51 protein-coding genes and 1 pseudogene (2 of these 52 cut by a window edge) are annotated in these 57,671 nt (G+C 48.2%); 20 read left to right on the top strand and 32 right to left on the bottom strand.

The genetic code is table 11. The features are described 5' to 3' along the window. A protein-coding gene (locus ACAN56_RS25100) for a GNAT family N-acetyltransferase (protein WP_052091805.1) crosses the window boundary here: on the top strand, window positions 1-182 show its end. The gene continues 289 nt to the left of window position 1, outside the view; 182 of the gene's 471 nt are visible here — the last part of the coding sequence; its start codon lies off the left edge, out of view; its stop codon occupies window positions 180-182. A 49-nt stretch (window positions 183-231) separates the two neighbouring features. Here ACAN56_RS25100 and ACAN56_RS25105 read toward each other — a convergent pair whose 3' ends face one another. Together ACAN56_RS25105 and ACAN56_RS25110 are read right to left on the bottom strand one after the other, a co-directional pair. Continuing rightward, window positions 232-2,760 carry an ABC transporter permease gene (locus ACAN56_RS25105; RefSeq protein WP_038585957.1) on the bottom strand — a complete coding sequence of 843 codons (2,529 nt, stop codon included), beginning with the start codon at window positions 2,758-2,760 and terminating at the stop codon, window positions 232-234. Window positions 2,761-2,773: 13 nt separating this feature from the next. Next, window positions 2,774-3,475 carry an ABC transporter ATP-binding protein gene (locus tag ACAN56_RS25110; protein WP_341089812.1) on the bottom strand — a complete coding sequence of 234 codons (702 nt, stop codon included), beginning with the start codon at window positions 3,473-3,475 and terminating at the stop codon, window positions 2,774-2,776. 234 nt (window positions 3,476-3,709) lie between these two features. Between ACAN56_RS25110 and ACAN56_RS25115 the strand changes: the two genes are divergently transcribed. Next, window positions 3,710-4,870 carry a leucine-rich repeat domain-containing protein gene (locus ACAN56_RS25115; protein ID WP_379146168.1) on the top strand — a complete coding sequence of 387 codons (1,161 nt, stop codon included), beginning with the start codon at window positions 3,710-3,712 and terminating at the stop codon, window positions 4,868-4,870. Between the two features lie 23 nt (window positions 4,871-4,893). Here the strand turns inward: ACAN56_RS25115 and ACAN56_RS25120 are convergent, their stop codons facing one another. Further along, window positions 4,894-5,649 carry an aminoglycoside phosphotransferase family protein gene (locus tag ACAN56_RS25120; RefSeq protein ID WP_379146169.1) on the bottom strand — a complete coding sequence of 252 codons (756 nt, stop codon included), beginning with the start codon at window positions 5,647-5,649 and terminating at the stop codon, window positions 4,894-4,896. Between the two features lie 152 nt (window positions 5,650-5,801). Between ACAN56_RS25120 and ACAN56_RS25125 the strand changes: the two genes are divergently transcribed. Continuing rightward, window positions 5,802-6,080 carry a hypothetical protein gene (locus tag ACAN56_RS25125; RefSeq protein WP_379146171.1) on the top strand — a complete coding sequence of 93 codons (279 nt, stop codon included), beginning with the start codon at window positions 5,802-5,804 and terminating at the stop codon, window positions 6,078-6,080. 507 nt (window positions 6,081-6,587) lie between these two features. Here the strand turns inward: ACAN56_RS25125 and ACAN56_RS25130 are convergent. From ACAN56_RS25130 to ACAN56_RS25140, 3 genes are all read right to left on the bottom strand, one after another. Continuing rightward, window positions 6,588-7,136: a DUF1700 domain-containing protein gene (locus ACAN56_RS25130; protein WP_081965673.1), complete on the bottom strand. Its 549-nt coding sequence runs from the start codon at window positions 7,134-7,136 to the stop codon at window positions 6,588-6,590. Between the two features lie 49 nt (window positions 7,137-7,185). Next, window positions 7,186-7,521: a helix-turn-helix transcriptional regulator gene (locus ACAN56_RS25135; protein ID WP_081965672.1), complete on the bottom strand. Its 336-nt coding sequence runs from the start codon at window positions 7,519-7,521 to the stop codon at window positions 7,186-7,188. 213 nt (window positions 7,522-7,734) lie between these two features. Next, the gene (locus ACAN56_RS25140; RefSeq protein ID WP_038585942.1) at window positions 7,735-8,730 is read right to left on the bottom strand and encodes an effector binding domain-containing protein; all 996 of its coding nucleotides are present in this window, start codon (window positions 8,728-8,730) and stop codon (window positions 7,735-7,737) included. 243 nt (window positions 8,731-8,973) lie between these two features. Here ACAN56_RS25140 and ACAN56_RS25145 point away from each other — a divergent pair, with 243 nt between their 5' ends. Both ACAN56_RS25145 and ACAN56_RS25150 read left to right on the top strand, forming a co-directional pair. Continuing rightward, the gene (locus tag ACAN56_RS25145; protein WP_076110268.1) at window positions 8,974-10,749 is read left to right on the top strand and encodes an ABC transporter ATP-binding protein; all 1,776 of its coding nucleotides are present in this window, start codon (window positions 8,974-8,976) and stop codon (window positions 10,747-10,749) included. Next, complete coding sequence (locus tag ACAN56_RS25150; protein ID WP_038585936.1) at window positions 10,736-12,511, top strand: ABC transporter ATP-binding protein; 1,776 nt, start codon at window positions 10,736-10,738, stop codon at window positions 12,509-12,511. The genes ACAN56_RS25145 and ACAN56_RS25150 overlap by 14 nt, the downstream gene beginning before the upstream one ends. A gap of 272 nt (window positions 12,512-12,783) precedes the next feature. Here the strand turns inward: ACAN56_RS25150 and ACAN56_RS25155 are convergent, their stop codons facing one another. After that, window positions 12,784-15,171, bottom strand: a complete 2,388-nt coding sequence (locus tag ACAN56_RS25155; protein WP_379146173.1) for a GH36-type glycosyl hydrolase domain-containing protein — start codon at window positions 15,169-15,171, stop codon at window positions 12,784-12,786. A 183-nt stretch (window positions 15,172-15,354) separates the two neighbouring features. On the opposite strand from ACAN56_RS25155, the gene ACAN56_RS25160 reads away from it, so the two are divergent. From ACAN56_RS25160 to ACAN56_RS25170, 3 genes are read left to right on the top strand one after another with little or no spacing between them, the layout of a single operon-like run. Next, window positions 15,355-15,924 carry a TetR/AcrR family transcriptional regulator gene (locus ACAN56_RS25160; protein WP_038585932.1) on the top strand — a complete coding sequence of 190 codons (570 nt, stop codon included), beginning with the start codon at window positions 15,355-15,357 and terminating at the stop codon, window positions 15,922-15,924. 11 nt (window positions 15,925-15,935) lie between these two features. Then, window positions 15,936-16,439 (top strand): flavodoxin family protein, encoded by a 504-nt coding sequence (locus tag ACAN56_RS25165; protein ID WP_379146175.1) that lies wholly within the window; start codon window positions 15,936-15,938, stop codon window positions 16,437-16,439. Next, window positions 16,436-17,074, top strand: a complete 639-nt coding sequence (locus ACAN56_RS25170; RefSeq protein WP_379146176.1) for a flavodoxin family protein — start codon at window positions 16,436-16,438, stop codon at window positions 17,072-17,074. Before ACAN56_RS25165 ends, ACAN56_RS25170 begins: the two co-directional genes overlap by 4 nt. Before the next feature lie 67 nt (window positions 17,075-17,141). On the opposite strand, the gene ACAN56_RS25175 is transcribed toward ACAN56_RS25170, so the two are convergent. From ACAN56_RS25175 to ACAN56_RS25185, 3 genes are all read right to left on the bottom strand, one after another. After that, window positions 17,142-17,387, bottom strand: a complete 246-nt coding sequence (locus ACAN56_RS25175; RefSeq protein WP_038585925.1) for a hypothetical protein — start codon at window positions 17,385-17,387, stop codon at window positions 17,142-17,144. Between the two features lie 6 nt (window positions 17,388-17,393). Continuing rightward, window positions 17,394-18,944, bottom strand: a complete 1,551-nt coding sequence (locus tag ACAN56_RS25180; protein ID WP_379146178.1) for a glycosyltransferase family 39 protein — start codon at window positions 18,942-18,944, stop codon at window positions 17,394-17,396. A 228-nt stretch (window positions 18,945-19,172) separates the two neighbouring features. Next, window positions 19,173-21,116 carry a serine hydrolase domain-containing protein gene (locus ACAN56_RS25185; protein ID WP_379146179.1) on the bottom strand — a complete coding sequence of 648 codons (1,944 nt, stop codon included), beginning with the start codon at window positions 21,114-21,116 and terminating at the stop codon, window positions 19,173-19,175. A 353-nt stretch (window positions 21,117-21,469) separates the two neighbouring features. On the opposite strand from ACAN56_RS25185, the gene ACAN56_RS25190 reads away from it, so the two are divergent. After that, window positions 21,470-22,066, top strand: coding sequence for a TetR/AcrR family transcriptional regulator (locus tag ACAN56_RS25190; protein WP_379146180.1), 597 nt, complete (start codon window positions 21,470-21,472; stop codon window positions 22,064-22,066). A 55-nt stretch (window positions 22,067-22,121) separates the two neighbouring features. On the opposite strand, the gene ACAN56_RS25195 is transcribed toward ACAN56_RS25190, so the two are convergent. From ACAN56_RS25195 to ACAN56_RS25205, 3 genes are read right to left on the bottom strand one after another with little or no spacing between them, the layout of a single operon-like run. Then, window positions 22,122-23,684 (bottom strand): HAMP domain-containing sensor histidine kinase, encoded by a 1,563-nt coding sequence (locus ACAN56_RS25195; RefSeq protein ID WP_379146181.1) that lies wholly within the window; start codon window positions 23,682-23,684, stop codon window positions 22,122-22,124. Further along, window positions 23,653-24,351, bottom strand: coding sequence for a response regulator transcription factor (locus tag ACAN56_RS25200; RefSeq protein ID WP_379146183.1), 699 nt, complete (start codon window positions 24,349-24,351; stop codon window positions 23,653-23,655). Before ACAN56_RS25200 ends, ACAN56_RS25195 begins: the two co-directional genes overlap by 32 nt. Before the next feature lie 32 nt (window positions 24,352-24,383). Then, window positions 24,384-26,381 (bottom strand): serine hydrolase domain-containing protein, encoded by a 1,998-nt coding sequence (locus ACAN56_RS25205; protein WP_379146184.1) that lies wholly within the window; start codon window positions 26,379-26,381, stop codon window positions 24,384-24,386. A gap of 329 nt (window positions 26,382-26,710) precedes the next feature. Between ACAN56_RS25205 and ACAN56_RS25210 the strand changes: the two genes are divergently transcribed. Continuing rightward, a complete protein-coding gene (locus tag ACAN56_RS25210; protein ID WP_379146348.1) occupies window positions 26,711-26,785 on the top strand; it encodes a putative holin-like toxin in 75 nt (24 codons plus the stop codon). 226 nt (window positions 26,786-27,011) lie between these two features. On the opposite strand, the gene ACAN56_RS25215 is transcribed toward ACAN56_RS25210, so the two are convergent. Next, a complete protein-coding gene (locus tag ACAN56_RS25215; protein WP_379146186.1) occupies window positions 27,012-30,377 on the bottom strand; it encodes a HEAT repeat domain-containing protein in 3,366 nt (1,121 codons plus the stop codon). 218 nt (window positions 30,378-30,595) lie between these two features. Between ACAN56_RS25215 and ACAN56_RS25220 the strand changes: the two genes are divergently transcribed. Both ACAN56_RS25220 and ACAN56_RS25225 read left to right on the top strand, forming a co-directional pair. After that, entirely contained in the window at window positions 30,596-30,802 is a 207-nt protein-coding gene (locus ACAN56_RS25220; protein ID WP_038585910.1) for a helix-turn-helix transcriptional regulator, read from the top strand. Continuing rightward, entirely contained in the window at window positions 30,802-31,125 is a 324-nt protein-coding gene (locus ACAN56_RS25225; RefSeq protein ID WP_038585908.1) for a DUF2178 domain-containing protein, read from the top strand. The genes ACAN56_RS25220 and ACAN56_RS25225 overlap by 1 nt, the downstream gene beginning before the upstream one ends. A gap of 89 nt (window positions 31,126-31,214) precedes the next feature. Here ACAN56_RS25225 and ACAN56_RS25230 read toward each other — a convergent pair whose 3' ends face one another. The 6 genes from ACAN56_RS25230 to ACAN56_RS25255 form a co-directional block, all read right to left on the bottom strand. Then, window positions 31,215-31,949 carry an ABC transporter permease gene (locus ACAN56_RS25230; protein ID WP_379146188.1) on the bottom strand — a complete coding sequence of 245 codons (735 nt, stop codon included), beginning with the start codon at window positions 31,947-31,949 and terminating at the stop codon, window positions 31,215-31,217. A 17-nt stretch (window positions 31,950-31,966) separates the two neighbouring features. Next, window positions 31,967-32,674 carry an ABC transporter permease gene (locus tag ACAN56_RS25235; protein WP_379146189.1) on the bottom strand — a complete coding sequence of 236 codons (708 nt, stop codon included), beginning with the start codon at window positions 32,672-32,674 and terminating at the stop codon, window positions 31,967-31,969. After that, the gene (locus ACAN56_RS25240) at window positions 32,671-33,582 is read right to left on the bottom strand and encodes an ABC transporter ATP-binding protein (protein ID WP_379146190.1); all 912 of its coding nucleotides are present in this window, start codon (window positions 33,580-33,582) and stop codon (window positions 32,671-32,673) included. The genes ACAN56_RS25235 and ACAN56_RS25240 overlap by 4 nt, the downstream gene beginning before the upstream one ends. A 129-nt stretch (window positions 33,583-33,711) precedes the next feature. Further along, window positions 33,712-34,809: a sensor histidine kinase gene (locus ACAN56_RS25245; protein ID WP_379146191.1), complete on the bottom strand. Its 1,098-nt coding sequence runs from the start codon at window positions 34,807-34,809 to the stop codon at window positions 33,712-33,714. Next, window positions 34,806-35,519, bottom strand: coding sequence for a response regulator transcription factor (locus tag ACAN56_RS25250; protein WP_038585898.1), 714 nt, complete (start codon window positions 35,517-35,519; stop codon window positions 34,806-34,808). The genes ACAN56_RS25245 and ACAN56_RS25250 overlap by 4 nt, the downstream gene beginning before the upstream one ends. An 86-nt stretch (window positions 35,520-35,605) precedes the next feature. Continuing rightward, window positions 35,606-36,652, bottom strand: a complete 1,047-nt coding sequence (locus tag ACAN56_RS25255; RefSeq protein WP_052091801.1) for a LacI family DNA-binding transcriptional regulator — start codon at window positions 36,650-36,652, stop codon at window positions 35,606-35,608. Between the two features lie 311 nt (window positions 36,653-36,963). Here ACAN56_RS25255 and ACAN56_RS25260 point away from each other — a divergent pair, with 311 nt between their 5' ends. Genes ACAN56_RS25260 through ACAN56_RS25285 form a run of 6 tightly spaced genes read left to right on the top strand, consistent with a single transcriptional unit; the run spans window position 36,964 to window position 42,330 of the window. Next, a complete protein-coding gene (locus tag ACAN56_RS25260; RefSeq protein WP_038585895.1) occupies window positions 36,964-37,917 on the top strand; it encodes a methionine ABC transporter ATP-binding protein in 954 nt (317 codons plus the stop codon). Then, window positions 37,902-38,579 carry a methionine ABC transporter permease gene (locus tag ACAN56_RS25265; RefSeq protein WP_052091800.1) on the top strand — a complete coding sequence of 226 codons (678 nt, stop codon included), beginning with the start codon at window positions 37,902-37,904 and terminating at the stop codon, window positions 38,577-38,579. The genes ACAN56_RS25260 and ACAN56_RS25265 overlap by 16 nt, the downstream gene beginning before the upstream one ends. A gap of 42 nt (window positions 38,580-38,621) precedes the next feature. Beyond that, window positions 38,622-39,455, top strand: coding sequence for a MetQ/NlpA family ABC transporter substrate-binding protein (locus ACAN56_RS25270; protein WP_052091799.1), 834 nt, complete (start codon window positions 38,622-38,624; stop codon window positions 39,453-39,455). A 45-nt stretch (window positions 39,456-39,500) separates the two neighbouring features. Further along, window positions 39,501-39,866 carry a tautomerase family protein gene (locus ACAN56_RS25275; protein WP_038585893.1) on the top strand — a complete coding sequence of 122 codons (366 nt, stop codon included), beginning with the start codon at window positions 39,501-39,503 and terminating at the stop codon, window positions 39,864-39,866. A gap of 11 nt (window positions 39,867-39,877) precedes the next feature. Then, window positions 39,878-40,882 carry an aldo/keto reductase gene (locus ACAN56_RS25280; RefSeq protein WP_038585891.1) on the top strand — a complete coding sequence of 335 codons (1,005 nt, stop codon included), beginning with the start codon at window positions 39,878-39,880 and terminating at the stop codon, window positions 40,880-40,882. Continuing rightward, entirely contained in the window at window positions 40,879-42,330 is a 1,452-nt protein-coding gene (locus tag ACAN56_RS25285) for a Sapep family Mn(2+)-dependent dipeptidase (protein WP_379146195.1), read from the top strand. The genes ACAN56_RS25280 and ACAN56_RS25285 overlap by 4 nt, the downstream gene beginning before the upstream one ends. Window positions 42,331-42,409: 79 nt before the next feature. Here ACAN56_RS25285 and ACAN56_RS25290 read toward each other — a convergent pair whose 3' ends face one another. The 7 genes and pseudogenes from ACAN56_RS25290 to ACAN56_RS25320 all read right to left on the bottom strand — a co-directional run bounded on the left by ACAN56_RS25290 (window position 42,410) and on the right by ACAN56_RS25320 (window position 49,196). Next, window positions 42,410-42,979, bottom strand: coding sequence for a GNAT family N-acetyltransferase (locus ACAN56_RS25290; RefSeq protein ID WP_379146350.1), 570 nt, complete (start codon window positions 42,977-42,979; stop codon window positions 42,410-42,412). Between the two features lie 222 nt (window positions 42,980-43,201). Further along, window positions 43,202-43,831 (bottom strand): annotated as a pseudogene (locus ACAN56_RS25295) (aminoglycoside phosphotransferase family protein); the annotation flags it as partial. Between the two features lie 70 nt (window positions 43,832-43,901). Beyond that, window positions 43,902-44,321: an AraC family transcriptional regulator gene (locus ACAN56_RS25300; protein ID WP_379146198.1), complete on the bottom strand. Its 420-nt coding sequence runs from the start codon at window positions 44,319-44,321 to the stop codon at window positions 43,902-43,904. Next, window positions 44,210-44,824, bottom strand: a complete 615-nt coding sequence (locus tag ACAN56_RS25305) for a helix-turn-helix domain-containing protein (protein ID WP_379146201.1) — start codon at window positions 44,822-44,824, stop codon at window positions 44,210-44,212. Before ACAN56_RS25305 ends, ACAN56_RS25300 begins: the two co-directional genes overlap by 112 nt. A 173-nt stretch (window positions 44,825-44,997) precedes the next feature. Then, the gene (yaaA, locus tag ACAN56_RS25310; protein ID WP_379146203.1) at window positions 44,998-45,786 is read right to left on the bottom strand and encodes a peroxide stress protein YaaA; all 789 of its coding nucleotides are present in this window, start codon (window positions 45,784-45,786) and stop codon (window positions 44,998-45,000) included. Window positions 45,787-46,001: 215 nt separating this feature from the next. Then, window positions 46,002-48,164 carry a 1,3-beta-galactosyl-N-acetylhexosamine phosphorylase gene (gene gnpA / locus ACAN56_RS25315; RefSeq protein WP_379146207.1) on the bottom strand — a complete coding sequence of 721 codons (2,163 nt, stop codon included), beginning with the start codon at window positions 48,162-48,164 and terminating at the stop codon, window positions 46,002-46,004. Between the two features lie 12 nt (window positions 48,165-48,176). Next, window positions 48,177-49,196: a glycoside hydrolase family 88/105 protein gene (locus tag ACAN56_RS25320; RefSeq protein WP_379146209.1), complete on the bottom strand. Its 1,020-nt coding sequence runs from the start codon at window positions 49,194-49,196 to the stop codon at window positions 48,177-48,179. A gap of 442 nt (window positions 49,197-49,638) precedes the next feature. Here ACAN56_RS25320 and ACAN56_RS25325 point away from each other — a divergent pair, with 442 nt between their 5' ends. Continuing rightward, entirely contained in the window at window positions 49,639-50,580 is a 942-nt protein-coding gene (locus tag ACAN56_RS25325; protein ID WP_038585877.1) for an AraC family transcriptional regulator, read from the top strand. A gap of 36 nt (window positions 50,581-50,616) precedes the next feature. Here ACAN56_RS25325 and ACAN56_RS25330 read toward each other — a convergent pair whose 3' ends face one another. Further along, on the bottom strand, window positions 50,617-50,982 hold the full coding sequence (locus ACAN56_RS25330; protein WP_038585874.1) for a winged helix-turn-helix transcriptional regulator: 366 nt from the start codon (window positions 50,980-50,982) through the stop codon (window positions 50,617-50,619). Between the two features lie 190 nt (window positions 50,983-51,172). Between ACAN56_RS25330 and ACAN56_RS25335 the strand changes: the two genes are divergently transcribed. Next, window positions 51,173-51,706: an NAD(P)H-dependent oxidoreductase gene (locus ACAN56_RS25335; RefSeq protein WP_038585871.1), complete on the top strand. Its 534-nt coding sequence runs from the start codon at window positions 51,173-51,175 to the stop codon at window positions 51,704-51,706. A 98-nt stretch (window positions 51,707-51,804) separates the two neighbouring features. On the opposite strand, the gene ACAN56_RS25340 is transcribed toward ACAN56_RS25335, so the two are convergent. The 4 genes from ACAN56_RS25340 to ACAN56_RS25355 form a co-directional block, all read right to left on the bottom strand. Further along, window positions 51,805-52,971 (bottom strand): DUF4317 domain-containing protein, encoded by a 1,167-nt coding sequence (locus tag ACAN56_RS25340; protein WP_038585868.1) that lies wholly within the window; start codon window positions 52,969-52,971, stop codon window positions 51,805-51,807. Window positions 52,972-53,127: 156 nt separating this feature from the next. Beyond that, the gene (locus ACAN56_RS25345; protein ID WP_038585865.1) at window positions 53,128-53,862 is read right to left on the bottom strand and encodes a hypothetical protein; all 735 of its coding nucleotides are present in this window, start codon (window positions 53,860-53,862) and stop codon (window positions 53,128-53,130) included. A gap of 556 nt (window positions 53,863-54,418) precedes the next feature. Beyond that, window positions 54,419-55,300, bottom strand: coding sequence for an aminoglycoside 6-adenylyltransferase (locus tag ACAN56_RS25350; RefSeq protein WP_379146213.1), 882 nt, complete (start codon window positions 55,298-55,300; stop codon window positions 54,419-54,421). A gap of 373 nt (window positions 55,301-55,673) precedes the next feature. Then, window positions 55,674-57,671 carry the 3' portion of a serine hydrolase domain-containing protein gene (locus tag ACAN56_RS25355; protein ID WP_379146215.1) on the bottom strand. Its footprint extends 12 nt past the window's final position, so the window shows 1,998 of its 2,010 coding nt (coding positions 13-2,010); its start codon lies beyond the right edge, outside the window — the gene reads right to left on this strand; the stop codon is at window positions 55,674-55,676.

Here is a 57,671-nt window from a genome sequence, read left to right on the forward strand (position 1 = left end):
GAAAGCTGGTTGCGCGGGTTATTGAAGCACTGGCTGTACACGAGGTGGACGTGAATGAACAGAATCCCCAAGCTGCAGGGTTCTACGAGCATATGGGATTTCAAGTGTTTGACCGGTCTGCATCGGATGAGCAGGGAAACCCTTTTCCTATCCTGCATATGAAATTATCGTCCCTTATTTGACAAAAAGCCAGCCGATATCGGCTGGCTTTGCTCATATTGTTATCAAGCCTTATTCCACTGATTTGAGCGCCTCAATCATATGAATCCGTTTGAGCTTGATATGCATGAAAACCATAACAATCCCCGAGAACAACAAGGTTAACAGCGCGGCATACACATAGCTGGGCCACTTGATGATCGGGGCGAACATCGTCGCATCCAGCTCAGCCGTCCTCAGAACGAAGCTGTGCAGCAATATGCCGAGGCCGGAACCGGCCACAATGCCGAGCACACTCAGCAGAATATTCTCGCGGTAAATATACAACGTTACTTCCTTATCATAAAAGCCCAGCACCTTGATCGTCGACAGCTCGCGGATCCGCTCGGACACATTGATATTGGTTAAGTTGTAAAGTACGACAAAAGCCAGTGCCGCCGCTGACACAATGAGCACCAAGGTTACAACGTCCATGCTCTTCATGGTATCGTCGAAGGCAGAGCCTACACTGCTGGAGAAGCTGACCGCAGCAACACGCTCACTAGCCGTCAGCTTTTCACTGAGTCCGTCTTCCCAGGCTGCATCCTGCACGCCATAGTTCAGCAGTTCTGTGTTGAATACCGGTTCTTTCCCGAATACAGAAGAATAATACGCCGGTGTCATGTACACATAGTGCATCACATAGTTCTCCGTAATCCCCGCGACCTGAATCTTGAAGGTTTCGTTCTTGTTGTCCACGACGGTCAACTTGTCGCCCGGCTCCAGCCCGTACAGCTTAGCCAGCTTCTCCGAGACAATAGCCCCCTCGTCCGTAAGCTTTCGCCCTTCTCCACTTATCCGGTCCCGCAGCTCCACATATTCGGATAACGAATCAACAGCTGCTGGTATGAACAGATTCACATCCTGGTCATTTACACCGCTGGCGCGTGCGGTCATCGTTTCCTGCGCCACATTCAGCGTCCCGGTAATGGCGGACTCCCCGGTGATCAACTGCTCATAGGCATTCCGTGAACCGGCAGGCACATCATCATGCAGCGCTACAAGCGCATCATATTTCATAATCGTGCCGAATTGCTCTCCGGCGATGCTGCCGATCGAGTCCTTAAGGCCAAACCCGGTCAGGATCAGCGCCGTACAGCCGGCTACACCGAACACAGTCATGAACATCCGCTGCTTGTAGCGGAACAGATTCCGTGCGGTAACCTTCTGGACAAAATTCAGCCGTTTCCAGACAAAGGATATCCGCTCCAGTATAATGCGCTGTCCGCTCTTCGGCGCCTTCGGACGCATCAATACGGAAGCGTTGCTGCGCAGCTCTACCCGGGAAGCAATCCAAGCCGTGAGCGTAGTGCAAATTAGCGCCACAATTACGGAGAGAATGGAATACGAGGGATAGAAGCTCTTGACGATATCCGGCAGGTTATAGAGTGAACTGTACGCATTATAGATAATGGTAGGCAGCAGGGTGAAGCCTACGGCAAGCCCAACTACCGAAGCCGCCAGACTGGCAAGCGTGCCATAGACCATGAATTTGGCCATAATGTCACGGTTACCATAACCAAGCGCTTTAAGTGTTCCGATCTGCAGGCGGTGCTCCTCAACCATCCGTGTCATGGTCGTCAGGCTGACCAGCGCAGCAATCAGGAAAAAGAACACCGGAAATACGCTCGCAATCGCCGACAACCGGTCAGCGTTGTCTTTATATTCGGTATACCCCGGACTTACATTCCGGTCTGTGACATAGATCTTGGGCATCTCCAGCGCTGCGAGCTGCTGCTTGGCAGCAGCCACCTCCAGGGGGCCGCCGGACAACGCCTTCCCGCCTTCCACCCGCAGCTCCGCAAGCCGCGCTTCCGGCACGCCGGATAACGCCTGCTCTACCGCTTGAGTATGCTGTTCGATCAGCGCCTCATACTTCGGCGAATAAGCCTTCAGCCCGGCAGTATCCGTGAAAGACAGATAGGCTTCCGTATAAACCGGCAGCTTAAAGTCTGCCTCCGGGATAGCGGCGTACGCATCCGCCGTGCCTTTGCCAATCGTACTGGTCCCCCGGTTGTTCTTCTCAATAAACTGGGGACTCCGCACAAAGCCCACTACGGTATAATCCAGTGTCCCGAAGTCGTCTGACAGCTCCGTATCCTTACCGTTTCCGCTAAACGTTATCTTGTCTCCGAGCGCATATTCTCCGGCCAGCACGTCATCCAGCACGATTTCTCCGGAATGCTCCGGTAGATGTCCTTCGATCATGCGGTATTGGTTAAGCGTTGCATCTGTATTGTAGGAAAAGACCTTAAGGATCAAAGCATTGTCGCCGGCGAACACATCCGCGCTGTAACCCGGCTGAATCTCACCGATCCCCGGCACATCCTTCAGCAGCTTAAGGTTGTCTTCGGTCAAACCGTAGGTGCTCTGCACTTTCAGATCCATCAACCCCGTCTCCCGGTAAAAGGTTCCGGCGGTATCCAGCATATCCGGCCCGGCTGCCTTGATTCCGGAGAAAAAGCAGACGCCCAGCATAATAATTGCAAATATTGAAATAAAGCGGGCCTTGGTGTGCCCGATTTCACGAAAAATATCTTTCCATAGCGCTCGTTTTTTCATAGATGCCTTCTCCTTACCATTCGATATCGTCAACGGATACCGGCGAAGGATTGGTTACCATCTTCCGTACCTTAGCGTTGTTGATCTCAATGACCCGGTCTGCCATCGGGGCAATCGCCAGATTATGCGTGATTACGATGACCGTAGTTCCGGTATTGCGGCAGGTATCCTGCAGCAGCTTCAGCACCTGCTTGCCGGTGTTGTAGTCAAGCGCGCCTGTCGGCTCGTCGCAGAGCAGCAGCTTCGGCTGCTTAGCCAGCGCTCTGGCAATCGCGACGCGTTGCTGCTCACCGCCGGACAGCTGAGCCGGGAAATTATCCAGCCGCGCCCCCAGTCCTACATCCTCCAGTACCTTACGTGCATCCAAGGCACGCGGGGAAATCTGCGAAGCAAGCTCGACATTCTCCAGCGTCGTCAGATTGGGCACCAGATTATAGAATTGAAACACAAAACCCACGTCATTGCGGCGGTAGCCTGTTAACTCCCTGGCACTGAACTTGGCAATGTCCGTACCGTCCACAATGACCTGGCCTTCGTCAGCGGAATCCATTCCGCCAAGAATATTAAGCACGGTCGATTTACCCGCGCCGCTGGGACCGACAATGACGGCAAATTCACCTTTATTAATCTCAAAATCAATCCCGTCGTTGGCAACAATCACATTCTCGCCCATCTTGTAACGCTTGTACTCACCCTTTACGGCAACAAAGCTCATGCCTCATCCTCCTGTCTCTATCCGGACCAAGCCAGTTATCACTCTATGTACATTTTCAATACGCTGTCCGGTGCGGCTGTATATGGTTTCAGTTTATCACAAATACAAAGTCGAGGCCCGCCGGGCCTCGGCAGGAACACCGGATCCGGCATCGTGTGATTTGTTATAGGAGAGACCGTATGCTAAGTTAGCAATATCTGTATATATCATTTTATTTTGCTAGGAGGCCGTGAAATGGATTACGCCAAGTCAAAAGCTGCCCTTGCGGACGAAGCAGCTTCATACGTCGAGAACTATAAAAAGTACGCATGGTTTCATCAGCCCCGCTCCATTTATGAGCTGGACACACTGAAACTTCTCCAGGTCAAACAGATCACAACCTACGAGCCTTTAAAAGAATTCGCAAATCTCAAGAAGCTTGAATTCGGCACCACAAATTCCAGGCTGACCCTGCCTGATCTTGCCGGCCTGGACTCCGCCACGAGTCTGGAACATCTAAGCTTTATAAGTAAAACAACGATTAAAAAGAATATAGAGGCCCTTTCCCGGCTTGAGCATCTGGAATCTCTGCAAATGTTCTATGTCCAGCACACGCTGCCCGATCAATTGCTGTCCCCTCTTAAATCCTTAAAGTCGGTCAGTTTCTCCAAGCATAATTATGAGAGTCAAACCGTTCTCCCGGACAGCCTGGAGACTATCAGTATGAGCTTTGATGAGATTGAGGCTGTACCAGGCTTTGCACCCGCCGCGGGTGTGAAGAAGGTTTCTATGGGAGGGCAAACCTGCCAGCTGGAAAGCTTGGATTCTTTCAGGGTTTTTCCAAATGTAGAGGAAATCAGATTGATCGCTCCTAAAAAGCTTGTGGATCTTTCATATGTTTCACAGCTGAGGAAACTGAAGATACTGGACGCTAATTTTGCTGCCGCAAGTGATCTAAGTCCCTTCTACCAGCATGACAGCATTGAGGAAATACGGCTTAGAGGCTCATCTGTGGAGAGTCTTCAAGAAATGGGGATTTGTCCAAACCTAAAAACATTGTATCTGGAAAAAACAAAACTGAATTCCATCGAAGGCATACGGGAGCAATTCCCCCATTTGGAGCTGCTCTGGATATGGGGAACCAAAGTAAAGAATCTGGAAGCACTGACCGGGATGTCGTCGTTAATCAACCTGGATCTGACTATGCTTAAGCCAAAATCATGGGAATTCATCTCCACCCTGACCGGGCTTGAAACACTGGATTTATGCAAAACCTCATTTTCAGATCCCGGACTACTCCTGAACCTCCCTCATTTGAAGAAGCTCAGACTGTCAGGAAGCAATGTGGACCCCCAGTCTAGTGAATATAAGGAATTAGAAGAAGCAATAACCGGGCGAAACGGTAAGTTGAGTTAGTAATGAACCTGACCGCCAGTAGACTATGAAGAGTGCTCCCCCGGCTGTTCGTCGGGGCACTCTCCCGCTCTCGCCGCGATAATAACGGACAGATAATCTTCTATCATATGCCGGCTAATATTCATTTCGTTAAGATATAAATCGGCCAGTGTTTTTTTGAACCGCAACAGCATCTCCCGGTCGTCAGCAGCTTCGGGAACCGGAGTATACTGTACCAAAAACACTGTTCTCGCCACATCATATAGTAAATCTCCATGACACACGTTCATGAAGTCAATAACAACGGGCTGCCCGCTTACGAGCAATATATTACCGGGATGAAGATCGCCATGGCAAAGGGTGTCTCCATCCTTAAGTTTATCCAGAATCCCGCATATTTGTCCGTGATCCATTCTTTTAGACGACGGAACATTTAATAGATGATATTTTAGAAATTCTTTGTAATTCAATACATCACTGACTTTGTTCTGAAGGATTGTCTTATGCTGTCTTGCCATATATTCAGCGCAGCCCTGAAGGTCGCCTGTCCTCAAAACCCAATCCAACAGGGATTCACCATCCACCTTCTCATATATAATGCCCATGCGCTCTTCACAGCTAATCATTTCATAGGCCTTTGCTTTGGCAAAGCTCATATCATTGATCATTCTGGTGTTTTGAAACTCTGTTTCCACATCACTTTGGGGGTAACCCGCAGCGAAAAGCTTAAGCACTTTCCCTTCTTCCCATTCATATACGGTCGCCGTATTACCCTCACCCATGATCTTCCCATATTTCATTTAGACCACACTGCCTTTTCATATTAATTTTTTCGAAAAACACGACATTTTTAGATGATTGAAATGAACAACAACAGGTTGGAATAGTGCAATAATTCCGGGGCGGGTCGTGATATTATGGCAGCATAAACCAGGAATGGAAGTGTTTTTTCATGCACAAGGATCTGGAAGCAGCCTTTAACAAAGTCGTAGAGATTTTAAAAAAAGATCAGCGCTGCAAAGGCGGCTGGCACTATGGGTCGATCAGCAGAGGGGCAGAAGATATTTATTCGGATTATGATCCTGTTTTTCTGGTAGCGGATAAGGACTTTGAATCTTTTGCCGCAGATGTGCCCGCAGTTCTTGCCGCTGCTTCAGATGAGCTTTTAATTTTTTGGGGCGAAAGCTTTAATAATGACATTTCAAAAATTACTGCAGTGTGCTTCGTATAGACAGCCAGCTGCACCAGTTCGATTTCTTCATTATTAATGCTGATTATCCTGAAGAATGGATGTGCAGGCAGCATTGCAAAGGCTGTACAAGAGATCAGCTTATTTTTGACAGAGCCGGTGAAGCAGCAGCGTTCCTTGATCAGGGTTATCGTACAGATAATAATCTCCCCGACACTGTAAGAGCTATGGATACTTACTGGTTACATGCAGAGATGTTGATTAAATACTTTAAACGAAAGGATCTATTTAAAATCATCAAGAATATGGATGTGTTGTTCCATTCGCATGTAGACCTGCTGTTAAGCTTACAACTGCAGAATTTCATGATTTAGAAGCTGCTGTCAAAAAGAGCATAGCCCTATTTCAAGTGGACGCGGCAGAAATATGCAAGGCTAAGGGTATTGAGTATCCTGACAAAATAGCTGCGCAGATTACAGCATACTTTCATAACAGAATAGACTCAGAGGCTTAAGGATGATGATCTTGGCAACCGGTATTCCCTGCTGTTTAGCGGGGAATGAGCCGGCTGTATTGTCTGGAGAGAAACTTCATATAGATCAGCAAGTATTTGCGGCTGATCAAGGCAATTCCACCAACAAACAGGCTGAACAGAAGGGCAACAGGGATGCTCCACGCGTAGGGAACTTCGTATCCGTTACCCAGGTTCATATTGATCCAGGAAACGCCGAAGCTGCGGATCACCCCTGCCAGCAAGATCAAAACTGCGCTAAAGCCAAAGCCATAAGCGATAGTAGCCAGGATCGGAATAATCATGATACTGAGCAATCCGGTAGTGCAATAAAAAGTCACCATCTGCCACAGGGATTTCAGCGACAGGCTCCTGCCCCGGCCCATCATATATTCACTTTGGTAAGCCTTGGCCAGCTTGCGCGGATTGCCAAGTCGAGCTAATATGACCGCCTCCGGCTGGCCGCTCGCCATGCCGTCGGCTATGCTGCTTTCAATTTCCCGGACAGCATCTACCCGTTCCTCCTCAGGCAAAAAATCCAATGCCTCATAAAACCTGCGAAGATAATCATTCGAGTTTGTTTCCATTTGTGTTTCCCTCCAACTGAACATGTATTTGCCGCACCTGATTACCTAATCAATACAGCTGAATTTGCCCGATAGCACCTACAACCTTGCTCCATTCCTCTGTCATGGAAGCAAGCAGCTCGCGTCCAGGCGGGGTGAGCGAATAATACTTGCGGCGCGGACCGGTCTCCGATTCCTTCCAAAAGGCTTCTAAATAATTCTCCTTAAGCAGCCGCCGCAAAAGAGGATAAAGCGTCCCTTCATTAACGGCCAGCACCTCCCATTGACCCAGCGCTGTCACCAGCTCATAACCGTAACGGGGCTGGCTGCTGATCAGCTGCAGGATGCAATATTCCAGCAGCCCCCGGCGCACCTGAGAAATCCATTCCGACATATCCAAAGCCATCCCCCCTTACACTACTATAATACCACACAGTACTGTGCGGCGTACACTAGTGAACAAACTTTATTTTCCTGTTTTTTCTATGACTACCCCAAACAACAAATGATAACGTTTTCAAAATAGCCAAAGAAGAGAGGCTGCCTAATGAGCTTAGCAGCCATCTCTTCTACATTATAGATTCCAGCAAATATCTCAATATGGTTTTACATCATACGCCTATACGTTTTTATGCACTTTTTCTTTGATCGGCATCAACAGGTCCAACTGGATCGTGCTGTCATCCGCCGCAAGCATGTACTTGTGGATGTAATTCAGATGTTCCTCCAAAAGACCGCTCATGTATTCGGGATCTCCTCCCGCATACTCGTATATTTCGTTGTTCTTCACCCACTCGCCAAGCCGCTCCCATTCGTCGAAAGCTCCCATGGGAATCATATGGGCGGCATAGAGGCCACCGGCAAAGGTTTTCTTGGCAAAGGGTGCCTCCACTGACAGCTCATCCGGAATGGTGATCCATCTTTCATAGCCATGATCACTCCCATCTGGCAGTTGTCCATCCGGATGATTGAACCCGATATGGCGGAAATCCGGCTTGATCTGCGGCAGCTTGTTTTTTTGAATAAACTCACAAATCGGTTCCTTCCCCTCAAGCTCCGCTGTCTTCCCAATAATATGCAGTGCGGCTACCGACATCGGCGGCAAATAAAGAATCCGCACCTCCCTGTCCGTCAGCTTCTCCAACCGGTCGTTCGCCCGATTTAAATCCTCCATCGTCTTGTCCTCCTTGAAATGGATTTTGCTTGTGATTAAGGAGTCGAACAGCGGCAGGATGGACACATCATCTAGCAGATTCCGCTTCAGATTCAGCTGAGTACTTTCATTCAGTCGGACGATGAACGTGTTCAGAATGGTGCGTATGGTAGAGAGCGCTGTAATTTCATCCGCTACCTGCTTCAGGTTCTGTTCAAACGTTGCGATGATTTCCGCCGAATCCTTGCTCTCCAGAATCACAATGATTTGCTTTAGCGGAATCCTAAGCTTCCGCAACACCACGATTTGCTGCAGACGCAGCACCGTTTGGGCATCATAGGTCCGGTATGCATATTCCGCTACCTTTGTACTTTGGATCAGTCCGATTTGCTCATAGTAGCGCAACGTGCGCGTAGAGAGCTTAAAGCTTTTGGATATCTGGCTAATGGTCTGAAGCTCCATGCGACTCCTCCTCTCAGGGCCATTGTAAAGTGCGACGCGACGTCAAAGTCAAGGACCCATATTCAACCCGTTCCTTCTCTAATTCCGCAAAATCAATCAAACCCCTTCCAAAGAGTTCAATCGATTGTAACAAGAAAATATTCCAGTAGCCGATACTTGGCCGTTTGATAATGTTATAATCACCTTGATTTATTCATTCTTTTTCCAGCAAGAGTGAAAGAACATTCAGAAACAGGTGATTAGATGTTCGAACTAAAATGGCTGTGGCAGAACCTGGAGGGAAACCGTACGCGGTACATTCTGGCGCTCTGCCTCTCGGTGGTAGGCTCAAGCCTTACGATCGTGAATCCGTACATCAGTCAGCGCATTGTCGACACGTTCATAGCCGGCGACAATGCGCAGCAGAATCTCACACAAGAGCGGGGGCTCTTGATCGCGCTCTGCCTGGGCATGATCGGCTTTTCCCTGCTCCGCACGGGTCTTGCTTATTTGACAACCATGCAGTACGAAAAGTCCTCGCAGAACATGATGTACAACATCCGTATTTATTTGTACAACAAGATTCAGGGGCAGGACAGGGAATATTACGACCATAACCGCACCGGCGACCTCATGACCAAGATGACCGGCGATCTGGACATGGTCCGGCACTCTATGGCATGGATTTTCAAGACGATCATCGAATCGTTAACGATTTTCCTTGCTGCCGTTATCTATTTTTTCACAATAGATGCGGAGTTGACGCTGTGGATGCTTATCCTGTCACCACCGATTTTTATCGTGGCCTTCATCTTTGCCAAACGCGTCCGTCCCATGTATATTGACCTGCGCGAGCGGTTGTCCCAGCTTAACACCACTACACAGGAGAATATTTCAGGCAACCGTGTAGTCAAGGCTTTTGCCCGCGAGGAGTTCGAGATCGAAAAATTCACAGAGAAGAATGTCAACTATTCAACAGCTAACAAAAAGGCTGCCCTGGTATGGCTTGATTACTTTCCTTATCTGGAATCCTTCGCTCAGGGCTTCAACGTCATCCTCATGCTGGCTGGCGGGCTGTTCCTTATGGAAGGCCGGATCACTTTTGGTGAATTCGCTGCCTTCTCTTCGCTCATCTGGGCCATATCCAACCCGATGCGCAACATTGGGATTATTATCAACGACATTCAGCGCTTTTTTGCCAGCTTGACTAAAATCATCGACATCTATTATGCCCGGCCTAATATTGTAAACGAACATAAGTCCATACAGAAACGCCGTTACGAAGGCCGCATTGAGTTCGATCAGGTGCGCTTCAAATATGATAGCGCTACCGTGCTGGACGATGTCAGCTTTACAGTTGAACCCGGTGAAACGATAGCGATCATGGGCTCGACGGGATCGGGTAAAACGACAATCATCAACCTGATCCCCCGCTTCTACGACGTATCCGCAGGACGTGTGCTGGTAGACGGCGTGGATGTCCGCCAGCTTGAGCTCGATGAGCTCCGCGACAATATCGGCATGGCAACCCAGGATGTACTCTTGTTCTCCGATACCATCGACGGCAACATCGCCTATGGCGACCCCGATCTTCCGGAGGAAGAGGCCATGGCCTATGCCGGGCTCGCAGCTGCCCACGACTTCATCTCCAAAATGCCCGAAGGGTATGACACCGTTGTCGGGGAACGTGGGGTTGGACTGTCCGGAGGGCAAAAGCAGCGTATTGCGCTGGCGCGGGCCTTGGCGGTCCACCGTCCTATTCTGATTCTGGACGATACAACCTCTGCCGTTGACCTTGAGACGGAGGAACACATTCAGAAAAGTCTGCGCGATCTGGACTATCCCTGCACGAAGATCATTATCGCGCAGCGGGTGTCTACTACCTCGCAGGCTGACCGCATTCTCATTCTGGATGGCGGACGCCTGATTGAAGAGGGTACTCACGCCGAACTGCTGGCGAAACGGGGCTACTACTACGATGTGTTTATGCTGCAGAACGAAGGTATTGGAAGGCAGGTGACCGCTAATGGCAAGGAATAAATTCGACGTCGATGAGAATCTGGAATCGCCGTTTAATATCAAACACTTCCGTCGTGCAATGGTGTATATCAAACGGAAGAAAAAGCCCATGATCTTTGCGTTTGTGCTCAGCGCGATTTCAGCGGCCATTTCACTGTCCGCTCCACTGATCATGCAGCATGTCGTCGACGTGACCATTCCCGCCAAAGCCAAACTTCCGCTGCTGGGCTGGTCCGCGCTGATGCTTGTGACCATCGTGGTCAGTGTTATTCTGGCTACCTATCGCTCACGCATCATGACAAGCGTCGGACAGGACATTATTTTTGACATCCGCACGGATTTGTTTAAGCATCTGCAGGATTTGCCTTTCAAATATTATGATGACCGGCCGCAGGGCAAAATCCTGATCCGGGTCGTGAATTACGTCAATTCGGTTTCGGATGTGCTGTCCAACGGTATTATCAACTTTGTTCTGGAAATTGTGAATCTGGTCTTTATTGCCGCATTCATGTTCGCCGTCGATGTACGGCTCTCGTTCGTTATCCTGGCAGGACTGCCCGTATTCTTCGGCATCATGCTGCTGATCAAAACCCGGCAGCGCCGGGCATGGCAGGCGGTGTCCAACAAAAGCTCCAATCTGAACGCCTACCTGCAGGAAAGCATCAGCGGCATCGGCGTCACCCAAATGTTCAACCGTGAACAGCGCAATGAGGGAATTTTCACGCGTCTGGCCGGCAATTTCCGCAAGGAATGGATAACAGCGGTGCGTTTCAACATGCTGATCCCGTTTAGCGTCGACAACCTGAGCACCATCGTTACAACGATGATCTTTCTGGTGGGTCTCCTGACGCTGGACCCTGTAAATGTCACCTTTGGTGTGATTCTTGCCATGAGCAGCTATGCCGCCCGCTTCTGGCAGCCGATTCTGAATCTCTCGAACCTGTACAATAACTTTATCAATGCCGTCGCCTACCTGGAGCGTATCTTCGAAACGCTGGATGAGCCGGTTACCGTCAGCGATATTCCGGATGCGAAGACACTGCCGCCTGTACAGGGCCACGTCACCTTCGACAACGTAACCTTCGCCTATGATCCGGGGCTTAACATTCTGGAGAACATCTCCTTTGATGTTCTGGCAGGACAAAGCATCGCCCTGGTGGGTCCGACAGGCGCAGGCAAAACAACGGTCGTCAATCTGATCTCCCGCTTCTACAATCTTACCGGCGGCAGGATTCTTATGGACGGACAGGATATCTCGCAGGTTACGCTGAAGTCCCTTCGCAGCCAGATGGGGATCATGCTGCAGGACAGCTTCATTTTCTCCGGGACCATCCTGGATAATATCCGTTACGGCAAACTCGATGCTACTGAGGAAGAAGTGATCGCTGCGGCCAAGACCGTTTGTGCCGACGAATTCATCCGTGAGTTTGATCAGGGTTACCTGACAGAGGTTAATGAACGTGGCTCCAAGCTCTCGCAAGGACAGCGGCAGCTCATTTCGTTCGCCAGAACGCTGCTGGCTGATCCGCGCATTCTGATCCTGGATGAAGCGACTTCTTCAATCGACGCGAAAACTGAACGTCTGCTCCAGAAGGGCCTCAATGAGCTGCTTAAGGGACGCACCTCGTTCATTATCGCGCATCGTCTGTCCACCGTAAAAAACTGCGACCGCATTATGTATGTCGCAAACAAAGGTATCGCGGAAAGCGGGTCGCATGACGAGCTTATAGCACGCAAGGGCCACTATTACCGGCTTTATACGGCGCAGAAAATGGAAGCTTAGCCACTAAATCAAACTCAGACATTATTCTATAGCTGTCATAATCCCTTTCAGGCCCAACCTGGAAGGGATTTTTTTATTCGCTAAAATCTTCGGCACAGGAGCAGCAAAATTTATCGGCAAAGCTTTGAAAGCATATGGGGATATGCAAACTGAGGCAAAACGCCACCAATTTAAGCTCAGGCCGCTTACGCAGCCTGAGCTTCCTAATTCTAAGGACTACTTCCCGGCCAGCAAACGGCTGGAAATCACCCTCTGTGTATTTTTAGCTTCCATTAGTTATTCGCGGACGGGATCTTTACCAGCACGTTATAGTCCAGACCTGGCTTCAGATCCTTCAGGATGCCATCTTCAATCAAACGGCCATCAACATACACTTCTATTGTCTGAACGCCCGGTTCCCGCTTCATATCAATATGCAGCTCTGCGCCCCTGAAGCTGCGCTTCACCTTCACTCCCTGCCAAGCGGATGGAAGCTGCGGCTTAAATTGCAGTCCCGCCGGATTCCCCTGCAATCCAAACAGGCCATCAATCAGACAGCGATACACCCACGGAACTGTCCCCGTGTTAAAAAGATGACTGGAACGTCCGGCTGTATGCGGAAACTGTCTATAGGCGCCACGGTAATAGTTCGGAATAAAGACCGGCAATTGGCCCCGCCGGATGAGATCCTCCGCGTCCGGTCCCGGGATCATCTTGCGCAGCAGCCGGTACGCATCCTCCTTCTCTCCTACTGCATACAGCCCGTAGATATAAAAGGCAGCCGCATGATTGTATACAGCTCCATTCTCAGCCGTTCCCGGGTGCTTCTGCGTGACTCTGCCCACATCCTCGCGCATTGAAGTATAGGAGGGTGCCAGCTTCTCCACACCGTACGGGGTTTCCAATTGCTCTCTGACCGCCCGGATGAGCTTCTCCTGCTTCACTTCATCGGCAGCCCCGCTGAGCAGCGCCCATCCCTGGGGGTTAATGAAAATCCGGCCTTCCTGATCTGCACTGATGCCGAAGACCACATTGTCATCGGTTATTCCCCTTGCATACCAGTCGCCATCCCATAAGTAGGTGTTGACTGCAGCATTCATTTCATCCGCCGCCAAACGGAACTCGTTGCTGAACTCCGGCCGGCTGCTATGTTCACAGAGATCAGCCCAGATCATACATGCATAAGCCGTAGCTATCGTCAGCCATCCGGAAACCCCTTTCCCCTGGTAGCCAACCATATTCATGGGGTCGCACCAATCGCCTTGATTGATATAATTCAGCCCCCGTTCATCCCGCTCATGGATAAGCCAGTGCATGGCCCGGTTAATATGTTCAAATACAGTTCCATTCTCCTCTCCACCTGCATAAGGAACCCTCTCGTCCAGGATGGAATAATCATTCGTTTCATCCAGATAGGTACTGAGGCAAATAGGCAGCCAGACGCAATGATCCGTATGCGGAACCTGATTAATATATTTCAGTTCAGCACCCTCATGCAAAATAATACCGTCCGGCATGGCTCCGCTTACATTTTGCTGGCTTACAGCCGTCAGGAAAGCCTCTCTTGCCACCTGCGGCTTAATATAGCTCATCCCCATATTATCCTGCAGATAGTTACGGGTCTGGGGATCTGTCGTCAGGCGGTTGGTCTGGCCATGATAATACATTTGCCGGGGCAGCCAATGGTTCACAAAGTTATCCAGATCGGCGTCAGGAGTGGTGATCGTAAGGCAACCTCTGCCTTCCTCTATGTAATCCGCGTACTCCCGTTCTGCTAGAACAAACCCATCCTTACCACTGGAATCACAGTCCAGAAAATAATGCTGGCGGATTTGGGCAATCTCCCGCTCATCGCGGGCCGGACCAAAGATAAACCGGTATTCCCGCTCTTCCCCCGGGTCCAGATTTATTCTGTACTGCAGGACTGCAACAGGCGTTTCATAGCGGGCCTCCCCTTTGGATAAGGTTTCCTGCTTGATGGCTGACGGTGATGTTATACCGCCTTCGCCTTCAAAGGCCTCCTGATTAACTTCCCATGCGGAAGGCTCATGATCGGCGAGCAGGAAGGTTTGGTCTTTCAGATGTTTGATCTTGTCGTAATCCTGATACTTCTGATAAGGGGTAACGGAGGAAGCTACAATTCCCTGCAGATCTTTCTTGTACTCTCCGGATTGATTCATCCATGACATATAGCCTACGGTAAAGTAGGGATAGATGCTTATGTTTCTTTTATTCGACGAAAGGTTCGTCACCTTCACCCGCCACAGCTCCATGGCATCCTCTTTCGGCAGGCTCAAGCTCATCTCGATACCGATGCCGCCGCTTGCAATCTTCCAGCTAATATTATGTTTGCCTACAGCAAAGGTATACTGATCAGGAAGCACGCGGACAGGTTCATACGGCGCAGAGAAAACTTCACCGCTCTCCTCATCCTTTACATAGACAAACCGGCCGGGATGATGTGCATAATAAGGCTGCTCCGGCTGCATGAACGTCTTGGCTTCCAAATTCGGCGCATAGGAATACTTGGCGGGTTCCGGCTGCATAAACTGGGCTACGGCATACCCGCGGCAGTTCATATGAATCATCATCTTCTCATTCCACAAAAACCCCGAAGCCTTTGGAAGCATTGTAGGACTTGTCAATTCGACATACTCATGATTTTCTGATGCTCTTATCATTTCCGTGCCTCTCTTTCTTCACCAGCTATAATTCCTAAATTATACCTTATCGCAAGAACGGTTGTCATAAATGTGGAGTTTGACACAGCTGTATTCTAAACCTGATTTTACATCTTAACACTGTAAAGATTATATGCTACAATCTTTACAGCGCTAAGATTAATGGAAGGATGCATCCATCACATGAAAGACAAACCCTATCACCACGGCAATCTGCGAAATCAGCTTATAGAAGCCGGCATCACACTTATTAATGAAGATGGTTTGAAGAGCTTTTCCTTGCGCAAGGTCGCAGCGAAATGCAGTGTCAGCCATACCGCACCGTACAGCCATTTTAAGAATATTGACGAATTGATTTACGCTATGGGCGAGCATGTCACTGCGCAATTTACGGACACACTGCGTACATCTATTCACGGAAAGGAGGGCACTCAGGAGGCGATTTCCTTGCTGGGGCAGGCCTACATTGACTTTTTCGTTGACCATCCGCAGTATTTTCAATTTCTTTTCTACCATTCGGATATCACCATTGACCTGGACCATTATAATTCGGATAATTATCCGCCGTTTGCTCTATTCCGCACAACAGCCTATCAGTTGTTTGAGAGCTTTGGCCTGCCGGAAGAAGAATATGCGAAGCAGCTGGTTGCCCTATGGTCAATGGTGCACGGAATGGCCTCACTGCTCACCAATAACGGGGTCCGGTATTCCGGAGATTGGCGGGATATCTTTACGCTCAAACCTGTATTTTAGGAGGATAACCCATGAAAATGATTATTCACGACTTGGATCCGCAACAATTTGCGGCATTGGTTGAAGACAACACCCCCGACGTAACTGTAATCTCCGACAATGGTACTATCCGTCATTGTATCGGCTGCTTCGGGTGCTGGATCCGGACGCCTGGAGTCTGTGTTCTGAAGGACGGCTATAACAACATGGGGGAACTTCTCTCGAAATGCGATGAACTGATGATTATCAGTAAATGTGAATATGGAAGCTACAGTCCTTTCATCCTCAACGTGTTGAACCGGAGCATTTCCTACGTGCTGCCTTATTTTGTAACCAAAAACGGTGAAACCCATCACCGCAACCGTTATGACCATGAATTTTCCCTGACCGTGCATTTTTACGGTGAAGACATCACTGAAGCCGAGAAAGGAACAGCACAAAAGCTGGTCGCAGCAAATAGCTTAAATTTGTATTCCTCAGGGAATTCGGTTTATTTTCATAACGGACTGCAGGCCGTCAAGGAGGTACTGGCATGAACATCGCCATGATCAACGGAAGCCCCAAGCTGCGAAAAAGCAATTCAGACCACCTGCTGAAGACACTGGAGTCGCTCATAAGCACCGGGCATGAAATCACCCATTATAACATTAACAAAAAACCGCTGACCCCCGGGCAATATAGCGAACTGTGCGGCATGGATATATTGATTATTGCCTTCCCGCTTTATGTGGATGGAGTCCCGTCCCATCTATTCAGAATGCTTGTTACCCTTGAGGAATACATGAAAACGCGGCGTGAGAAGGATATTTACGTTTATACCCTGATGAATAATGGTTTTTTTGAAGGGAAGCAGAATCACATTGCCCTTGAGATCATTCAGAACTGGTGCATCCGTTCCGGTCTAATTTTCGGGCAGGGTCTCGGTCAAGGCGCCGGTGAAATGATGGACTTTATCGAGAAGGTTCCACTTGGAACGGGCCCGCTTAAGAATCTGGGCAAGGCCATGGAAAGCCTGGCTCATAATGTACATTCGCAAAGTATAGATGAATCTATGCTCTTCAGTCCAAACTTCCCGCGCTTCGCCTGGAAGTTTGCCGCGACCCACTCTTTCTGGAACGCCACCGCCAAGAAGAACGGCCTGAAGAAGAAGGACATCCGAAGAACCCTATAGCTTGCCTTGGGATTACGCATGAGACTTCAGCGGCCTCCCGCAGCGGACAGTACAAGGCAGGGAGTGCTCACTGTCTCCCGCCTTGCCCGCCGTCCGTCCCTTGACTGCCGCTTCTTCCCGGACCTCCACCCTTTATTCCCTGGCCGCCTCCACCCCGGTCCGTGCCGCCGTTCACTCCCGGGAACCCGTTCATTCTTAAGCCGGAGTCCGTTTTTGTGATTTTTTGAGCGGTTATGGCCTCGCATGAGGTGAGCACCAGTGAACAACCCAGCACTGCTGCAAGTAAGAAGATTGAGTATCTCTTGGTTCGCATCTTCAATCATCTCTTTCTGTTCAACATATAATCATATACGTCTTTGAATCCCATGTACGACAGCACGATCAATAGCGGATACACCGGATAGATATAACGGGACTTTATTTCCCACAGCAGATAGAATGCGATAAAACCCAGAACCACCAGAATTAAAGAGGTTTCCTCAAACCTCTTAGCCCTTATGCCGCCTATCAATCGAATGAGAATAAAGCCATACATCAGGAAATTCTGGACATACAGCACCCAGAGCAGACCGCTTCTATACTTCGAATCTCCTTTAAACAAATCCGTGGCAAAGGTAGTATAACTATAGCGGTCCATCACAAACCCCGCTCTCCCTCCGCTTCTGGACGATCCGTCATTTCCAATGCCGTATCTCTCCATCTGGTACGTCCCTTCTGTCCAGGTCCACACCAGCTTTTTATAATACATTTCCGCGAGTTCACCCAGACTGGCCTCAGAGAGCTTATCGCCGATGGATGCCTTGAACAGCTCTACGCTGTCCGCTTTATTATAGTTTGCCTCTCTCTGGTATATATTGTAGCTCTGCTGATTGTCCCAGAACCCAAGGGTCTCCAGATTGATGCCCATATTCAGCCACATATAGATGGGAGCGGAATTCTTGTTCACCGGCTCATCTACGACATGCGTTGCCTGCAGTACAGCATTCTGGGTCCAGCCGGGCACATTGAACAGCAATACTGTTATGCCTATAGAAGCTAAGGCCTTCTTAAGCCCAAGGGTCCGGATGCTGAAGAACAGGCAGATCAGGACTGCGATCAGAAAGATCATCCCGGTGCTTCTGAAATAGTTGCCGATAGCCAGCAGAATGGCAGCCAGCAGGATATCCTTCATGGACATTCTTCGGAGGTACCTCACAGCAAAATATAAAGCGCTCGTCAGAAAAGCTGTAGCAATCACATCGTTATATATAAAATTGCTCATGAACAAGGAAGGAATATAGGTTGCGGCAATTATTAAAACCCCATAATCATTTTCTTTCGACCGGGCATTAAGCTCTTTATACAGCAAATAGACCATTAACGTTGTAACGAGCGAGAACAGGATGTTGAATATTTTGATCACCAGATAATTGTCCGGAAATAAGAACAGCAATGTTTTCAGGTACAGGACCATGGAGAAATTAAACGGAAACATATACAGATATCCCCCCGTTTGAAAAGAGGAATAATCCTGTTCATACAGCATATCCATCGCCAGCGACAGCACCGTTTGCGAATCATCCGTCGGCATCCGGGGAAACAGGAAAATGATCACGAGCTGGATCGCAAACGAAAACAGCAGCACAGCCGGAATTACGATTTTCCTGCTGTACCGGTTAAGCTTTAAACACATTCTGTACAGCACAAAGCTTACTGCCAGAACGGCCGCGGCCGCCAGGATAAACAGAACCCATTGTTGTTTCTCCAGAACCGTGGTGTCACCGTACACAGAGTAGGTATACTTTGCCCGGATAAAAAAGGAGGATGCGATAAAAAGTCCTATACAGAAAGCAAGCATGATATACAGTATTCTTTGAGTTCCCCTTACCATGGAAAACCTCCTATGCGTACTAGTTTCACAGCTTTATATTCTCTTGCCCCGATTCATAGACGTATTATAAACACCCAACCTGAATATCCAATGAAAATCGGGAGGGGCGAAATCCCCCGCCTATCACGAGCCCTATTGTGCCTGTGTATCCAAAAAAAAGACGCTGCGGGGAGCAATTCCCCGAGCGTCTTCCGGCGTTCATGTACATCAAAGGGATATTTTTATATGCTAAAAATAGAGCTTTTGAAAATGTATGATCCATAACGCCATTTCCTGCCGAATAAAGTGATCCGTACCACGAAAATCAATTGTACCGTCTGCGCCGCGAGTGATATCGGGGCCTGGCAGCCCTGCAGCCACCAGCAGCTTGACAGCCTCTTTCGTTTGAATGCCGGCAGGCTCCTGCTTTAAGCGGACCTTGCCAGCAGCCTGTTCGATAGCTTCTGATAACAAATGGGGCCCCGCCTGCCGGACAGCCTTCACCAGATATTCCGCTGCCTCAATGCGATTTAGCACACGGTTGACCCCGAAGCTAGCGGCTGAATCCGGCTCTACCAACCCCATTGCCAGCGCAAGTGAAACCTCTGGCTCCGACCAGTTACCGACGACATCCTTATAAACCACAGGCTCTGCCGGAACTTTATCAAGCCCTAGCATCCTTGTCAGCATAACCGTCCATTCGGCCTTAGTCACCGGCCGGAGCGGAGCATACTTGTCATTTGCATGGCCCTTCACCAGCCCGAGAGCTGCCAAACGCTCGATATCCTTTTTATATACGCTGGTTTCCTGCAAATCTGCAAACCGACCGGGTCTTTTCTCAGCGTAAGCTACCGGATTGGTGTATTTCAAATGGCTAACCGATCCGTCAGCCGTTTCCTTGAATACAAGTATTTCACCGTTAGCATCCTCGAACATTAACCTGTCAATCTGCTTCAATATTATGCCTCCCCCTTGTCTCTGTGACGTATCCGTAACCGTAATCTCACCATCGCCCGTTGCCTCTACCTGCCACGACACAATGTAGACCCGCAAATCAGTGTAATTCCCCTCTAAGTATTTGAGATTCTGCCTTGAATCAGGTTTGAAGTTTTGTTGCTCCTCCTTGCCAAAAACATGCTCCATGAACAGGTTAGCCCATTCTCTGGCTACAAAGGCCGACCCCTCCATCTGATTTAAAAAAACTGCCACGCCCATTTGCTGATCAGGTGATAATATGATAAACGAGCTATAGCCAGGCACATCTCCACCCTTCATAATCAGGTGCTGGCCCTGTGTTTCTTTGGGTCTCAGCCAATTCTCGTATCCATAGCTTGTATCCGGCATAGCGGGATGTATGGCCACCTGATAATGAAGCATCGGCTCCAGCGATGCCTCGCTCCAAATCGTCTTGCCGTCATATTGGCCATTTGCCAGTTGTGCCTTAAGAAAATGCGCCATATTTTCCGGTGTCATAAGCATCCCCCCGGACGGTGAGGCAGAAGGCCCCATCAAATAAGGAGCAACAACCGTTTGATTGGCCTCATAGCCCACTGCCAAATTGGGCAGTTGTGCCTCCCGCAGCACAGCGAAGGAATTAGTCATGCCTAAATCAGCCAATAAGTGTTTTTCCATGTAATCGTCATAGGACAGACCTGATACCCGTTCAATAATATAACCCAGCAGATTATAGGCGTGATTATCATACATATAGGCTGACCCAGGCTCACGAACCACCTGGACTGGTTTGGACATCAGATAATCCTTCAAGGATAAATGGGCTGACAGATCTGAACGGAAATCCTCTTCAGACTCGACAACGGACTCAAAACCGGATGTATGAGTCAACAGATGATGGACAGTCACTGGCTTATTATATGGGTTATCAAGCTTCACCTCCCCCAGAATTCCCGTGATGTCTGCATGAAGGTCAAGCTTGCCTGAATCCACCAGTTGCATAATAGCAGCAGCAGTAAAGGTTTTGGTGACAGATCCGATCCTGAACAAGGTATTTTCCGGATCGACGGGCTTTTTATTGGCCAGATCAGCATACCCGTATCCCTTTTGAAGTATGGTTCTACCCTCCTGCACCATGACAACAGCGCCTCCAGGTATACCATTCTCCTTACCAATAATTGATTTCATAAAATCATCTGTCATATTTCCAACCTGGTCAAAGTTAATCGTCTGCTCCATGCTGGTTACTTCCTCCCTTGATAGACTTGCCTCAGTTATCCCTGTCCACATCGTCATTCCCAAAATCAAGGATATAGCGACAGATAGCGTTTTACTCCATTTCACGTGCATCTCATTTCATTCCTTTGTAAAAACAGAGTGATCAGTCCGTTTTTATGATTTAATAAACAGAACGTTCGGTTTGTTTTTTATGCTAGCATAGATTTTAACAGCCTGCAACCTGCTCAGTAATAGCTCAGATGTAGTAAACAGCTTGTGCACCTGCCTGCCAATTGTCAATCCAATAGTCATATGATATGCTTTTTTAGAAAATACGGACGCTTGTTTTGTACAAGGAAAGAGGTTTGAGTGCTGTGAAAAAGAAGACACGCCGCGCGGATACACCCACAAAAAAACGCATTGCAGAAACTGCAAAGACGCTTTTTTCCCAAAAGGGCTATTTAGGCACCTCCATTGAGGATATAGTCAGTGCTTCTGACAGCAGCAAAGGAAACCTGTATCATCATTTTAAAAATAAAGAAGGACTGTTCCTCTATTTAATCAATGAGCAAGTCGATCAATGGCTGGAGCAATGGGTTGCCAAAAAGACACGGTATACCAGCTTTACCGATACCTTATATGGTCTCGCCGAACATGTTGCCTTGGATCTGAAAAACCCGCTATCCCAGGCAGCAGATGAATTTAGCGGCTCCGAGACTGCCGATCCTGAGGTTATTGCCGAAATTGTTGCTGCAATCCAAAAACAGCGTGAAGTGTTTCTGCAAATACTGCAAGAGGGAATCCGTGAAGGACATATTCGGCCAGACTATGAGCTCGAGGATTTATCGGTCATCCTGTATGCATTGCTGGGTGGTCTCAGCGCTGCCCGCTATGATTGTGAACTGGACAGGCTGATCAAGCTCCACCACACCGCTATTACAGTATTCCTGCAAGGCATTTCAGCTAAATGATTGGCTTCGTATGTATTATCCCTTTCAGATAGACAAGCAAAAAAACCTCATGAGCTCATGAGGTTTTTTCGCGTGTCAAATCACGGCGAACGCTTAGTTCAATAATCATCCCTAGGCGTTCGCCCTCGATCTGCGCGTCCAGCTTGCCCCCGTGCAGCCTGATGATCTCAGCAGCAATGGACAGCCCCAGCCCCGCGCCTTCGCCAGCCCGCGACGAATCCCGCTTGTAGAACCGTTCAAACAACCGCTGCAGCTCCCCGCTGTCCATCGCTTGGGCCGGCGTGCTCCACAATTCCAGCCGTACCGGGAATGGACGGCGGCTCTCTGCCACCGGTTCCCGGAGGCGGATGACAAGCTCCGTATCTGCGCGGCTGTATTTGAAGGCGTTAGACAACAGATTTTCGAGCACCCGGACGAATAGGTCAGCATCAACCTCCACATAAACCGACTGATCCGGCAGCAGCAGAACCGTCCCGATATGCGTATCCCTGCTTTGGGGATGGTATCCCTCCACAACCTGGCGCAGCAGCTCCTGCATATTCACCCTGCTCTTATTTATCACCGGCGGTTTCCATTTCAGCTTCGAAATTTCAAAAAACTCATCAATCAGCTTCTTTAAGTACCCGGTCCGCTCCTCCAGAACCTCGACGTACCGCTCCCTTTCCAGCTCACTGCCATATGATTTCTCTTTGAGCAAACTGAGAAAACCCATGATGGAAGTTAACGGCGTGCGCAGGTCATGAGAAATATTCAGCAGAAAATCCTTCTCCTTGCTCCGGCTTGCGACGATTTGCTCGGCCATATCATTCAGTGCTGTAGCCATGGTGGTAAGCTCGTTGTTGTATTTCAACGGGATTCGAGCCTGAAAATCAGTCGCGTACAGCGTATGCGTGCCCCGTTCGAGAGTGCGCATATACCGGATTCGCCCCCGGATGCCAAGATAAAAAAGCAGCAAAAACACAACAACACCCAGCAAAGATACAGGACTCTCGGTATAAGTAATCGTGCTTGCAGCCACCAGATAGAGCCCGTTTCCGAGCTTCCGCGTTTCCTGCAATTTTGTGCCGGAGCCGTTGTTATAGCTGATGTTGATGCCTTCCTCTGGTGAAAAGAAAACGATATTGTAGACCTGCTCCTCCTCGGGATTGCCGATCACGAAACCTCCAGCCTCCGGTGCAGGGGAATAATCTGCGGTAGACAGCAACGCCTTTCCCCCCGGCAATGTCTCTCCGGAGCGGACAATGACAACATGCGAATTGGCCTGAAGCAGCTTCCCCTGCCCGTTCACCACAGACACGACTACTTCCTCTGCTGCCCTAAAGCTTTTGTCGTAGTCCAAAGGAAACTTGTCCCGCAGCTCCTGCTCCAGCCGATGGGGAATAGCCGCCTCGCCTGCCCGGGCCTTCAGCCAAGCCGCCAGCGGATTGCCAACCTTCTCCCTGTAGCTCATCATCCGCTCCGCATCGGTCTGCGCCGGATAAAATAATGTCGAACCTTTCAGAAAATGGGCTGTCAACGAAACTGCGACCAGCGTGGCTGCCAGTGACAGAATAAAAATCAGGACCAGTTCTCCGACTAGCCCTGTTTTAAGCTTCTTTGTCCACTTTATAACCAACACCCCAGACCGTTCTGATGTACTTGGAATTTTTGACGGTATCCCCCAGCTTGTCCCGCAGATTGCGGATATGGGTAAGCACGGTGTTGTCGCTCTCCAGATAGGTATCCTCCCAGACCAGCTCATAAATATCGCGTGAGGTAAACACCCGGCCTTTGTTCCTGGCCAGCAGCAGCAATATCCCATATTCTTTTGGCGTCATGTTGATCTCCACACCATTTTTGGACACCGCATGCTCCTCCGGCAACAGAGTGATATCCTTAATCTGCAGCCCCCCCGGGGCTACAGCCGTCTTTTCCGCAGCCGCCGGCCTGCGCTTTAAAATCGCCGAGATTCGCAAGGAAAGCTCCGTCAGATCAAAAGGTTTCGTCACATAATCATCGCAGCCGGCAATGAATCCCCTGATTTTATCCTCCTGCTGATCCTTGGCGGTCAGGAAAATTACCGGAACCTCGGAGATTTCCCTAATCCGGCCAATCAGGTCAAAACCATTCATGACTGGCATCATAATATCCAGTAAAATGAGCTGAAAGACCTCATTCCGAATGTGTTCCAGCGCCGTCTCCCCATCATAACAGGACGAAATGCTGTACCCTTCCCGCTTCAAAAATATTGATAAAAAGTCCACAATTGTCCGGTCATCATCCACAATTAAAATCCGGGCGCACATCTTGGCCAGCCGCCTTTCGTTCCCTGTCTCCTCTAAGCGAAAAGCAGCAGCTTCATCAGATACATGTAAAAGATTCCGCTCGCTCCGGCCAGTCCCATTCCCAGTATGACCGCTGCGTCAAGGAGATGCAGTTTTTTGCTTCGCCCATATTTTACCGCAAATCCAGCCGAGCAAGCTATGCCTGCTGCGATTCCCGCTGCAAGGAGGTTGGCGGCAAGCAGCCAGTGGCCCTGTACCGCACGGCTTTCGGAGAAAACGCCCAGCATAGTAACTACCGCCGTACCAAGAATAAGCGGAGCAATAAGATAGGCAGGAAGCCTGTGCCGCAGGCGCATCCGCTGGGGTCCCGATTTTTTGCGTCTGCAAATGGCAATCACTCCCGCTATAAGACCCAGCAATGCGCCAGCCAGTGCTACTTTCCAAGCCAGTCCTCCCGCCCCTGCTTCCCAGGAATTCAGCTTAACAAACGCCTGGAAGGGCACTGTGGTATCCAGCACGGCATATTTGCTCCCGCTTTCCCCTTCTTTAAATACAAGATATTTATTGACCTTTTTATTGTAAAAAATCTGCTTGCCAATCTGTGTGTATTGCCCGTTCAGCTCCTCACCCGCCGATTTCAGGGTAACCTCCCCTTGCTCACTGACGGTCACTCTTGGTGTAACCATCTGGTAACGCAGCTTGGAAACCCCCGGGCCCAATCCCTCGCTAATCACCATGGCGTATGTGCCGGCGTAGGCTTTAATGCTTGCAGCGGGTTCCGGTGCCTCCCCGGTCGATTCGGCCAGCGGCTGATCCAGACTTACTCCGAAAAAGGAGTAGAACTGTTCCTCAAAGGCATCCCGGAAGGTCCCGTCGTCTCCTTCGTATTGGGAGTTGCAGCCGATAAAAAAACCGAGTCCCTTGGACGGCATGATCGATATCAGACTGGAAAAAGCCTCCGTATCTCCGGGGTGAACCAGAATGGCAGGATTTTTGTAGTTTTGAAAAAAGCCGTAGGCATAACCGGGCAGCAGGGGATGCGCGGAATATTGCAGCGAGTGCATCTGCTTGGCGGTGTCTTGTTGTAAAATCGCGTTCTCCCCTTGGCCCCCACCCTGTAGATGGGCCAATACAAACTTACCCATATCGTCAGCGGTTGACCAGATAGAGCCAGCGGGGTAGGTCAAAACCTCCCCCTGCTTCATTTTGACAAACCCCTTATCGTAAGAATATCCCTGGGCCAATTGCTGCTTCAAACGCTCCGGGGTAAGATAGGTCAAGCTGTTGTCCATATGTAGAGGAGCAAAAATATGCTGGCGGATATAGTCATCGTAGGACAGGCCGCTTGCTCTTTCCACAATATATCCGGCGAGGGTGAAGCCTTCATTGCTATACTGCACCGCATCTCCCGGTGCCCTCACCAGCGGCGGTAACAGCTTTTGCAGAGTCTGCTCCAGCGGAACCCGCTGCTCCGGCACCGTGTTCGACCAAGCCCCTTCGCGCTGTTCGGCATTGGCGAATCCCCCGGTATTGGTCAGCAAATGTTTCATGGTTAGCGGAGTTTTGTACGAGTTGTCTACTTGCAGCGAATCCGGCAAATACTGGTTCACATCCGCAGTTAAGTCCAGCTTCCCCTGCTCCGCCAGCTGCATGGCTGCTGTAGCCGTAAAAACCTTAGAGACCGAAGCGATGCTGAAGCGGGTCTTGAGCGGATCTACCGGCACCTTGGCCTCCACATCCGCATAGCCGTAGCCCTTCTCCAGCAAGACAGCGCCATCCTTGACCACCGCCAAAGTTACGCCCGGCACATGGTACTTGTCCATCGCTGTCTTCATAAATTCATCGGTCTGCTGCTCAAAGCGCTCCCGTTCCGCGGAAGCGGTTGCTTCCTCATGCTGCTCCGGCGCAGTGGCCGCTGCAGACGATAGCGACTGCGCCTCCTTCGGCTGCACCTTCACCGCTTGTGCCTGCGTAGACTGCGGCTGCATCGCCACTGGTTGCGCCAAAATCGCCACCACCAGCCCTATTTTCATCCATAACCCTGTTCTCATGCTCCCACTCCTGTCTCTATTAACACCTTATAGGACCATGATACAGCGGCAACATGGAGAAAAAAGCGGTATAAATCTAAAGAAAAAATAAAGCCGCGCACAATACGCAATCCAGCGAATAACTACGATATTCAAAGAGGCCATGAGCTCTACTGACGTAGAAATTCATGGCCTTATCCATTTACGGAAAACTATACTATAATTGCCCAAGTATTGCCTAACGCAATCTTTCTAATTATAAAGCATCATGATATAATCGCAGAAGCAATAGAATAGGCTTAAAGGGTCGGTCGGCTACCTCTCTAAGAAGGGAGGGATGCCTTGTGACAGTGTTTGAAGCAATGATGATTATGCTAACCTTTGGTTCGCTTATCGTAGCGCTGCTGTCCAATAAACGCAAATAGACCGCCCCCTCGCAAAGGCATGCGGTCTATCTGTCGTATCCTGTTTGTTGAGGCCTACCGCCCTTAGAAGCGGCTATTGCATGGGGAGTCGTGTTGGTAGCACGGCTCTCTTTGCATTGTACGCTTGTTCTGCTTTTATTATAACATGGCAAGAGGGGATTTCAATCCACACTCACACTTTCCATGTGAAACGACGCCCCTCTTCTTACGCTTTCTTTTTCCATGATTAATCGATTGCTGTCCAAATGTCTAACGCAAGGGAGCGAATCGCAAGGTTCGTGTGATTTCTATATAATCTTAAAAGCCGGGCACAATCCGGACTCCACAATAAAACACTTCCTGCAACCTCAAGCAATGAAAGTCCAATAAACTGAGATTCATAACAATCTTCCGACCCTATGACATCTACAATTTCTAATAGGGTTTCTGGATTCCAGTAGCCTTTGCTGTCTTTTAAATTTTGTGCAACCTGCTTATAGGCATCGCCTAAATGATGTGGCTGATTTGAAATGCAATGAACTATTTTAGTTAGGTAAGCAACGGATTCCTGAACATTATTCCAATCTATTGAGGCTACATACAATTTCATTACAACCTGCTTTAAGGTCTCATCCGCTGCCAGACAGTCAATAATACCCATATACAGAGGCACGAGGTTTACGCGAGTGTTCTTTGGCAAAGAGGTCAGTTGGTCAGCAAATTTCAACAGACGTTGCCGATGAGGCAAATCTCTTTTGGCATTAGCATTCCATTCCTCAATAATTTCAACACTGGCCAAATCCTTAAACACACCAATTACCCTCTCATTGACCTTGCCATCACGGCATGTTTCTGTCAGCGTGTTCATTACAATATTCCATCTGGCGTTATCTTCTAAATCCAGAATAACCTTTGCAGCGGCAGCCGCAATGATTTCTTCATGTCCATTTGTCCAACGTATCATACTGTTCAAAGCAAATCTTCCAACATCCGGATCTGTATGACCGGCAATTCTAATGATTAATTCTAAATACCGGGATCTATAGTTTACCGGAAGTTCTTGGGGCTGTTGCCAAAGTACACTTTTCGCAATATCACTTTGTGATGAAGTGGCCATGTTGCTTAGAATCTTCCAGCCGCGTTCATCATCTAAAAGCTGTCTCGCTGCATGCCCTATGGCAATGATTACGTCCTTATGTGCATTAGGCTTTTCAAACTCGTTCATCAATAGCGGAATGCTGTCACTGCTTCTATAAGCACCCAGTAACCGGATGGCCTCTTTTCTGACAGTGATTTTAAGTTTGTCCCGGTTTAACAGTTCTTTAAGTATTGAAGTCAATACAGCCGGATTCACTCTACGAATGCATCTGGGTATCGAGTACATGGCTACACGGGCTCTGTCGCCATCCAAATTCTCCAGTAGAGCGGGAAGTGCCTTTTCGGGTTCTTCCAACAATGAAAGTGCATAAAGTGCAGCTTCTACTACAGCTACTTCCTTATCTTTTAAATACTTTACCAGCTTATCCGGACTGACATCAGGCATTCTTGCCATTAGCTTTATAGCTGTTGAACGTTCATAAAAACTGCGTTTGGCATCTGACGCAATGCTTTCTATTGAGGCTCTAAAAGATTGTTGCTGACGCGGCAACCACCTATGGAACCCATCCGTAGCCGGCACAACATAAATGGTTTTCCCCGTTAAGAACCTGCCCTTAATAACCTCACCCGAAATAAATGGATCTAGCCATTCTTGACGTTTTAGATGCAGATGCAGGAACACTTCGTTTACGGTAATAAACGACTTATCCAGGGTTAATAATTCTCTGACTCTCTCATCCCGTGTTTTAGGAGATGCAAGCCAATGCCTTGCCGCCCGCACTGCGATAGAAGCTGTTTTCTCCTGTACCGCATCGCTTAGTAAATTTTGAAGTTTGGAGATACCAAAGCCTCTTTTGCCAAACGAGTTCGCCAGGCTGATCACCAAATTGTAGTCTTCTCTTCGATTTGCCGCCGCAGCCAGCGGATAAATCACTTCAAATAAATGCTCTTCTATACCCCGGGGGATATTTTCCTGGAAGGATGGAAGTGAAAGCTGTCCGCTCTGCTTGGCTAATTTTACAATCGTGCTTAAAGCGAACTTAAAGATCTCACCTCCGGGATTTACTGCATTAAACCGCATAATCACAAATGCTAATTCCTGAGTAGCATACCTTGTAGCATAGGAAGTATCTCTAGCCTCAATAACACTATCAACGAGTAAAGTAAGTTCCTTTACATTCTCATCCGTAAACATAGATGCCGGGCTGTTTGCAAGCTCTCTAATCACTGCAGAGCGTACAGGATCCTGATCATTTTTGATGCGGCCTAAATACACCAAAGTCTCATCCATACCTTGCCTTGAGAGCGCAGTGCTTTTAACCAGCTGCACAAGTGCCATTGCGCGTTCGTCTGCATTAGAGGCATATGCCGCTTTTTCAAGCAGCTCTCTTGAATGATGAATAGAACGGCAAGCCGTAATCCTAATCATTTTGTCCCGGCTATCATATATTTCACGCAGACCAAGCATTCGGGTTGCTTCCTTGTCGCGCAATATATGCGGTAACTGATACAGTAATGTCTCTGGAAAAATGCGCTCTTTACGCTTGTCCTCTTCATAGACCGACTCAAAAATCACTTTACGCTTTGAAGGAGCCATACACTCAAGCAATTTCGCTATATGTATGGGGGTATCTGCAAGGAGCTTGGCTAATTCAATCCATTGAGCTATGGAAAAATATTTTTTCCTTCTTAAGACGCCATCCGGCACACCATGAGAGATCAGATCACTTCGTGACTCCTTCCGGGTTAGCAGCATATACACTGCTTCAGGATGGATTCGGACTAAAGTACCCAGATGTTTTTTAAGCACAGGATGGATGACACCCATGGGTCCATGATTCATGGCACATTCGAGAATTAGATCCGGCTTTACATTGCATAAAGCTTCGATAGCTGATGAAAATCTCCACCACACATATCCCTTTTCCCTAAGGGGGGTGCCTTCTAACGTTGTTTTAAAATACTCCGCAACGGCATCAAGATGACGGCCGGCTAATTTTTTCCAGTTCGCAACGATATATCCAATCTCTACAAGCCATTTACTGACCGTTTCCTTAGAACATGCAGGCAGCAGAATAGAGGCCTCCTCCGCCCCCCACCGGGCATACACAACAGGCAGTAAACGCTCCGCCAATTCTTGACGATGAATAAATGAAATACTGCGCAGTACTTTGCGGCGGCAATCATGGGATAGCTCCGGGAGTTCACGTTCAATATCAATATCTGAAGCCACTTTGGCTAAAAGACCGGCTGCCTGATTTCTAATAGTAGCCATAGGATGCTTTAACGCTGACACAATAATCTTTGCATCCTGTGTGGCAATAGCCCCCATTAAGGCTAGCTGTGCCTCATAGACACCGCCTTTCAGTAATGAAGCGAGCAATTTTGAATATTGGGTCGATCCATGATTTTCACGGCCTAGAGTGGCAATTTTATGGATTCTGTCTGAATAGCCTAGTGAGTCTAATTCTTTAAGCAAACTTTTTTTATCCATTGGACCTTTATTAAAAATCATAAGTCCCCTCCTTCACCTGTTGTTGTTCCATCCAAACTTTATTCTATATATATCTATCCATACCCTTTAAAAAAATCTCATACCATGCTTTCTATTGCATCGGCAAAAATTCATTAGATTATTTCATCTATAATGTATCCTTTTATTGACAATATGTAACTAGGTCGTTACAATGATAATGTAATTGGTTGATTACATATAGGAAGGAGTTCATTACATTGGTTAATAATCGTATTAAAGTTTTGAGAGCTGAACGAGACTGGACACAGGCTGATTTGGCAGAACATGTCGGGATTTCACGACAAGCAGTTATATCCATTGAAAAATATAAATATACACCTTCGTTGGAGTTGGCTTTCAAAATTGCCAAAGCATTTAATGTATCTATCAATGAAGTATTTGTACTTGAGGAGGATGAAAAATAATGATTTATCAATTCGTAATGTTAGTGGTGTTGGTCGTATTAGGTATATGCACTATTGCCCTTCCATGCTTCCAAGCTGTAAAAGTGAAAGAATATAGAAATGATGAACGTTGGCAATTGGTTCAGAATAAGGCGAACCACGTGGCAATGCACTACTATAGTGCACTTGGCTTTGCAATTTGCATTGGAATTATTATAACAACAATCTTCGATATTCAATTTAGTATTGGTCTTGATAGAGTGTTGCAATATTCGTTAATTGCAATTTTTTTGCGAAATGCAATTGAATTATTTTCCTTACGCCACTTTGATAAAGTTTTATAAGCTTTACAAACACAGTTAATACGAGGCCTTATTCGCAGACAAACTCCTTTGTTCCTAATGGAACTCAGGAGTTTGTCTTGTCCAAAAAGCTAGGCCCTGCGCATAAGCGAACGGCGCCCCGCCCAGATGTAAACAGCAGAGGTTACGGCCACAATGAGAATGAACGGGATCACATCCAGCCGGGGCGACAAAGCCGTCCCCCTGGGATACATTGCGTAATAGGCCGTTGTAGAAGGAAACCAGGCGCCGATCGAAGCATGAAGCCCGGTAAGCACAATGTTGGCTATCACGATCGAAGCCGATAAAATCAAGGAGGAAACAAACGACTTCAAGCGCATGGACACCCATAACTGCAGCGCAGCAAACGGCAGTATAGCCAGCCATCCCCCAACCGTACCGATGATCAATTCGGTAAAATCCAAATCGTTCCCCAATTGAAGCAGTTCTCCCGCGAGCAGATAGGATCCGGCAAAAAGCAGTTGAATCAACCCCATCAGCAGCATCAGCGTTCCCAATTTGGCATAATAGACACGGGAACGGGGAATGGGCAGACAAAACAGTTGCTTCCAGCCCCCGTTTGTATGCTCATAACGGCAGATAAAAGAAGCTAGTACCCCGGCATAAAGCGGATAAAAAAACAAACCGTGAAAGCTGACCATATGCAGATAAAAGGTTTTCCATCCGCGCTCAAAAAAACCGACAAAATTTTCCGAATTTAAACTATTCATTCCGAGCATCACAGTTCCCAGCGCACCGAGGAGGAACAGGATGAAGATGACGGGATACTGCAGCTTCATTCGTTCGGCTTTCATCAAATTTTCCATAATCACACCCCTGTTAATTAAAATTGTTTGTTTTTAAAATGCAAGGCCCCGGCGGCTAGCAGCACCGTTCCCAGGCCTGCACTGATGCCAATCCACCTCTCGGGATATGCCATGAACGGACTGGACATCGTCGGATAGGCCCATGGCCACAGCCAGGTCCATAATGCTGCTCCGCTGTCCCGCGCTATGAATAGGCCAGAAACAGCGCCCAGGAAGCCGATGGACATCGGAATGGCCGGGTTCGAGAATTGGACAGACAGCCACATCTGCAGCCCCAGCACCGCAGTTGATGCGAGAAAGCTGTACATAATTTGCTTGATTAGAAGCTGGAACGGCATTGGTTCTGAAGTGTAGCAAATCCAGAGCAGGATCAGGCCGGCAATAATCAGCAAGGCCGTACACAACAGCAGAAAAAGAACCCACAGCGCCTTGGCCCAATAAAGAACAGAGCGGGAAACGGGCAGGGTCAGCAGCTGCTTCCAACTATTGGATTCGTGTTCCAAACCGGCAATCATACCCGTGAGTAACGCGGTATTTAGCAGCAATACGAAACCTAGAAACATATACATCACATTAAACACGCTGTATACCCCTGCCGGGCCTTTGAAATAGAGATACCATTCCAGCGACATAAATGCGATGAACAGCCCGGCGCTGATAACCGGCAGCCAGCGGGCCGCAGGTTTGAGCCTCATCCCCTCGGCCCGCAGGGCCCGCCACATCATAAGCTTACTCCTTTTCCGGTCAACTCCATGAACAGCTCTTCCAGCGATTTGCTGCTTTCCCGTACATTCATAATCCCGTAAGGGCCCAGCAGTTTGAACAATTCTGCCTGTGACATACTGACATTCTCTGCCGAAACCGACAGCATATTGCCTTCCCGCTCCACGGCAAATCCTTGCAGCATTAGCGTGCGAATCGCTTCTTCCGGGCGCTCCACTGCAAATCCCATGACTTTGCCCCTGCGCCGCTCCAGCATTTCCAATGCTCCCTGATAGACGAGTTTGCCGCTGCTGATAATCCCGATCTCATCTGCAATCGTATCCACCTCGCTCAGCAGATGACTGGACAGCATGATCGTCATTCCCTGATCATGGGCCAGTGACAGCATCAGATGCCGTATTTCTTGAATACCGGCCGGATCCAGGCCGTTGGTCGGCTCATCCAGAATCAGCAGCTGCGGATCCCGCAGCAAGGCTGCTGCTATGCCGAGCCGCTGCTTCATACCGAGGGAATATCTGCTCACTTTACGGTTTGCACTTGACGTCAGCCGCACAATTTCCAGCACCTCACCGATGCGCCGGTCAGGCAGCTTCAGCAGTGTGCTTAGTATTTTCAAATTTTTGTACCCGGTCAAATGCCCGTAATAGGATGGGTTCTCTACTAATGAGCCTACCTTGCGTAAAATCTCCTGACTGTTGCCCGGCATCTCTTGTCCAAAAATACGGATCGTCCCGCTATCTGCCCGGAGCAAACCCAGCAGCATTTTGATCGTTGTAGTTTTCCCTGCACCGTTCGGCCCTAGAAAACCGTATATTTTCCCCTCGGGAACCTCCAGGTTTACCTCATTCACCGACACCTGCTCGCCGAAGCGGCGGGTCAGCCCTTTTGTCTCCACTATAAGTTGTGGCATCTCCTGTCACCTCATATCTTTGATATAGGGACAATAATAGGCGCTGGAAGTAGCAGCAGGGTAAAGAAAAGTAAAAATTACGTAAAAAAACAGGCCAACACCACAAAAAAGTGGATGTCCGGCCTGCATTCAATAAAGAAAAAAAAGTGTGATTTGCGTTCCTTGCTGCGGTTTGCTATGTACAGCCATTTTGCCGCCATGCCTTGTTACAAACCCCTTTGCCAGCGCCATGCCCAGGCCGGAGCCCGTAAGTCTGGCCCGCGCCGACAGCATATTGTCCTCCGTTGCGTTTAGCCGCTCTAGCGCCGCCGCATCGATTCCCGTCCCATTGTCGCGAATCTCAACCGTCAGTCCATACTGATCCCAGCGTAGCCCGGTTTCAATATGGCACCCCGCGGGATTGTGAACCACGGCATTCCACAGCAAATTGTGCAGCGCCCGCCGAATCATGCGTTGATCGATATCAAGGCATTTCTCCCCGTCCGTATTGAAGGCAAAGGTATGCTGTGCAGCCAGCGGATGATCAGCGACATCGGTAACGATCTGCCTGATAAATCCTGCCATCTCCGTAGATTCCCGCGAGAGCGGAACCTCGCTGCCGTCCAGTTGATAGAAAGCATTCATATCTTCAATAAGCTGCTCTACCTGGATCGTCTTTTGTTCCATTAAGGAGCCGAACTGGATTATTTCCGCAGTAGACCACGCATATTGATCAGCGGCTGCAATCATGGAGCTGTAACCGCGAATATAGGCCAACGGGGTTTTCAGATCATGCCGCACGCCCGCAATCCAGCTTTTGCGCTTCTCATCCAATTCATGTCTTTCTTTCTCCGTTCGCTGCAGTGCAAGGGTCAACGTGGACAACTGTCCGATTATTTCTTTAAAGAGAGCATAGGGCAGCGTGAGCTGATTTCCGGGAATGGGGCGGCCGAGCCAATTGCTCCGCGGAGGCTCGGCATAGTGACCTTTTGCCAGCAGCTTCAGCCAGGTCAGCATATAAAAAATCGATTTCGTCAGGCTCCACAGATAGAAGACAAGCGCAGCCAAGCACACGATCAGGAAACTCCAGATTTGAAACTGTATGTACTCAATTCCCTTCAGCCATGGAACCATTTGCCGCATAAAAATAAAAAGGATAAACAGAACAAGCCAGGCGGCGATAACACCTATACCCAGGGCAAGCAAAAAAAGCAGCAGCCGCAAGCCAACACGAACGATCCCTTTCATATTTGACCAGTCGGTACGGGGTTCGGAATAAATTTGTAGCCTAACCCACGGAAATTGACAATGTAACGAGGCTGCTTCGGGTCCTGCTCTATTTTGTTTCTGATTTTGGAAATATAAATAACAACCGTTTTCTCATCGCCCAGCTGCATTTCACCCCAGACCTGTTCATAGAGCTGGGCCGTTGTGAATAGGCGGCTCGGATGCTCGGCAAAAAACAGCAGCAGCGCAAACTCCTTAGCCGTACAGTGAAGCTGCTGGCCGCGTACCGTCAGCCCGCCGGTATCCTTGCTGATTTCAAAATCAGCAAAAGTGTAACAGGCAGATGGAGCCTCCTGCTGATACAGTCTTCTTCTGGCAAGCTGGGCTTTGATCCGGGCCACCACCTCCAGGGAGTTGAACGGCTTGGTAATATAATCGTCCCCGCCCATCGCAAATCCGGTCAGCTTGTCATAATCGGCAGCCCGCGAAGTCAGGAATAAGATCGGGGCGTTTGTTTTTTTGCGCAGCTCCAGACACAGCTCGAAGCCGTTACAGTCCGGGAGCATCACATCCAGTAAAATTATATCCGGTTCCCGGCTGTCCATCAGGCTCATCGCCTCCGCCCCGGTAGAAGCGGTAAGGACGGAAGAATACCCTTCCCTGGACAGCAGCAGTTCCAGCATGCAGGCAATTCCTGCTTCATCTTCTATAATCAATATCGCATCGTTCATCGCCATTCCCCTCCATTTTCCATCCTATTATACTGCAAAATGGAAATGGTATCTTCCGAGTGTGTCAAACCCGCCTGGAATTGGGCTCAGGCCTTCAAGTTCGGCAGGCCCTTGAAGCAAACGGAGGATTTCCGGACAATAAGCTTGGGCGGGATAATGATCTTGACCGGATCGCTCTGCAAACCTCCGATCCTGTCCAGCATTTGCCGGGCCGCCTCAACGCCCCATTGGTCATGAAAGACCGATACTGTGGTCAGCTTAGGCTCCACCGTTTCCGTCTCCAGAATATTGTCAAAGCCCACAATGGCCATATGCTCGCCCGGGATAAAACCTTGGAGCCGCAAGCCGATGGTGACGCCAAGGGCAATAATATCATTATGGCAGAAGCAGGCCGTCGGCGGGTTCTCCAGCTGTAGCACCTCCTGAATGGCGCGGATTCCTCCCTCACGGTTCAGTGGTGTAGGTATAATGAGCTTGGGGTCCACTTCCAGGCCGTATTCCTGCAGGGCGCTGCAGTAGCCGTCTATCCGTTCCTGGTAGGCTGTATTGCCGGGAAGCATACCACCGATATAGGCGATCCGCCGGTGTCCCTGCTCTACCAGATGCCGGACAGCCAATTGGGAGCCTAGTCTGTAATCCGTTCCCACATAATCCGCGCCGGAGCCCGCTACCTCCCGCCCCATGAGAAGCGCCGGTATTTGCAGGGCGCGCAGCTTGTTGAACAGAGTCGGCTGGGTGTCGACCACCGGAGTCAGAATAATCCCGCATACCCGGTGCTCCAGCATCGTTTCCAGCACCCGTTCCTGCTTCTCCCGGGATTCGGAGGACATGCCCAGCAGGAAAGTAAACTGCTGTTCATAGAGCATATCCTCGACCTTCGTAAGCATCTGATGATAGAAGGGGTTTTCAAAATCAGTGATCACGATTCCCACCGTGGAAGAGCTTTGGGAGCGGAAGCTCGCCGCCACCCTGTCATACACATAGCCGAGCTTTTCGATGGATTCTATTACTTTCTTGTGGGTGCTGGGCTTAATAGACTTGCTTCCTCTGACGACCAGCGATGCTGTCGCCCGGGAAACCCCGGCATCATCGGCCACATCCTGAAGGGTAACCCGCTTGTCCCGCGAAGCCAAACCGCATTCCTCCTTTTTCCGTACGATTCATTTCCTTTATCCGGATAAATTTACAATAGTATAGCATACATTTCAAACAGATAATATTTAGTATTGACAGGCTCACAGGCACCTGCTACGATTATCCCCAGTAAACTTATATGCATTTAAGATTATCATTTCCGGACGGAACAAAAATTTTTTTCTCGCAAAATTAGATCGATATAATTTTACGGGAAAAGGACGGTTTCGGCAAGAATTATTCCCCGGAAAGCTGCAGAAGGTTCCATGTTGTCTGGTTATCCGGTTGTTACGGTGAAAGGGGTTTTGCCATGATCGAAATCAAAGAGTTATACAAATCCTTCGGGGACAAGCCTGTACTCTCGGGCATTAATGTAACCATCGGGGACGGAGATATTTATGGTCTTGTAGGTATAAGCGGCGCCGGGAAGTCCACCCTGCTGCGCTGCATCAACGGGCTGGAAACCTTCGAACAGGGGACCCTGCGGGTGAACGGTACGGACATCAGCAGGCTGCGTGGTGCCGAACTCCGCAAGTTCCGCAGCGGTATCGGCATGATCTTCCAGCAGTTTTCCCTGTTGGAGCGGAAGACTGTTTATGAAAATATCATGTTTCCGATGAAGTGTTACAACTACAAGAAAGCTGAGGCTGATGCGCGTATTCACGAGCTTCTGCGGCTGGTGGAGCTGTCGGACAAAATCCACTCCCGGCCCAACCAGCTTTCAGGGGGCCAGAAGCAACGGGTAGCCATTGCCAGAGCCCTGGCCATGAATCCGAAGATTCTGCTGTGTGACGAAGCCACCAGCGCCCTGGATCCCAATATTACAAAATCCATCCTGGCGCTTTTGAAGAAAATCAATCAGGAGTTGGGCATTACCATCGTGATTGTGACCCACCAGATGGAGGTAGTGAAGGAGGTCTGCACCGATATGGCTCTCTTGAGCAAGGGGGAACTGAAGATATCGGGTTCCGTGCAGGATATTTTCCTGGGCCGCTCTGAGGTGCTGGACGAGCTTCTCGGGTTGCCCGGTACGGGGCAGCCGGAAGACAAGGTAGTGTTCGAGATCGTACAGCGGCCAGGTCGGAATGATCTGCTGTCACGGTTCGCCACAGCTACGGGAATCCGTTTCGAGGTTGTATGGGGCGGGCTTGACCGGTATGCGGAGAGCATCGCAGGAGCCTTTACCCTTGCGGTGGACAAGGACGACTTCCCCAAGGCACAGACTTTTCTTGAGGATACGAGTACAGAATGGAGGAGAGTGTAATTTACCAGTACGATTTCCAGACCATTTTGGACCGCATCATTTTGCCCGGCTTGCGCGAAACGCTTATCATGCTGGGCGGCACAGTCGTCACCTGCACCTTCTTCGGCTTTGTGCTGGCGCTTATCCTTATTACCACCGATGTGAACGGGCTCAGACCCAACCGGTTGGTGTACGAAACCATAAGCGCCATTATCAACGTGCTCCGCTCCGTGCCCTTTATCATTCTTATTATTACCATCATTCCGCTGACTCGGCTTGTGGTGGGCACGACCATCGGAACCACGGCGGCTATTTTTTCCATAACCATTGTGGGCTCTCCGCTTATCGCCAGACTTCTGGAGGGCTGCTTCAAGGAAGTTAATCCCAGCCTGATCGAGGCGGCCAAATCCTTTGGTGCCTCTGATTGGCAAATTACATTCCATGTCATTGTAAGTGAATCCATTCCGTCCATCGTATCCCATCTGACTTTAGGGTATGTTTCCCTGCTGGGCTTTACGGCCATGGCCGGCACAGTCGGCGCTGGAGGACTGGGAGCGGTGGCGCTGACCTACGGCTACCAGAACTTCAACGATACCATCATGTACAGCACTGTGGTCATTCTCATTATTATCGTGCAGTTCATCCAGTTCGGCGGCAATTTTCTTTATCGAAAGCTAAAGTAAGCTTTTATTCCAAACCAATCCCAAGAAAAGAGGTATGCTTTTATGAAAAAAATGTCCTTCACCGCTCTGTCGCTGGTCATCGTCCTTGCCCTGTCGGTGTTGGCGGGCTGCGGCAAAAGCGCCTCCGGTGACCAGTCCAAACAAATCGTCATCGGAGTTATCGCCCGTGAGCAGCCGGATATCGATTACGTGGCCGAAAAGCTGAAGACCGAAGGCTATGACATTGAGGTGAAGGTGTTTAACGACAACATCGCGCTGAACAATGCCACAGCGGAAGGCGAAATTGACGCCAACTACTTTCAGAATGAGAAGTACCTGACCAGCTTCAACCAAAGCAATGGTACGAACCTGATTACCTATGGTCCTAATATCTATACGACTCCTGTGGTTTTTGTATCTAAAAAACACAAAAGCTTAGACAGCCTTCCGGAAGGTGCCAAAATCGGCATCGCCAACGATTCCGCCAACCGGGCCCGGGAACTGCAGCTGCTTGCCACCAACGGCCTGATCAAGCTCCGTGAGGGTGTAGATCTGCCAACCCTGCTGGATATTACAGAAAATAAGAAAAAGCTCAATTTCGTAGAAATTGATCCCCGGAGCCGGGTAGGCGCATTTGCTGATCTGGATGCCATGACCGCTCCCTCCATTACCGTGTATCAAATGAAAGATCCCGAGGTCACCATCGATACGGCGCTGCTTCAGGAAACCCCAGAGGTTTACAAGCAGTACGGGGGTATCGTTCTCGCTATCAATAAAGACACGGAAGAACAAAACAAGGAATGGCTGGATAAGGTTGTGAACATTCTGTCCTCCAAGGAGTATGCGGAATGGCTGCTAGAAACCTATAGCGGTGTGAAAAAGCCTTACAACTCATAATCCGGCACTACTAAAATCTTATATATAAAAGGAGAACTGATCCAAATGGCAACTGTAATCGTTTTGGCAAACACATCCCTGAATGAGGCTCACAAAAAACGTTTTGTAGAGGAAATCGGCACCGCCGTAACGGAATCACTGCAGCTTCCGCCCCAGCTGAAATCCATCACCCTGCAGGAGTTTCCGCGCAGCAACAGCACGCCGAAGGATTACGAGGAGATTACCTTCTTCGTGTACACAGCCCCGGGCAAACCTGTGGAAGCCAAGCGTGCCCTTGTCCGCAACATCCAGCTTACAGCGGAGCGGGTACTGGCCGGAGTGAACGTGAAGACCATCGTCATTATTAAGGAACACGGAGATGAAAATGTGGGCGTAGGCGGCCAGCTGCGGCTGGACCAGGTCCAGGCTTAAGGAGCGGCGCTATGAAAACAATGCAAATCGGCAGTAGTGGAATCGAGGCTTCGGTCCTGACTCTGGGCGCTTTTGGCATGGGCGGGGGCTTCCAGTTCCCGGACACGGACGATGGGGAATCCATCCGGGCCATCCATGCGGCACTGGATGCAGGCATCAACTGCATCGATACGGCGCCCGTGTACGGCTTCGGCCACAGTGAGGAAATCGTTGGACAAGCTATCAAGGGAAGACGCGACAAGGTGATCCTGTCTACCAAATGCGGGCTGTGGTGGGGTGATGAGGAAGGCAGCTACCGCTTCACCTGGGAGGGGCGCCGGGTCAAGCGCAACCTTAGCCCCCGTGTCATCCGCATTGAAGTAGAGGAGAGCCTGAAGCGGCTGGGTACAGATTACATCGATATTTACTATACTCATAACCCGGCCATGGAGCCGTTCCTGACGCCTATTGAGGAAACCATCGGTACCTTGATGGAGCTGAAGAAGGAAGGGAAAATACGGGCCATCGGTGCATCAAACTGCGAACCCCATCATATTCAAAGCTATATCGGGCACGGGGAAATTTCCATTGTACAGAAGAAATACAACATGTTGTCCAGAGAGGCGGAGGCGGATGTGCTGCCTCTGTGCAAGGACAATGGCATCAGCTTCCATGCGTATTCCCCGTTGGCCCAGGGTCTTCTTAGCGGGCACATCGGCAAGGATTACCAACTGCCCCAGGACGATCCCCGGCACAATGACCGCTGGTGGCAAGGAGAAGCTTTCCTGCTGGCCGTTGATTTCGCCCGGGAGCTCGAGGGATTTGCGCTGGAATTCGGCATCTCCACCAGCTCTCTGGCAGTGGCATATTTGCGGGCCAAGCATGAGCATGTGAATGTAATTCTGGGCATCCGCAAGGAACGCCACCTGCATGAAAATCTGGCCGGAGCAGACTTCCGTTTCCCGGACGGTGCTATAGAGGAAATCGACCGCCGGCTTAACCGGCTGCATCTTACGGCTGCCGGGCAGGGCCGATGAAGCCAAGCTCTATGGAGATGAAGAGCAGCCAGGAACTGGACTGGCACATTTCTCAGTTTCTTGAGGCAAACCAGGAAGCCATGATCAAGGATGCCAAAGGGCTCATCCGCATCAACAGCGAAGGCCTGGCTTACAATCCCGGAAGCTCCCAGCCCTTCGGCGAAGGCTGCAGCTCTGTCCTGGACGAAGCCATCCGGCTCATGCAGCGGGAGAAGCTGGAAGTGACGGACTTTGACGGCTACGGTGTCAAAGGGGATTTGGCAGCTTCGGAGCGGGGAAGCATCGGATTTTTCGCCCATCTGGACGTGGTGCCGGAGGGCGGGGACTGGAGCTTCCCGGCTTACGAGCCCTTTGTACGGGATGGCTACCTATTTGGACGTGGGGCCATGGATAATAAAGCGGCGGCTGTGGCGGCGCTTTATGTGCTGAAATTTTTTGCTGACAGCAAGCTGCCCCTCCAGCACGGGCTGTATCTGTTTCTCGGCTGCAATGAGGAAAACGGCATGCGCGATATCCGTCACTTCCTGTCCCGGCATGAGCCTCCTCTGTTCGGGATTGTGCCTGACGCCTATTTTCCCCTGTGCTTTGCCGAAAAGGGAATGCTGCGTGCCGATTTCGAAGGTGAAGTGGCAGACGGCAACCTGCTGGCCTTTAGCGGCGGGACCGAATATAATGTGGTTCCCGCAGCCGCCTCGGCAATCTTGCAGGACGTGGACCCGGATCATGCAAGACAGGTGCTGCCCGGTTCCTTCACGGTTGAGGCTCTGCCGGAGGGCATCCGCATTACGGCATCGGGAAAAGCGGGACATGCCGCCTTTCCCGATGGCACGGACAATGCTGCCGTGAAGCTGGCAGCCGCTCTTGCCGCCCATGGGCTGGTTCGGGGCAGCCGGACGCTGCGGGCACTGGCTTTCGTGCAGGAATGCTTCGCCAGTCCTTACGGGCATGGCTTGGGCATCGCCTTCCGTGACATATCGGGAGAAGCCACTGTCAATGCGGCCGTCCATATGGAAAACGGCAGGCTTCGCCTGTTATGCGACATCCGCTACGGGGTTACCCAGGAGAAAAGCGGTATACAGCAGTTGCTGGAAGAGGCGGCCGCCCGTTACGGTATGCGGCTGACCCGCACGGAGGATAGTCCGCCGCATTATATCGCCCCGGATGATCCCATTGCGGCGGCCCTATGTGATCTGGCCAACCGGGAGCTGGGCACCAACCAGCCCCCTTATGCCATGGGCGGCATTACCCACGCCAGATGGCTGCCACGGGCAGCAGCCTTCGGCCCTCTGCGCCGGGACAAGCCCTCCCCTTTTCCTGCCGGAAGAGGAGGAGGTCACCAGCCGGACGAGGCCATGTATTTGGAGACCATATGGGAGGCCTTCCAGATTTATGTTAAGGCGGTTCTTGTGATAGACAAGCTGTTAAGCGGGGAGAAAGAACAAAATTAACAGAGTGAAGCACCGGCCTGAAAGGCCGGTGCTTCCGGTTGTCTACACTGGCATGTAACCCGATTGGAGAAGCTTTTTATCATTTTACATAGTCTTCTTTTAAAATACTGTATATCTCTAAATCGATGATTCCTTTACCTGCCCATAGTGTCGCTTGTCTTAATGTTCCTTCTTTGATGAAGCCATTCTTCAATAATACCTTCTTTGAAGTCTCATTTAGTGGCATCACTTCAGCTTGAATTCTGTTGACGTTGACATCCATAAACAAAAAATCGATTAATATTTTTAACGCTTCGCTAGCAATACCTTTGCCCCAATGTGCTTCCGATAAAAAGTAGCCAATCGTCACAGCATTTACCTTTTGATTAAAGTCGGCAGCTTCAATAATTCCAAGCAACCGATCGGGTTCAGGGCTGGCGAATACCCCCCATTTAACCCTTGACCTTTTATTATAATCTCTCTCAAAATGGCCAATCATATTTTTTACAGTATCTTTATTGTGTTTGGGTATTATGCCACAGTATTCAAATACTTTGTCATTGTTATAGATTTCAAAAACTTCCTCAAGATGATGATCTTCAATCTTCTTCAATACGAAATTATCTGACTTCAGGCTAGGAAACTGCTCATAAACTGCTTCAATGTTCATTCCGTCACCGCTCCAAATCTTCTTTATAATTGATAAATCTCTAAACTCCAGCTCTTTTAAGAATGAATTTTTGGCTATTAACCCTTTTACCCTCTCTATCGTATTAATCCCTTTGGGTACGCCACCGTTTCTATGAAGTAATATCCACCTAAGACAAGCCAACGCCTCAAAAACTTCAAACTCATTCTGCTGAATATCATTATCTAACAGATAAGCGGAACGAAACACATGTGCATATCGCTCTGAGATGTATATTTTTTGTAGAGTAAGTGACCACGCAAAATCATATCTGGAATCCCCTAATTGTCCGTTCGTCCAATCAATTACGGTGTATCGGTCATTTTCCTCTAGAATATTTCCTAAATGGAAATCACCATGAATGATCCGATCCAGCTTGATTTGACTGATATGCACAAGAGAAATTAATGCGCTATTCAAGTCATCATGTTCCCTTACTCCAGGAAAAAAATAATCAATGAAATCGTACTTGGGAAGATGTATATTTCCAATCTCTTCTACATGAATTTGATGTATCCTTGATAATATATTCGCAATATCAATCATTTTCTTTTCATTCAGTTCATTAACCGGCATCCCGTCAAAGGTAGTCAACAGCACCTTATCTGCATTTGGATTTACCCCCCAGCCCAATGGCTTAGAGACTGATAATCCTCTTTCAAAAAGGGCATTCAATAAATGAAATTGAAAACTAACAGCAGGTCTTGAGCTCTTATTCCATACTTTCAATACAAAGCTCTCTTTATCTGAACTTATCTTCATAACTTCAGCTTCAAAGCCATGATCCATTGCATGTGTGGTTAAGGTCTCTTCTTGCTTTAATAATTCATCCATATTTTCATTTTTCTCTACCCAGTCCACGATACCTATAGGAGATCCCAATCATCATCTTCCTTCCATACGGTTATTCATATTCTCTCTTCTTGACCGGTATATATAAATCGACTTTACATTTCCCTTCCTTATCCTTAGCAGGATCATTCATACAAAATTCTAGGCATGGTCTATCGTCGGCATCATACTCACTGTCCGGTAACCAAAGACTGAATACATTTTGATAGGCGAGAACAAATTTATCGATTGTGTCGTAGTATGGATATACAGCATACATTCCACCGGATAGTGTTTTGAATTCCACATGTTTTGTATGTCCGGATCTCTCGAATCCACTTGGTAATGTGACACAAGCATCGTATCGGCAAGCAAATTCTTCTACGAGATTTCCATCATCCAACGATATTCCGATAAAATAATGATCGTTCGGAGTAAGTCCCTGCCAGCTTGCCCAACGTCCCAACTTGTCCCATGCAACATGAGTATCCAAGTAACTCCCGACATGCCTAACATATGCCACTTCATATTCAGGAAGTTCTTGATTGTGATCACGTTTTCCCACGCCCTCTTCAGAATGCGATTTCTCCCAATCCCATTGTAAGCCTCAAGCTGAGAGAACTCTTCTTGCTTATTGCTGAAGTGTAATGAAATATTGCTATTCTCCCTTACACTATTTCTAATGTCCCTTGGGGTCTTGCCATAGTGTTTCTTAAAGAGAGCATTGAAAGTGGACACCGATTCGAAACCGCATTGATTTGAAATTTCTAGAATAGTCTTATTAGTTTCAGACAAAAGATAAACAGCCTTTTGTAAACGCTCTTGATTTACAAACGCAACTGGAGTCACACCGACTATAGAGGTAAATATTCTTGTAAAATGATATTTCGAAAAATTTGAAACGCCAGCCAATATATCGAGAGTGAGTTTTTGATTGCTATTTTCCTTAATGTATTTAATTACGTTATCAATTCTATTCAAATAGTCATTATTCATCTATCAATTCCCCAATATCTATGTATTTATTGTTTACTAAAATTATACATTATTTGCATCCATTATAAGCGCTTATAAATAAGTACGGGTGAACGGGTCTATTGCAGCAAAAAGCTCAAGCACCGGGCATATAGCCGCAGGCTTGAGCTTTTTAACTGTTTTAATTCCTTCAATCAATTTCCTGTTCCTGTACAGACTTTATTACCACCAGTTTTCGTAACTTTTTGTATAAACACATAGGTGATCTCATTTGACAATTCATCAGCAAATTCGAAATCGAACCCGGTAAACCCTTTGATATCCTCCACGCACCTGATTTGCCGCTCAGCCATGAAGCGTACCATTTCACCTCGGGCTATCTTGACCAGGGTTGATTTTTCGATCACCTTACCACCGATGTGCTGCCCGAATACACAAGTAACCATTCGAACATCTCTGCCCAGATAAGGGGAAATGCATTTGCTGTATTCCTTAGAGGCTAAATTCAGAATGCAGCCGCTCTCCGTAAGAAGCTGATCGGCCAGTTTTCTGCCCCAAAATCCATAAATCGAACTGAAGCCCGGTCCGGCCAGCTTGGCCTGCATTTCCAGTCTGTATGGAACAACCCCATCAAACGGCCGGAGTATCCCGTAGAACCCCGACAAGATCCGTAAATGCTGCTGAAGATACTCCAGCTCCTCCGTTTGTAGCACCCCCGGTGCCATGTATTGGTACTGAATCCCTTCGTAGGCGAAGAGAGCAGGTACCAAATTGCGGGTTAAATCCATATTCTCAATCCGCTGGGCATTCAGCGTGGTGATAGCATCATTGCATTTCCATAGGGATTTTGCTTCTTCATAGTTCAGCTTTTTTAATGTGGCCAGTAGAATTTCCGACTCGTTTATAAATTGCGGCATCTGGCGGCTAGTAAAGACATCCGTTTCCGGCTTCATCTTTTTGGCAGGCGAAATAATAATTCTCATGTTGCTCCCTTTTCTTGCCCCGTGGGGAAAATAAATGTACCCTTATCCTATCACAATTCACTCTCATAGGGCCCGATCATTGAGTTTACAGCAGAAATAATGTTGACCGAAACGGTACCCTCCCTACTATTTATAAGCACTGGTGAACCGCTGCGTTGCAGCAAAAAGCTCAAGCATCGGCATATAGCTGCAGGCTTGAGCTTTTTGAATGTTATTTATTCGCCAATAGTCGAGATAATCGAGTCATACGGAGCTAACTCCAACGTTTGTTGCCCATACTCCGTATCAATCGTAGTGCTTTGAAGCTGATCACTATTGTTAATCACAACCAGCATTTTACTTTCCGGATAGTAGGCACACTCTATAAATAAGTTATCCGTAATGTACTTCGTTTCATGTAACTCATTGCCCGCATAGCGGATCAAATTCAGCAGCAATCTTGTATTCGCAAAGCTGAACTCGAACGAAGGAAGGTAGATCCCCTTGCCTTTACCGAAGGCATGAGTAGACAGTGTGATCCTGCCACCTGTTTCATCCACTACCGCAGCTGACCCGTCGGTAAGATAAATGCTATTCTTGGGTGTTATGCTGGCCCCTTCAGGCACCAAGCTGTACTCGTCCCGAGTCTCATAAGTCCATTTTCCATGAGCAATCCTGGAGCCGGTATCCTCATCCAGACCGAGAACATGTGCCATTCTGAAGTAGCTGTCATAGCCATCGACCGCCGAAGGCTGGTTAATCCCGATAAAAGCACCGCCCTCATACACCCATTTGGTCAGTATATCCACACACTTGTTGTCCTTCCAGTAGTCCCCGCCGCTCCAGGCAGATCCGGCAGAGCCGGCATTGATCACTACATCACAATCCTGCAGTACGCCCTGACGGATATCCTCAAAATCAATGAACTGCACATCAACCGGCAATCCGGATAAAGCTTCATTAATATGAATCAAATCATGCATATACGTTTCGTGGAAATGGCCGGACAATGTCCACGATCTTAATTTACCCCAAGCGTGCAGAATGGCTACTCTCGTCTTTATTTGATAAGGTTTGCCTTGTTGATGCAGCTCTTTAATTTGTCTAAATTCGTTGGCAATCTTTTCGATGTAATCGCAGAAATCCGGGTAAGGCTCTACCAGATGCAAATACCCGCCCAGTCCGATCCGGTCAATAGGCTCCCGGAGGAGCGCGCGCCGGATGTTGATCCAGTACTTTTTGGCATCCAGCGTGGGATCGCCGCCCTCCATAAAGGTAGGAAGTCCGCCTAGCCCAACCGGAAAAAGATACGGATGCAGCCGGATCTCATGCGTATCCACTTTTACACCTGAACACAGCCGTGCCTCATAACCCGAGAACACGCATTTAATCATCCCGTCAAAGCCAAACTCCTGAAAGCGGTCATTGTAAGGCTCGACGCCAACCCAGCTATCATCATAGAAGACATACGCCAGTTTGTCGTGCCGATGTACAATGTCAATTAATTGCTTGCCATATCCGATTACAAAATCATTGATAAAGGCCATCCAGTCGAGCTTGCGCTGCTCAGCCGGGATGTGACTGACGCGATATTTGCCGCCATTCACAAAATCCTCGGCAGTCAGCGAATATCCATATCTCTTGGCGAACAGATCAAGCGCTCTTGAACTTACCGTGAAATCGTATGAACCCCAGTCCGAGAACAGATGGCGGTTGCGCTCACTGCTGCCCCAGATCCAGGCGAAGTTATAAAAAAGCGAAGTAAACCGGACAACCGTTGTTTCCTTATGCTGTACACACCAGTCTTCCATCCAGTCCAGCAGATACTTTTGCGTTTCCGGATAGATGGGATCAATCTGCATCAAATGCTCTTTATCCCAGTTATTCGTCGTATGATTGTACATGGAGATCTCTTCCCAGATCCGGTAGGCCATGAAGCTGACCGTGTATTTATGCCAAGGAGCAATTCCGGTAAGGACTACATTTCCCGATTCCCGATCATAATTCCACTGTTCTCTCGGAACTTCCTCCCCGGTCGTCCGGTCTACAACCTGCCAATATTTAAATGCCTCTTTGGAATCATTCACTCTGAATTGTTCAGCAAAAAAATCCTCCATCAGATAGATGGATACATAATCTTGTACAGCCACCTTTGGATTCGTAATTAAAAAACACTGCTGCAGCTTATCCGGATTTTGCGACGCCCACACATTATGTTCCCTAATGATACAGATTGTAGAGTAGATACCGTATCCTGCATTTATAATCTCATCGGACAATTGCGTGCCGTCACTGTCACGGATGACATCGGCACCCCACCGTTCAGCGAGTTTCAGGGTCAGCGCCTCATAACCGGATTCTCCCGGCAGGGTAAAGGCTCCCTTGGTTAGATTGGACAACCTGGTTCCCTCCTATTTAAGCATATCGGACAGAAAAGCGAGTGCTAAGCCTTGACCCCAGCCCTGAATCCAGTCTTTGGGGATATTGCGATACCCTTCCCGGTCTTTCATCACCGCTGTTCCGCCCGATACACCCAGTACCCGCCCATCTTCGCTAATATTGTCCAAGATACCTTTCAGAGCCTTTTGCACATATTTGGTATGCAGCGGATTGCCGTTATTGATCATAGCCGCCGCAATCCCGCAAGAGGCGGATACTTCTTCATAGGACTCTTCGTCATCCAGCACCGTCCGCCACAAACCGTTCGCCGTCTGAACAAGCTTGAGCGCCGCCAGCTGATCCCGGAGTGAACATTCTACATCCATACACTGCGGATACAAATACCAGTCCTTCAAAAGCGGTTTGACCTGCGACATGGTGTAGGCGCCCCAAGCATTCGCTCTACCCCAATATAATCCGGACATGTGATCCTGCTTGATGTTATTGTAGCCGTGGTACCAGAAACCGCTGCTAGGGTCCTGCAGGTATTTGATATGCCAGTAATATTGATTCAGGGCATCCTGGATCATTTCCTGATCATTTAGCTTACTTCCTACGCGGAGCAGAAAAAATGCCGCCATAAACAACGTATCCGCCCAGGCCTGCTCCGGAAAATCATTCGACACAGATACGGTATGCTGCAGCACATTGTCCCCAAACCTCAGCGCATTACTGCGGATATAATCCACCTTACTCATCACAATATCCCAATATTTCTGGTTGCCAGTCTCTTCATACAAGGTGATCAGCATGTGGCCCATGGCACAGGTATTTACCGTCCAGTCCGGCAGGCCCAGCTCGATATATTCATCTGCCCACTGGACAAGCATATCCAAATACTCTTTATTTCCTGTGGTCTGATAGGCACTGGATACCCCATAATAAGCCACCCCGCAAGGCCAGTCCCACGTTAAATCCATCGCGAGTGTTTTTCTGGTGACTTTGTCGATAACGCTTAATATTTCTTCCCTGTCATAATTGATTTGAAGCATCTATATTCCCCTCTCCTTCGCACACGCCCCCAAAGGCGCCTTTAGAGCCGTCCGTCTTATTGTAAACGCTTTATATACTCTATTGTAAGCAGTATAATGGTATACATCTAAGCACATTCGCAGCAAAACTGCGCAATTTCAACCATTTGTTGAAGAGAGCTATATAGATTGAACTTGTGGTTTTTCTACTTTGGGGTTGGCAGTGACTCCAGAGAATGTTTGGACTTTCGGCCGCTGTTAGGTTTGGATTTCCTGAATTTAACCGCGATTCGCGGTAGAAATCCAAACCTAAAGGCGGACGCTATCGCTCCTACAGTTCCAAAATTCCCTTCCGCCACTTTTCCCTAAGTTTATATTCTTAAATTCAATCTATATAGTTGAAGTTACCTATTATTCACCTCCAACCAACACAAATTCAAGTAATGGAATGGGAGCAGCGAATATGCCCAGAAAAAAGAAACCTGTCATCGAGTACCGCCATTACAGCTTGCCTATCCATTTCCCTGTCCTGCTGTTAAGCGGGGACCGCTGGAGGATTTCCGATATCAAAAGCGAACATCTCCATTTCCATAACCATTTGGAGATTGGCATTTGCTATTCAGATAGCGGCATTATGGAGATCAAAGGAGAAGCTGTCCCCTTTAAAGCCGGAGATGTGACTTTTCTCCCCAGATATCTCCCCCATACCACGTACAGTTCGCCTGATACCGCAAGTCTGTGGTCTTATCTCTTTTTTTCACCAGAGGAGCTGTTTCAGCATTCCTTCAAAAGTGCCTACAGCAGCTTCGAGCCGAACCTGTGGAGAGTGCAGGGAAAGAACTGTATTTTGAATAAGGAGCAATATCCCAAGGTCTATTCTCTTGCCACGTCGGTCGTAGAGGAGCTCAAGCAGCAGAAGCCCTACTACCAGGAAAGCGCTTACGGATTGTTGCTGTCTCTCTATATAGAATTGCTTAGAATTCATTCCACAAATGAACCGCTGGCTGAACAAGAAACTGAGCATAGTATGAAGGGCTATTTCGCCATTTCGCCAGCTCTGGAGTATATCACGAAAAACTATATGACCCCCATCACCATTGATTTCCTGGCGGATTCATGCCACTTAAGCACAACGCATTTCCGCAGAAAATTCCATGAAATTATGGGAACGGCACCTCTCGATTTCCTGAGCAGCACCCGAATCGAAGAGGCCTGCAAGCAGCTAAAAAGCACGGATGATTCCATTCTCTCGATCTCTGAGCAGGTCGGATTTCGTTCTATTTCCAGCTTCAACCGCTGCTTCTCCAGGCTCCTGGGAGAGTCGCCCAAACAATGGCGTAAAGGGGCACAGTCCGAAGCACAGTCGGCGAAGGCGTCGATATTGGAGTTTACGGGGTGGGTGTGAGGTGGGCGTATATGGTTCTAGTAATCTTTCCGATCTTCAAAATGGTTCCGGTGACTTATCCTCCAGCAAGACGATATCTTCTCCTTGCCGTTGTCTCATTTTAATGTTCTCTTTTCCCCAAGTACACATAACGTCAACGATCTTATTGGCTGTAACTCCATATTCCGTGAGGCTATATTCGACTTTTGGCGGCATCTGCGGGTATACATATCTTCTGACGAGTCCATCCGCCTCAAGTTCCCGAAGCTGCTGGATCAGAACCTTTTGTGAAATGCCTTGAATATTGCGCTGTAATTCGCTTGTTCTCTTCGCACCGGGCATCAGTAAGCAGATGATCAGAGATTTCCACTTTCCACCGATGATTTCAAGTGTTGCCTCTATGCCCAGATGATATTGCTTCATTGAATAACACCTCGTTAATGACGATCTTATAACACAGGTCTAAAAATTCATTGTTGCATATATTTTTTTCCGAGTCCAGTACGTACTTTGAAGTAACCATCTTACTTTATTGTGTGTATTTTCTTTTTTTGGGGCCTGCAAGATAATGATGATATTCAAAAAAATACAGGCCTGTGAAGGGAGATTCCCAATGAAAACACTGGTGATTCTGGCACACCCGAACCTTGAGGCTTCAAGGGTCAACCAGCGATGGAAAAAAGAATTGCTGCAATATCCAAGCGATATTACAGTTCATGAGATTTACAAAGAGTATCCTAACTGGAATATAGATGTTCCTGGAGAGCAAAATTTATTAGAAGCCTATAATCATATTATCTTTCAATTTCCATTGTATTGGTACAGCTATCCTCCACTATTAAAAAAATGGTTTGACGATGTTTTTGCTTACGGGTGGGCTTATGGTTCAAAAGGTGACAAGCTTAAAGGGAAGAGGTTAGGGCTTGCCATGTCCATCGGCGATAAAAAAGAAAATTATTTGCCGGAGGGTTCTGTTTCTTTTACCGTGGATGAAATGATCGCGCCTTTCAAAGCCAGTACAATACATGTAGGTGCAGTCGCACTCCCCTACTTTGCTGTCTTCGGAGCTTCATTTCAAGCCAGCGATGAAGAAATTAATAATAGTGCAAAAGAATATATCAACTATATCTTTAAGCACCAAAAGTAACTAAATACAAATACAACAGGGGCTATCCCAAGTCTTTATCTAAGACTTTATGGATAGCCCCTATTTCACAAAAGCGGACAACGCACAGCCAAACGAGTCTACAATGTTTCCGTACTGAGCGTAAATCCCTCGATTACGACTTCCTCGTCAACCTCGATCATGATGCAGCGTTTCCCCTGATAATTCACCTGCTTCACATATCTTAGATCCTGCGGGCTGACGGAAATGGTGGCTACCTTTGTCTCGATCTTAATCGATTTTGAAGTATATTTCGGTATAACACTGCTTGCCTTCATTTCATAGTACTTATCGTCGACGACCGTTTCGAACGCCCGCTCCACCTTCTCCGCCGTCACGTTCTCTACGCCGCTTACCTTCAGGACGCGTTCCACATCTTTGTAATCCAGCTTGGGGGCTTCCTCCTCCTCCGCACCATCTTCGATGACCTGCTGGATTTCCTCATACACCTGGGCGAGAGTGGTCGTATCGAGCTGTTCACCCGCCAATTCCTTCACGATATCTTCGAAGAAGCTTCTCTCTTCCAATGCTGTTACAGATCTCTCGGCATTCAGGACCTGCTCGATGAACTGCGGGTCCGGATAATTCGATTTTCCCGTACAATACAGAATGCGGTTCACATCAGAATAGTTGTCTGTCACACTCGGATAAAAGAACCCTTGCTCCGGTGAACTCAGCTTGATAATCGGATCGACAATGATATTGTACTTGAATTCCCGCTCCACATAATCGAACATGAGGTTTTTACGCTGCTGTTCCGTGGAATTCACGCTGCACAGAATAAACGGATGCGCGAACATCTCGTCCTTCCCGCTCTCTTCGGCTTCATCATTCCTGGCCTTAGTCGGCCGGTAATACTGCCCGCGAACAAAAGTGATTACCATATCCTTCTCATACTTGACATCTACCAGCATCTTGTCCACGAGCAGCATCATCAGATCCTGCCATTCTTCAGCATCACCTGTCACCAGGCCTTGGTGAAGCATTACCCGCGTCGGGTCCTCCGCTTCCTCCTGAAACTTCAGCTCGAACAGCTTATGGTCCAACTCACCGGTGAGCAGTTTTTTGAAATTGCCCATATACAGTTCCTGCTTCTCTCTGTCCACGAGGCCAAACGGCAGGCGCTCCCAATGATAGATCTCGTTGCTTTCCTTCATAATATACACGTTAAGAATATCGTAGATGTTCATCAGATCATGATCCAGCTTAAACTGCTTGCGTATGTGGGCGACTTCTTTTTTATTCATAATGGGTTCGGCGGCTCCTTAGATGTGTAATAACTTTATTCAGTATAAATGATAAGGAATGAAAATGGTAAGGACGGAATTTGTGAAATATATTACAGCTGGCAAAATACCCGCAACGGATCGTCACAGGCATTTACCGGGAGATTCAGCGCTTCCCTATAACTTCTCAACATATTGCTTCGCTTCGCCCAGAGACAGATTAGTATGCATGCGAACCAATTTGATTGCCGGAATGAGCTTACCGTCCTGCTTCAATTTCCATACAGAGGCTTGGATCTCATCGGGTAGAATCCGTCCTGCGCTAGCTGCTTCCTCTCTGCGTTTCAGTTCAGCGGCTACTTTCTGCTCCAGGTCTGCCGGCAGCGTCTCGTCTACCGTCTGAATTAACTTATAATCGCGTTCCGGCAATCTTCTGTTAACCGCCCCAAGTACGGTCCCGACAATCGAATAGAGAGCCAAATACTGCACGAAGCGGTACAGATACAGCCATGCCGTGCTGAGCTCTATGATCCCCCCATCCTGCTTCAGAATCGCTATGTTATCAGAAATGGCATATTCACCGGGTGCATAATTATTTACGTCCTGCATGACCTGCAATTCCCCGATAGGAGACACGATCCATTCAAGCGGCTTATTGTACATGGGGTTGCCTGAAGTATCAAACATCATGCCCACCACTGTAACTACGGCGATGACATAGACAATATGGTTACTCCACGTAAACCGTTTACCAAGCACCACCCCAGTAAAGATCACCAGCAAAGTAAGGCCCTTTATGTAATAGTTATGTAGATAGATTTGTAAAACTGCAGGCAAGAACCATCCGAACAACAGCACCATAGTGGCTGCAAATAGAAAGACAACTAATAGAACAATGGCATTCTTCTTCATCCATCAACGCGTCCTTTCTCCAGATATACTATATTCTTACCCCAATGTGCAAGCAGGTGATACACAAGCCGCCGGGCAGTATCTGAAGCAGCTACAATTGAAATACGGAGCCGAAAAGCGCTGGGCGATATTAGAAAAGAAGTATGCGGGTATTTTTGGTGAGTACGGGATTTGATCTATTGTGCAAAAAAAAGAACGCCTAATCAAGACGTTCTTTACACTTAACAACATGGTATAATAGCAGAAGCGATAGAAGGCTAATATGGGCGGCAAAAAGAAATAGGCCGCCCTGCTCAAAGGTAGCGTTCCTATTTCAATGGATAAACCCTTTAAGCCTCCGCCCTTAAAAGCGGCTATTGCGCAGAGAGTCGTGTTACCAGCACGGCTCTCTTTGCATTGTACGCCTTATCTGCCTTTACTATACCACAGACAAATTAATAAAGTAATAATGTGGATCCAGCGATTCAATGAATTTTGTTGAAAGAATAATTGTTTCTCTGTCGGAAATACGGACGCCCATTATTCATGATCATCCGCTGAATGGGCTCAATGACATTCAATAAATACCTTTTGCATCAATAGGCAATTCCCTAACACGCTTAAGATAATTAGTCATATTGGTATCATCTTTGGCATTGTAAGAATACCCAAAATACTCAGCGACATCCTTGGCTAGAACCCTAAACAATTCACACGAAGCGAATATCGAGTTCCACATATTTTCATAATTACTGTCGGAATAAGTTTCCTTATACATTTCCCAATATGATTCGGGAAGATACTTCTTTATATACTTCTCCATTTTCCCTGTAGAAACTTGAAAATCATTTTTGGTACCCACCCACCATGAAATCAATTCGTCCAAGTGAGGTCTGATAACGTGCTCAAACATTTGTTTCGCATACGGTAATTCATCACGCCAAATTCCTTTAGCAACATTTTGCAGGCACCACCAAAAATTATTACAACAACCCAAATATAATTGCTCTGTAGGCTCTTTAACATGATAGTCGATATCCGTGGGGGCAGGAATGCTTGGCAGGCAGTTATCCTTATCTAATAGAGGAACTGTCAATTTATCACTAACATATCCTTCAAGCATAGATTCTTTAGTTTCTATGTGAAGGTCTATACGATTACCATCTGTAAATAACATTAAATATCCGTAGGACCGAGTAAAATCCATATCTATACCCATAGACTGGTTATTTTTATCAGGCTCCTGAATCATAAGCAATTCACCAAATACATTTACCCATGTCTCGTCTTTTATAAAAGATGAAGTTTCACTTACTACGTAAACAATATCATAATCCTGAAAAATATCCTTGGGAGCATTAGGGTTGGTACGCGAACCGTTCATGTATACCGCACGGATTCGTTCATCCATTTGAGCAACTTCTAGTATTAAATCAAATATTTCTTTTTCAGTTCTCATATACATCCCCTCCAAATCTTCAAACATACTAGACGTAGCGTAGCACAACTGGGATATTTTTACTTACATATTCACAGATAAGGTATACCCCAGCGCCTAGTGAAAGGCAACTTCTTTGCTCAATAAAGTTCACCCTCATTTACTCTGTGTAAATTTTTTTCTAAAACGCACCCTATGTAATTAATGAGTTCAATTTTATAACCGGCTTCTGTAGTCTGCTTAAGACATCGTTACCATGCGTATGTTAAAGCAAGACGCCCCCTCCTTATCATGTAATACGAGGGGGTGAGAAGAACATGGTTGCAATTGTTATAAAATACAACATGGGCTATCCCAAGTCTTTATCAAAGACTTTTAAGGATAGCCCTTAATTTCAATTCAAGGACAGCCGATTGCAGAATAGGCTCAGCAATGCGGCAGCTTCCTGCCTTAAAAGGGGTTCGTTTGACTGGTAGTCCAAGGTTCCAGCGGAATTCCGTGCAATTTCCGGCCCGTACATGCCATTATTCACAATGTACTGCACGGCATCCAAGGCCCAAGGCGCCGTGTCCCCCGCAAGCTTGATACCGGATGATTTTGTCATATTCACTCCGGCTATCATCGCCGCTCGCCACATCACAACAGCAGCCTCCTGGCGCGTAATGGCCGAAGTGACAGCAAAGCTCTGTTCCGGGCCGCGCCCTTGCACAAGCCCCAGCTCAATGGCTTTCTGCACATAGCCCAAGTAGTCCTTCTCTTCCAGTTGGCTTGTTAACGACGTGTTTTTAGAAGGGGCCATCCCTGTCAAATGCATAAGCCCCGCAATAAACTCTGCCCGGGTCATTTCTTGCTCCGGATGAAAAGCGCTGTCTCCTTTAGGAGTCAATACACCGAGCTGATCGGCTTCATGAATCCATGACGTATAAGGATGCTCATTTCCCACATCCGTATAGACGTTGGGTTCAGGAACTTTTTTCGCCCAACTATCCATCTTATTGTAAAAGGCATATTGGGTACCATTGGAATTGACTTTAAAAGCCGCCTTATTCCCGAGCTCATCTTCAAACAACAAGGGAGCTATTTCCCGGAGTGTATGCGAGCCATAGGGGTCCTTGATTTTCAGCTTGCCATCATCCGTAATGGAAACCTGAAGAATCCAAAATGGAAGCCGCAGATCCTGATAAACCCCTGTCAGTTGGCCTAGTTCCGCTTGGGATGCGCCTGGAGTGGAAGCAGTTGTTGGTGTTCCCGGATAATAATGATCCATAAAGGCTTTGAAAAACGCCTCCCGCAAATCCGGGCCGTCACTGTTAAAAATAACGAAACCGCCTACTTTCTGTTCCGGCATAAGCCACATCCATGAATGATAGCCCGGCAAATCCCCGCCCTTACCTATGACTCGCTGGCCATTGTAGCTATTTTGATAAAAGGATTCAAAGCCGTAGCCTGTGCCAGAGACCTGCGGATGAATTTGATGATGGATTTGCTGCATATCCTTAACCGAATCCCGGCTTAAAATTCGATTCCCTGCCAGCTGTCCGTCATTCAACTGCGCGATCATAAATTTGGCCATGTCCCTTCCGGTGGAGAACATGCCGCCATCCGGTGACTCAGCGGGCCTGGACGGATATTCGGGTATCGGATCTTTTTGGGCCGTATAGGGTACAGCCAGATACTTCCGCAGCTCGGGCGTCAGCTTAAAGCTGCTGTTCCCCATGCCAAGCGGCTTGAAAATATGCTTCTGAACATATTGGGCAAACGGAACTCCGGACAACCGCTCCACGATATACCCCTGCAAATTAAAGGCATAGTTATCGTACCGGTAAGCTTCACCGGGCTCCCGAATAATGGTAGGCGCATTTTCCTTAATGAACTGATTATTGGGGACTTCTTTTGCTGAGCTGCCAGCACTATCCGTATAATCAAATCCGGAGGTGTGAGTCAACAAATGCTCCATGGTGAGTGTTTTATTGGTTTTGTTGACAATTTCCAAGTCTCCCAGATAAGTTTGGAGATCTGCTTGTAAATCAATGGCTCCCTGTTCGGCCAGCTGCATGACAGCTGTTGCGGTGAACAATTTGGAAATGGAAGCAACACGGAATACGGTCTTTTCCGGATCAATGGGCTTCTTGCTGCTGATATCGGCGTAGCCGTAGCCCTTTTCAAGCAAAACCTGATCATTCTTTACTAAAACAACAGCAGCCCCTGTAAGCTGCTCCTTGATTTTCGGCTGATTGAAGAATTGGTCTGCAAAAGCTTCCACTTCCTTCGCTTCCGTTGCCCCGGTGGCTTGTTGTTTAAGGGCGGATGCAGATGCTATCGGCTGCGGGACAAACGAAGCTATAAGCAAACTGCTTAATACGGGCAAAAGAACTTTCCGATGTACGAATGT

The sequence above is a fragment of the Paenibacillus paludis genome, assembly GCF_042610515.1.
GTDB lineage: Bacteria > Bacillota > Bacilli > Paenibacillales > Paenibacillaceae > Paenibacillus_AQ.

What these genes read in the sequence shown, in the direction of transcription:
- ACAN56_RS25105 (WP_038585957.1), bottom strand. Translation starts at nt 2,760, where the DNA reads ATGAAAAAACGAGCGCTATGGAAAGATATTTTTCGTGAAATCGGGCAC.
- ACAN56_RS25110 (WP_341089812.1), bottom strand. Translation starts at nt 3,475, where the DNA reads ATGAGCTTTGTTGCCGTAAAGGGTGAGTACAAGCGTTACAAGATGGGC.
- ACAN56_RS25115 (WP_379146168.1), top strand. Translation starts at nt 3,710, where the DNA reads ATGGATTACGCCAAGTCAAAAGCTGCCCTTGCGGACGAAGCAGCTTCA.
- ACAN56_RS25120 (WP_379146169.1), bottom strand. Translation starts at nt 5,649, where the DNA reads ATGAAATATGGGAAGATCATGGGTGAGGGTAATACGGCGACCGTATAT.
- ACAN56_RS25125 (WP_379146171.1), top strand. Translation starts at nt 5,802, where the DNA reads ATGCACAAGGATCTGGAAGCAGCCTTTAACAAAGTCGTAGAGATTTTA.
- ACAN56_RS25130 (WP_081965673.1), bottom strand. Translation starts at nt 7,136, where the DNA reads ATGGAAACAAACTCGAATGATTATCTTCGCAGGTTTTATGAGGCATTG.
- ACAN56_RS25135 (WP_081965672.1), bottom strand. Translation starts at nt 7,521, where the DNA reads ATGGCTTTGGATATGTCGGAATGGATTTCTCAGGTGCGCCGGGGGCTG.
- ACAN56_RS25140 (WP_038585942.1), bottom strand. Translation starts at nt 8,730, where the DNA reads ATGGAGCTTCAGACCATTAGCCAGATATCCAAAAGCTTTAAGCTCTCT.
- ACAN56_RS25145 (WP_076110268.1), top strand. Translation starts at nt 8,974, where the DNA reads ATGTTCGAACTAAAATGGCTGTGGCAGAACCTGGAGGGAAACCGTACG.
- ACAN56_RS25150 (WP_038585936.1), top strand. Translation starts at nt 10,736, where the DNA reads ATGGCAAGGAATAAATTCGACGTCGATGAGAATCTGGAATCGCCGTTT.
- ACAN56_RS25155 (WP_379146173.1), bottom strand. Translation starts at nt 15,171, where the DNA reads ATGATAAGAGCATCAGAAAATCATGAGTATGTCGAATTGACAAGTCCT.
- ACAN56_RS25160 (WP_038585932.1), top strand. Translation starts at nt 15,355, where the DNA reads ATGAAAGACAAACCCTATCACCACGGCAATCTGCGAAATCAGCTTATA.
- ACAN56_RS25165 (WP_379146175.1), top strand. Translation starts at nt 15,936, where the DNA reads ATGAAAATGATTATTCACGACTTGGATCCGCAACAATTTGCGGCATTG.
- ACAN56_RS25170 (WP_379146176.1), top strand. Translation starts at nt 16,436, where the DNA reads ATGAACATCGCCATGATCAACGGAAGCCCCAAGCTGCGAAAAAGCAAT.
- ACAN56_RS25175 (WP_038585925.1), bottom strand. Translation starts at nt 17,387, where the DNA reads ATGCGAACCAAGAGATACTCAATCTTCTTACTTGCAGCAGTGCTGGGT.
- ACAN56_RS25180 (WP_379146178.1), bottom strand. Translation starts at nt 18,944, where the DNA reads ATGGTAAGGGGAACTCAAAGAATACTGTATATCATGCTTGCTTTCTGT.
- ACAN56_RS25185 (WP_379146179.1), bottom strand. Translation starts at nt 21,116, where the DNA reads ATGGAGCAGACGATTAACTTTGACCAGGTTGGAAATATGACAGATGAT.
- ACAN56_RS25200 (WP_379146183.1), bottom strand. Translation starts at nt 24,351, where the DNA reads ATGTGCGCCCGGATTTTAATTGTGGATGATGACCGGACAATTGTGGAC.
- ACAN56_RS25205 (WP_379146184.1), bottom strand. Translation starts at nt 26,381, where the DNA reads ATGAGAACAGGGTTATGGATGAAAATAGGGCTGGTGGTGGCGATTTTG.
- ACAN56_RS25215 (WP_379146186.1), bottom strand. Translation starts at nt 30,377, where the DNA reads ATGATTTTTAATAAAGGTCCAATGGATAAAAAAAGTTTGCTTAAAGAA.
- ACAN56_RS25225 (WP_038585908.1), top strand. Translation starts at nt 30,802, where the DNA reads ATGATTTATCAATTCGTAATGTTAGTGGTGTTGGTCGTATTAGGTATA.
- ACAN56_RS25230 (WP_379146188.1), bottom strand. Translation starts at nt 31,949, where the DNA reads ATGGAAAATTTGATGAAAGCCGAACGAATGAAGCTGCAGTATCCCGTC.
- ACAN56_RS25235 (WP_379146189.1), bottom strand. Translation starts at nt 32,674, where the DNA reads ATGATGTGGCGGGCCCTGCGGGCCGAGGGGATGAGGCTCAAACCTGCG.
- ACAN56_RS25240 (WP_379146190.1), bottom strand. Translation starts at nt 33,582, where the DNA reads ATGCCACAACTTATAGTGGAGACAAAAGGGCTGACCCGCCGCTTCGGC.
- ACAN56_RS25245 (WP_379146191.1), bottom strand. Translation starts at nt 34,809, where the DNA reads ATGAAAGGGATCGTTCGTGTTGGCTTGCGGCTGCTGCTTTTTTTGCTT.
- ACAN56_RS25250 (WP_038585898.1), bottom strand. Translation starts at nt 35,519, where the DNA reads ATGAACGATGCGATATTGATTATAGAAGATGAAGCAGGAATTGCCTGC.
- ACAN56_RS25260 (WP_038585895.1), top strand. Translation starts at nt 36,964, where the DNA reads ATGATCGAAATCAAAGAGTTATACAAATCCTTCGGGGACAAGCCTGTA.
- ACAN56_RS25265 (WP_052091800.1), top strand. Translation starts at nt 37,902, where the DNA reads ATGGAGGAGAGTGTAATTTACCAGTACGATTTCCAGACCATTTTGGAC.
- ACAN56_RS25270 (WP_052091799.1), top strand. Translation starts at nt 38,622, where the DNA reads ATGAAAAAAATGTCCTTCACCGCTCTGTCGCTGGTCATCGTCCTTGCC.
- ACAN56_RS25275 (WP_038585893.1), top strand. Translation starts at nt 39,501, where the DNA reads ATGGCAACTGTAATCGTTTTGGCAAACACATCCCTGAATGAGGCTCAC.
- ACAN56_RS25280 (WP_038585891.1), top strand. Translation starts at nt 39,878, where the DNA reads ATGAAAACAATGCAAATCGGCAGTAGTGGAATCGAGGCTTCGGTCCTG.
- ACAN56_RS25285 (WP_379146195.1), top strand. Translation starts at nt 40,879, where the DNA reads ATGAAGCCAAGCTCTATGGAGATGAAGAGCAGCCAGGAACTGGACTGG.
- ACAN56_RS25290 (WP_379146350.1), bottom strand. Translation starts at nt 42,979, where the DNA reads ATGAACATTGAAGCAGTTTATGAGCAGTTTCCTAGCCTGAAGTCAGAT.
- ACAN56_RS25305 (WP_379146201.1), bottom strand. Translation starts at nt 44,824, where the DNA reads ATGAATAATGACTATTTGAATAGAATTGATAACGTAATTAAATACATT.
- yaaA (WP_379146203.1), bottom strand. Translation starts at nt 45,786, where the DNA reads ATGAGAATTATTATTTCGCCTGCCAAAAAGATGAAGCCGGAAACGGAT.
- ACAN56_RS25320 (WP_379146209.1), bottom strand. Translation starts at nt 49,196, where the DNA reads ATGCTTCAAATCAATTATGACAGGGAAGAAATATTAAGCGTTATCGAC.
- ACAN56_RS25325 (WP_038585877.1), top strand. Translation starts at nt 49,639, where the DNA reads ATGCCCAGAAAAAAGAAACCTGTCATCGAGTACCGCCATTACAGCTTG.
- ACAN56_RS25330 (WP_038585874.1), bottom strand. Translation starts at nt 50,982, where the DNA reads ATGAAGCAATATCATCTGGGCATAGAGGCAACACTTGAAATCATCGGT.
- ACAN56_RS25335 (WP_038585871.1), top strand. Translation starts at nt 51,173, where the DNA reads ATGAAAACACTGGTGATTCTGGCACACCCGAACCTTGAGGCTTCAAGG.
- ACAN56_RS25340 (WP_038585868.1), bottom strand. Translation starts at nt 52,971, where the DNA reads ATGAATAAAAAAGAAGTCGCCCACATACGCAAGCAGTTTAAGCTGGAT.
- ACAN56_RS25345 (WP_038585865.1), bottom strand. Translation starts at nt 53,862, where the DNA reads ATGAAGAAGAATGCCATTGTTCTATTAGTTGTCTTTCTATTTGCAGCC.
- ACAN56_RS25350 (WP_379146213.1), bottom strand. Translation starts at nt 55,300, where the DNA reads ATGAGAACTGAAAAAGAAATATTTGATTTAATACTAGAAGTTGCTCAA.